We start from the raw sequence: 57,671 nt of genomic DNA on the forward strand, positions 1-57,671 counted from the left end.
GGACTCTAATAATTTAGCTAACTTTTCATCTTTTGTTCTTTTTACAAAAAGATAATACAAAAATTTCAGAATCTATAGTAATATTGTCTTGAGCCATTTCTTATCTTTCCAGTTAGATTTTTGGTTTGTTTCTATTTCTATTCTAACCAGGGGTGGGGAATGGCTCAACCCCTTTTTACACAGTTATATAGACTTAACTGTTTTTATTGATAAAAGGTATTCAAATATTATAGAGCTTGGATAAAAGGGAATTAATACCTACTCTTGAGACAAAGGGGACCGTTTCTTTCGTCCGAAAAATTCAGACAAGAGGAACCATCCCCTTTGTCTTATACAAAACAATTTGCAAAACAAGTCGTCGATATAATTAAAAAAATGATTATGGAAGAATGGTTTGCTATGCATCGGATAAAATTGAGGATTGCAATTTATAATTATTAACAAAAATTTCCTTATTTTCATATTTCATTATTTTCTCCCTTTGTGTTATAATTTTCTAAAGGACATTTTTATTAATGTGTTTTGACATCTTGATAACTTCACATATGGCAACACGATAAAAAACTTTCAGGGGAGTGGTTTTATGGAGAACTTTGTTTTTTCAAGCCCTACAAAAATTATTTTTGGTAAGGGAACAGAACATCAAGTGGGTGAAGAGGTAAAAAATTACAGCAGTAAAGTGCTGCTTTGTTATGGGGGAGGAAGCATAAAGAAGACTGGTTTATATGATAAAGTTGTAGATTCTTTAAAAGAGGCTGGGATTGAGTTTATAGAGCTGTCAGGTGTAAAGCCTAATCCAAGGCTTGGTCTTGTGCAGGAAGGAATAAAATTATGCCGAGAAAACAATATCGATTTTATCTTAGCTGTTGGTGGAGGAAGTGTCATTGACACTGCAAAGGCTATTGCAATGGGTGTACCCTATGATGGCAATGTGTGGGACTTTTTTGTAGGAAAAGCGAAGCTTGAAAGGGCCTTACCTGTAGGTGTAATTTTAACTATTCCTGCAACAGGAAGTGAAGCGAGTGATGCTACAGTTATTACAAATGAAAACGGATGGTACAAAAGAGGATTTCACCATGACTTGATAAGACCTAAGTTTGCAATTATGAATCCAGAGCTTACATATACATTGCCAAATTATCAAACGGCCTGTGGTGTTGCAGATATTATGGCACACGTCATGGAAAGATATTTTACAAATGTCAAAGGTGTTGATTTGACTGATAGGTTTTGTGAGGCTACTTTAAAAACTGTTATAAATAATGTGCGTATTGTGCTAAAAGACCCAACAAATTATAATGCAAGGGCAGAAATTATGTGGGCAGGTACCATTGCACACAATGATTTACTAAGCACAGGAAGGATAGGAGATTGGGCTTCCCATAAAATTGAACATGAATTAAGTGCTATTTACGATATTGCCCATGGAGCAGGACTTGCAATTATCTTTCCAGCCTGGATGAAGTACGTATACAAGCATGATATAAATCGCTTTGTACAATTTGCTGTAAGAGTATGGGATGTGAATTTAGCTTATGAAAACCTCGAAGACATAGCATTAGAAGGTATAAGACGAATGACAGAATTTTTTAAAGCGATTGGTCTTCCTGTTACGCTCAAAGAAGCAGGCATTTCTGATGACAGATTTGAAGAGATGGCAAATAAGTGCACAGACAACGGCAACAAAAAAATTGGTAATTTTATAAAGTTAGGAAAGGAAGATGTCATCAATATATATAAATTAGCAAAATAAGCTTTTAAAAAGTCAGTCATTAGTGGCTGACTTTTTTGATGGGATTTTTAATGATTTGTTACAAATTGGACATAAAAATGGCCTGAATTTATGATATAATTTATATTAATCATTATATGCTTTCAGAAGAGTACTTTAATATGGGGGATTTAATATGGATAATAACGCAAATTTAAAGCGAAGTGAAAGGAGAAAACAGAAGGATAAAACTAAAAAGAAAAGCGTGGCAAAAAACATAATAAAATTTGTCATATATACTTTTATAATTCTAATATTTGCAGCTGCTGGGGTTATTGGAGCTAAAGTATGGACAATAATTAAAGATACTCCCGAGATATCTGAGGAAGCTTTAACAAAGCAAGCCCAATCTTCTATTGTTTATGCAGATAACGGAGAAGAAGTAGCAACTTTGTTTGGGGCAAGTAATAGGATATGGGTTCCATTAGACCAAATACCTAAAGATTTACAAAATGCTTTCGTTGCTATTGAGGACCAAAGATTTTATCAAAATAACTTAGGAATTGATCTAAAAAGAATCATTGGAGCTCTTATTGCAAATATTAAAGCGGGAGGTAAACCTGTTGAAGGTGCAAGTACTATAACTCAACAGCTTGTAAAAAATACCATGCTTTCCAGTGAAAAAACCCTTTCAAGAAAAATTAAAGAAGCGATTCTTGCTTGGAGACTGGAACAGAAATATTCAAAAGAACAAATACTAGAGGCTTATCTCAACACAATATACCTTGGAGGACCTAATGTAAATGCATATGGAGTGGAAGCAGCTGCAAGAGCTTATTTCAACAAACATGTTAATGAGTTAGATTTAGCAGAAAGTGCTTTAATTGCTGGTATAACTAAGAACCCTTCCTTGTATTCGCCTGCAGCTAACAAAGAAGCTGCAATAGAGAGGCAGCGTCTTGTTTTAAAAGAAATGCTTAAACAAGGGTACATTACACAAGAACAATACGATGAGGCTATTAATGAAAAGTTGGAGTTTGATATACATTATTCTGTTGTCAGCGATAAACATAAATATTTCATAGATCAAGTAAAAGAGGATGTGGCTAATGCTCTTTCACAAAAATTAAACATATCGTATGAAGAGGCTATGAACAAAATATTCAATGGTGGTCTTAGAATTTACACGACAATGGATGTAAATATCCAAAATATTATGGAGGAAGCTTTCAAAAACTCAAAACTTTTTCCGGCTGATTTAAAAGATAAAGAAGGCAACATTCGAATAGTTCAAGGTGCCATGGTAGTAATGGATTGGAGAACAGGAGAAGTTAAGGGTATAGTTGGGAGAAGAGAAACTGACGAAACTCAGGGCAAAGTAAGAGTTTTCAATTATGCAACTACAGGTGGCAGACCACCTGGTTCTTCAATAAAGCCTATTACAGTTTATGGACCAGCATTGGAGAAAGGCTATACAGCTGCTACAGTTGTTGATGATGTTCCTGTTTATTACAAACAGTGGAATTGGGAGCCTCACAATTATAGTAGAAATACTTATAAAGGTCTTATGACCTTCAGAGAAGCTTTAAAAGTATCCCAAAATATACCTGCTGTAAGGATAGTTGTCGAGATGATAGGGCTTAATACTGCTGCAGAATATGGCAAAAAATTTGGGCTTGACATAACGGAAAGAATTGAAAAATCACCAGCTGCCCTTTCCCTTGGAGCAGGTGGAGAAGTTACCCCACTTCAAATGGCCGCTGCTTATGGAGCGATTGCAAATGGAGGAGTTTACACATCTCCTATTACATTTACAAAGGTTACTGACTCAGAAGGGAATGTAATTTTAGAAAATAAACCTTCCCAGCATATAGTTTTAAGTCCGCAAAATGCTTATATATTAACAAATATGATGCAGGAGGTTGTAAAACCTGGAGGGACGGGTACGAATGCAAGACTTCCTAATATGCCTGTTGCAGGGAAAACTGGTACAAATGAAAACTATTATGATGCCTGGTTTGCAGGGTTTACCCCTTATTATTCGGCTTCAGTGTGGATGGGAACCGGGGAGAATATAGCAATGATATATGGTGGTAAAGGAGTTACAGGAGGTTCTTATCCAGCAATATTTTGGAAAACAGTGATGATGCAGATACACAAAAATTTACCATATAAAGATTTTGTAAGGCCACCAGGAATTATTTCTGTAACAGTATGTCGCGATTCAGGAGAACTTCCTACAGATTTGTGTCATTTGGATCCTAGAGGTGACAGAACCTATACTGAAATTTTTGCACAGGGTACTCAACCCACAACTTATTGCACTGTTCATGTTACAGCAAAAATAAATTCTCAAAATGGTAAACTAGCAACGGATTTAACTCCTCCTGATTTGGTAAAAGATGCTGTGTTTATAGATCCACCAGGTAGAACACCAGCGCAGAATGCAGTTGCACTAGATGGAAAATATGTGGTTCCAAAAGAATACGATGATACTGTTCCGCCACCACAGAATTCTGATAATGGTGATGCTCCAGGGGATAATACTCAACCACCGCCCGCTAATAACGGTGGTACAGAGCAACCTCCTGGAGGAGAAACGACCAATCCGCCTCCTAACAATGGTAATTCTCAAACTAGTCCGCCTAGTAATAACCCTCCTTCCACAACAAATCCAATACCATGAGAAAAAAGCATACTTGAAAGCATAGCTTTCAAGTATGCTTTTTTTATAAAATGTGCTATTATTAAATTAAGATATAGTTGGAGGAGTTAAATTGAAAAAGATTGTTTTATTAATGATGGTTTTAGTGTTATTTTTATCAGGGTGTGACAATTTAAAAATCCCAGGGGAAGCTATAAAACCTCCGAAAAATATTGCAAATGCCGCCTTACAAGACGGCAATGTGCCTTTGTGGACAATTCAAAGTAATGGAGAAAGATTTTTTGATACGACATTTATATCAGAAGATGAAATCGTTACTTTAGTGTATAAAGATGGCAACATATATTTGAGAAGTTATGACAAAGATAAAATGATTGAAGAAAAACTTTTGCGGACAAAAGCAGATTATAGAATATTAAATACCTCTTTAAATAAATTTGTGGTTAAAAAAGGAGAAACGGAAATAGCACTTTATGATGATAAGTTAACTGAAATTTTAAATTATAATGTGGAGTCTAAAAAGATTGATTATCAAAAGAATGTGTTAGATGCTATGGTGTCTCCTGATGGAGAAGCTGTTGTTATTTCCAATGTATACTATAAGGATAATTATCCAGCTGATGGCGAATTAATATTGTTCAATCAAAATAAAATTGTCAAAAAGATAAATCATGTAATACCGAAACTTGAAAATTTTAGCAATAATAGCGAAAAATTTTTGTTTATTGATTTAAGCAATAGAAATAACAACAATAATTTGATGAAAGAGAAAGAAAATGACGTTCCTTATCTTTCCTCAAGTGATTTGCTACAATATAACATTTATGTGTATAATAGAAATGGGAAAATGATAAAAAGAATAAAGATGCCGCTCAGCCCATCAAAGGTAGAAGGAACTTCTGGCATGACAAAAATTTCGGCTTTATTATCTGCTGATGGCAATACAATTTTATTTTCCAGTTATTTTGACAAAAAACTTTATATAGAAAAATTAAATGGCGACAAAACAGAGATCCCAAAGATAGCAGAGAGGTTTTACACTAATAAAGATGCTACTAAGTTTGTTATAGGCAATTATGGAGTTTCTAAGATTTATGATAGTTGTGGAAAGCTTGTAGACTATATTGTAGTAAATTACGGACTTATAAATGATGTGCGTTTTGAAGGGAATAATACTTATTTTGCTATAAATGGCACAACAATTCCTAACGCGAAAACTAAAGATTACATAGGGGTCATGGATGAAAGTGAAAATATGATTTGGACTGCCAAAGTCTATGATACTATAGCAATGCTTAAATTTTCTCCAGATGGCAAAAGAATTATGGCACAGTCTTCTAAATCTATATCAGTATATGACTATCACAATGGGAAAATAGACATTATACCTCGCCCTATAAACGGAAAATATCCTGAGTTTGTCTGGAAAAGGTTATTAAATGAAGACATTGAAGGAGAAAATGCTTTTATATTTACGGATGAATTAGAAAATATTTATATAGCTAAAAATACTAATTTGATAAAGGCGACAAAAAATGGCAATCAGCTTTGGATGGTAGGTACAAGTAAACCTATCAAATTTTTGGATTTATCTCGCAATGGAGAGTTAATTGCTTTAGTCATAGAAGATGAAAAAGGCAGTGAAGTGATAGTTTATGATAAGTCAGGCATGGTGATTTCCCACAAATACATAATAAAAGGGCACGAAGTAACTTCCGTTTCTGTATCTCCTGATGGAGAATATTTTTCCTATGCAGTATCAACGCCTGAAAATGAGGAATATGGCTCTTTTATTGATTTTTTTAATGATAAAGGGTATATGATATGGGAGCAAAAAATAAAATCTACTTTTGTTTATGACTTATCTATAAATAAAGATATAGTAACTGCCTCTTTTGATGATGGTAATTCTTCTGGAATTTTAGCGATGGATTTTAGCGGCAAAGTTTTTTATAATAAAGACATGAAAAGCAATGAACCTTTTATAACAGCTTCAGAGGATGGAAAAGCGTTTTTACTCTTAGGTTTTGACGGTAGTATTGGATTTTATAATAGAGAAAAGGCACTTTTAAGTGAAAACTATACAAAAAAAGGAGTTATACAACAAGCTTTAATGTCTAAAGATGGGAAAGCAGCGGTTCTAATATCTTTCAGCAAAGATTATAAAGAATATTATATTACATTTTTTAACAATTTTAATATGACAAAAACTATAACTTCTAGTTGGAAAGTTAAAAAAGCAGTTATGACACCTGATGGAAATTATATAGTAATTTTATCTCAAGAATATGACAATACCATAAACAATGCTAATAAAATAACTATGTACGACAAGCAAGGAAATACTTTATATAGTTATTATCATAAAAGCGGTATTTATGATATTGCTATTACGGAGGATGGTTCGAACTTGTACATATATTCTGCAGATGGTTACGTATATAAGTATCGCAATAAATAGTTTTACTGAGAGGGGGCTTTTAATTTGAAGAGCATTGACTATTTAAAGGAATTGACTAAGTTTGAACACAGGGGCTCTGCGACAAAAAATGAAAGGCAAGCCGCGGAGTATATTTTGCAGGAATTGAAGAGGATGGGGTATAAAGCTGAGAAACGGACTTTTAAAACTACAAGAGACAATCTATATATGCTTTCTTTACAAGTGGGTGTTTTGCTGTTTATTTGCGGCTTTTTCTCATTGATGTACGGCGGACCTTTAGAAATAGCAGCATTTTTACTCAGTTTATTTGCGATAAGTCTTTTGTTATTAGAAGTAAGTGGTAAGCCAGTTGAAACAAGTATAATGCCTAGGCATTTATCCGAAAATGTTTTTACAAGTTTTGATGAAAGCCGCAGCAAAAGAATAATTGTATCAGCCCATTATGATACGCAAAGAGGCAGTATAATGTTTCATCCTAAAATTGTCGACAAACTAAGTGCAATTTACAACATTTCATATATAGGATTTGGACTTATTCCAATTGGAATTTTGTTTAATATTTTCAATTTAGTTATAGCTTCTGCAATATTGCGTATTGGACTTATTATTGTTTTTGCAAATATAATTTTTATGGCTATATGTGAAGTAACGGGTAGGTATATACAAGGGGCAAATGACAATGGCACAGGGGTAGCTTTAACTTTAGCATTGGCAAATTACTATATAAACCATAAAGACAAGTTTCCTGATAATGTTGACATGGTATTTTTATTTACTGGCAGTGAAGAGACAGGGGAAAGAGGAATGAAAAATTTCATAAGGGAATACCGTAAAAAACTTTCTAAAGAGACCAAATTCATCATACTTGATAATCTTGGAACTGGTAAAGTTACATACCTTGAGGGGGAAGGAATGATATTTTATAAAAGAGCCGGGAAAATGTTACTTGATATAGCAGAGGAGATGGCAAAAGGTCGTGACGGAAAAGTTCAAAAAATGAAAAATTTGCTCCTTCCTACAGATGCTCTTCCAGCAATGGCTGCTGGATTTGATGCAATAGCGTTTCTTGCAAAAGATGAAAAAGGAAGACTAGGTAACTACCACTGGCATACGGATACTATAGAAAACGTCGATACCCAACTTTTAAGTTATGAAGAAGAGTTTTTTAAAGAGTATTTAGTTAAAGTAGCAGAAAGGTTGAACAAAATGTGAGCTTATTATGAAAAAGACCAATGAAGAGAAGACATTTTTGAATGGGTAGGATTACATCCTCAACTTTGTGCAGATGATGGAGATAGGTATTTAAGGGAATTATTAAGAGGAGCACAAATAGATGAACTTTATGTTGCTGCCTGTGATCCTACAATGCAGAGGAAAATGTACAGAGATGCTTTTGATGATGTAGGCTTTCCTAGAGATAAGCATATTGGAATCGAAATAAGAAACATGAATACACAGCAGGTTATTGAGGAAATAAAGAAAGCTGTACACTTAACGGGAAATTGTTAGTTCCACCTGTGAAAGTTAAATAAAGTAACTATCTGGCCGTATGGCCAATTTTTTTAATAAAAATCTTTGCTTTTTAAAAGAGCAATTTTGCTTTTTGTTTTATGACAAAGATATGTTATAATATGTATGCAAGCAATTACTTGCATACATATTGTGAGGTGTTTTAATGGGCGATTCGGTGAAGGAAAAGATAGTTATGTCTACTTTAAAACTAATTTCTGAAAAAGGATATAAGTCTACAACTACAAGAAATATTGCAGAAGAGGCAGGAGTAAATGAAGTTACAATTTTTAGATGTTTTGGAAGCAAAAAAGATATAGTGCTTTATGCATTAAAAGAGCTGGAATTATTAAAGCCTGTAGATGAAAGAATATTAGACAATTGTACTGGTAATTTAAAAGAAGACCTACTCATGCTTGCTCATGAATATCATAAAAATTTTACAGAAGAAAAAGCGAAAATCATGATAGGATTGAGAAGTCCAGAGATTTTTGAGGAGGTAAAAGAATATCTGATCAGGATTCCAAAAGGCTTTAAAGAAGTTTTGATAAAGTATTTTGAAAAAATGTATGAGAAGGGATTATTAAATACTGATGATTTTGAACTTTTAGCCTTTGCTTTTATATCATTGAATTTCGGTTTTGTTTTAATGAATGCCTCCTATGGTAACAAGCTAATTGGCTTTAGCGATAGAGAATTTGTTAAAAAAAGCATAGAAATTTTTGTAAAAGCAATAGAAAAAAGTGATTGAAGTAGTGTAAAATATGATATATGATGTACTTGGAGGAGAGGAGAGCAAATAATGAAAATAGGTATTCCAAAAGCTTTAATGTATTATTTTTATTATCCATTCTGGAAAACTCTTTTCGAAAGCCTTGGTTTTGAAGTGGTCACCTCTGACGATACTTCAAAAAGTATTTTAGACATAGGGGTAAAAGAAGCAGTTGCGGAAATATGTGTACCTATGAAGGTATATACAGGACATGTTTTAAATTTGCTGGATAAGAGTGTTGATTACATATATATTCCTAGGTTTGTAAGCTTAAGGAAAGGTATATTTATGTGCCCTAAATTTATGGGGTTGCCTGACATGATAAAAGGTCTTTTTGATGGCATTGAGAATAAAATTTTGACTCATAACATAGTGTCAAAAAGTACTGACATATCAGAGTTTCACAATTATACAGTTTTTATCGATAAATTGGGTGTGAGTAGAAAAGATTTAAAAAATGCTTTAAAGAAAGCCCGAGACAAATGGCTTGAGTTTAGAGCTTTGAATAAGCAAGGATATGATATAAATGAGCTTTTGACGAGTGATAAACCAAAAAAATATGATGGCGATATTACAATAGGTCTAATTGGTTATGTATATAATGTTTATGATAGATTTGTCAATATGGACTTGCTTAATGTTTTTCGCAAGCTCAACATAAAAGTTGTGACTTTTGATATGATGGAAGAAAGGATAATACAACGTCAATTGAAAAAATTTAAAAAAAATATGTTTTGGGAATTTACTAATATGCTCTTAGGTACAGCTTATGAGTTTATGGAAAGAGATGACATTGATGGTATTATTCATATTACTGCCTTTGGATGCGGTCCTGATTCAATTCTTGAGCCTTTTTTAACTATAGATTCTGAAAAACACAAAAAACCTTTTATGACTTTAAGAATTGATGAGCAAACTGGTGAAAGCCACGTAATTACACGAGTTGAGGCATTTACGGACCTCATAAGGATTAAAAAATATAAAGCTGAAAAATCTGTGGAAGGCGTGATTTAAGTGAAGATAACATTTCCTTATATGGGTTCTCCTTATATGTATGAAAAATTATTTAGTTTGCTTGGTCACGAAGTTATAACGCCACCGCGGCCATCTCAAAGAACGATAAATTACGGTGTAAAATATAGTCCTGAATTTGCTTGTTTTCCTTTAAAGGTTATTTTAGGGACTTATCTTGAGGCTTTAGAATTAGGAGCGGATACTATAGTGACTTCTGGTGGGAATGGTCCCTGCAGGGCTGGTTATTATGGAGAGGCTCAGAAAAAAATACTTCAAAACATGGGTTATGATGTAGAATTTATAATATTTGATGAGCCGAAAAGAGATTGGAAAACTTTTTTGGAAAATGTAAAAAAGATAAAAGGAAATAATTCATGGCGGCAGGTTATTAAAACGGTAAAAATTGTATATGATATGGCAAAATCAATGGATAAGGTAGAGAAAATTGTAGAAACGAAGAGGGCTTATGAGTGTAATAAAGAGTTTACTAAAGTATGGCATGAAATTACAGAAGAATATAGGAAAATAGAATCTTCTGAAGATGTAAAGAGGGTAGAAAAAAAGGCGATCGAGAGGTTAAATAGTATAAAGATTTGTGAAGTACCGGAAGAAGAAAAGATAAAGATTGGAATAGTAGGAGAAATATATGTTGTGATGGAGCCTTCAATAAATGGTAATATAGAAGAAGTTTTAAATGCTTATGGCGCAGAAGTGGAAAGGTCTCATTACATTTCCGAATGGATTGATTTTAATTTAATACCTTTGCCTTTTTACAAAGAGAAAGAACATCAAATATTGAAAAAAGGTGAGAAATACATAGAGATAATAATTGGTGGGCATGCGAAACAGTCTGTAGGCGCAATAATTGATTTTATGGAAAGAGGATTTGATGGAGTCATTCACTTGAAACCTTTTGGATGTTTACCAGAACTTGTTTCTCAAAGTGTGATAGATAAAATAATGAGAGAATATGACTATCCAATTTTGTCACTTTCTGTAGATGAGCAAATGGCTATTGCCAATGTATTAACGAGAATAGAAGCTTTTTTAGATGTAATAAAACTAAAAAAACACAGAAAAAGGATAGCGAGGTAGACAAAAGTGGAGAAAATATATATTGGTGTTGATGTAGGATCAGTAAGTATAAAGGTTGTAGCAATTGATGAAAATAATGAGGTATTATTCAATTCGTACGTAAGAAATGTTGGGCAACCAATTGATACTGTAAAGGATGAACTAGCAAAATTACACAATGAATTGGCAACTAAAGAAATAGGTGGTGTTGGAGTAACGGGAAGTGGTAGACAGCTTCTTGGGTACATCCTTGGTGCAGATGTAATAAAAAATGAGATAACTGCCCATGCTACTGCTACATTGCAGTTTCATCCAGATGTTAGTACTATTTTTGAAATTGGCGGCCAGGATTCTAAACTTATTATTATAAATGATGGTACGATAACGACTTTGCTATGAATACGGTTTGTGCTGCTGGTACAGGGTCATTCCTTGACCATCAAGCACAAAGGCTGGGGATAAAGATTGAGGAATTTGGTGAAATTGCATTGACTGCAAAGCGAGATGTGAGAATTGCAGGTAGATGCACAGTCTTTGCAGAATCTGATATGATATCGAAACAGCAATACGGGTTTAGCAAAGCGGAGATATTGAAAGGCCTTTCAAAGGCCTTAGTGAGAAATTATATGAACAATCTTGTAAGAGGGAGAAAATTGAAGCCGGTTTTTGTATTCCAAGGCGGTGTGGCGGCAAATATTGCGATAAAAAAGGCGTTTGAAGAAGAAGTAGGACATGAGGTAATTGTGCCAAAGTATTATGACATCATGGGAGCAATAGGAATAGCGATGTTGGCAAAAGATGAAATGAAACGGACAGGAAAAACTACAAAGTTTAAGGGATTTGAGGTTTCAAAGGAGAAGTTTGAAACGACGAGCTTTATTTGCAAAGCTTGTCCTAACGAATGTGAAATAATACAAATTAAAGCAAACGGCAAAGTAATAGCGATGACAGGAGATAGATGTGGCAGATGGTCAAACTCTGTTATATAATTGAAGCAAACAAGGGGAGCATTTTCTCCCCTTATTTTTTGTTATCCTTCTTTTGCTGTTTTAAAGTAGTTTTGGAGAAATGCTGTTATTATGAGTGCAACAATACCTCCTATGAGTGCTGTTATAAGCTGTGGGAAGGTAAAAGCCTGGACAATTTTTAAGGGAACTTTTACATTGAACAGCTGCATTATATATTTTACTGATAGGGCCAGCCATATAAATTTAACTACAGCACCTACTATCATTCCTATTACTTTGTTTTTTTGCGTTGAAAAAAGTATTACATATAATCCATTACCTACCATTATAAAAGGAATCATGAGAGGAAATCCCATTATGCCTACTAAAAATGCAATTACCGGTGTTAAAAGTCCTATTATAATTCCTGACCACATTCCAACAGTACCAGCGGCAATTAGAAGCATAGCGTTTACGAGGGAGCCTGTTATTAGTTGAGGCATTTTTAAAAACTGAAATATTAAAGTAATAGCTAATAGGATAGCTGTTCTCGTTATAAATTTTGTATTCACACAAATCGCCTCCTTTCCTCTTATTGTCAATTATATTTTATTACTTTAGAAGAAGAATGTCAAATAAATATCAACGTTCCAAAGAAATTTTTGACTCTGTTGACTTTCGCACAAAGAAAGGATACAATTTAGATATAAATGTAACAATTGTTACAATAGAGGTGATTTATGTGAATGAAATAGAATTTAAAGATGTAAGCTACAATCGTTTTGGAAATAAGATATTAAAAAACATTTCTGTAAAATTTGAAGGTGGAGCAATACATACTATTGTCGGCCCTTCTGGAGCTGGAAAATCCACGTTGATTAAACTGATAAACCGATTGATAGATCCAACCCATGGCAGTATTTTAATAGACGACGTGGATATTAAAACAATAGATGTGATAGACTTAAGAAGAAGAATTGGAATGGTTTTTCAGCAGCCTCATCTTTTTGAAGGAACAGTAAAAGAGAATATTGAGTATGGTCCAATGCTTAAAGGCGAAAAAAATGTAAACGTGGAGTATTATTTGAGCATTGTAGGATTGAATAATGAGTATGCTACAAAAGATGTGAAAAATTTATCAGGAGGGGAACAGCAAAGAGTTTCTATAGCGAGAACTCTTGCAAATAATCCTGAAGCTCTTTTACTTGATGAACCTACTTCAGCCCTTGACCCTACTTCTACAGAAATAGTAGAGAAATTGATATTTAACCTAAAAGAAAAAATGAATTTGACGATTATTTGGATAACTCACAACATGGAACAGGCTAAGCGCATTGGAGATTACACAGCACTGCTTAACAAAGGGCAATTAATAGAATATGCTAAAACTTATGATTTTTTTACAAATCCCCAAAATGAAATTACAAAATTGTTTATACAAGGTAAGTTAAAGGAGGAAGTTAAATGAGTGTATTGTCTTTGACATTGGCGTCAAGTCTTGTGCTAATATCAATTTTTGTTTCTTGTTACCAAAAGCTGGGGATTGAAAAGGAAATAGTTATAGGTACTATAAGAGCGGTTGTGCAGCTTACAATAGTGGGATACATTTTACACTATATATTTGCTGCAAATAATGCTTTATTTACCTTGGCAATGGTGGCTTTAATGATAGTAGTTGCTGGAAATAATGCTTCAAAGAGAGGGAAGGGCATACCGAATGTTTTTTATTTTATCACTTTTTCAATTGCCTTAAGTGCCGCGATTACAATTTCTCTGCTCATTTTGTTTGGGAATATACATTTTAGACCCCAGGAAGTTATACCTGTGTCAGGAATGATAATAGGTAATGCAATGGTGGCATCGGGGCTTGCTGTTTCAAGGCTAAAAGATGAAATAAAAAATAGGTCGCAGGAAATAGAGGCGTATTTGTCACTTGGCGCAACTTCAAGGCAAGCAGCGCAAAAAGTGATAAAGACTGCGATAAAGACGGGAATGATTCCTACAGTTGACAGCATGAAAACTCTTGGCATCGTGCAACTTCCAGGAATGATGACTGGTTTAATATTAGGAGGGGTAGACCCTATTAATGCAGTTAAGTACCAGATAATGGTTACTTTTATGCTGGCATCAACAGTTTCGATTTCTTGCTTTAGTGTTACTTTTCTCACCTATAGAAACTTTTTTACTAAGTACCATCAACTTGTGTCTGATTTATAATAATATTGTTTAAAAGGATATTGCATTTATTTTTCTTTTGTAATAAAATAATGTACAAATCTATTTGTAAATACGATGATGTGGAGTAGTAAGCATGATAAGCTTTCAGAGAGCCGTTGGTTGGTGCAAAACGGTAGCTTCTCCTGCTGAAACTCGCCACGGAGTAGGTATACCGAAGTTTAGTAGGTATGCACGGTTACCGCCGTTACAGGTTTGAGAGGGCGCTTTTGCGCCAAAAAGAGTGGTACCACGGAAGAGTAGCTCTTTCGTCTCTTATGAGATGAAGGGCTTTTTTTAATAAAATTAAAATTAAGTTAGAGGTGAAATATATGGCGTATTCTGTTGAAGTCGATAGAAAGTGGCAAAGAAAATGGGAAGAAACAAAGTTATACAAGTTTAATCCTGAAAATGTGGACAAAAAACTTTACTGTTTAGAGATGTTTTCTTATCCATCAGGTGCTAAACTTCACGTAGGGCACTGGTACAATTATGGTCCTACAGATTCATGGGCAAGACTTAAAAGGATGCAGGGATATGAAGTTTTTCATCCGATGGGATTTGACGCTTTTGGACTTCCTGCAGAAAACTATGCTATAAAGACGGGAATACATCCTTATGATTCAACTATGGAAAATATAAAAACGATGGAAAAGCAGTTAAGAGAAATGGGGGCAACTTTTGATTGGGACTATGAAGTAATAACTTGCTTGCCGGACTATTATAAATGGACACAGTGGATTTTCCTTAAGCTTTTTGAGGCAGGCCTTGCCTATAGGAAGAAAGCTCCAGTGAATTGGTGCCCAAGCTGTCAAACTGTTCTTGCAAACGAGCAAGTTATAGATGGAAAATGTGAAAGGTGCGGTACTGAAGTTACAAAGAAAGATTTGACTCAGTGGTTTTTCAAGATAACTGCTTATGCAGAAGAACTCCTTGAAAAACTGGATGAACTTGATTGGCCTGAAAAGACAAAAATAATGCAGAGAAATTGGATTGGAAAGTCGGATGGGGCAGAGATAGAATTTAAAGTTGACGGCAAAGACCTGACATTTAAGGTGTTTACAACAAGGGCTGATACGTTATATGGAGCGACGTATGTAGTTATCGCTCCAGAACATGAGATTGTGGATTTAATTACTACAGATGAATATAAACAAGCTGTTGAGGAGTATAAAGAATACGCGAGAAAACAAAGTGAAATTGAAAGGTTGTCTACTGAAAAAGAAAAGACAGGAGTATCTACAGGAGCATACGCGATTCATCCTCTGACGGGAGAGAAACTCCCTATTTGGATAGCAGACTATGTCCTTGCAACATATGGAACAGGTTGTGTCATGGCTGTTCCTGCCCATGATGAAAGAGATTATGAATTTGCAACAAAATACAACCTTCCTATAAAAAGAGTGATAAAAGGAATTGGAGATGTGGACGACAGTCTACCCTTTGTTGAGTATGGAGTGCTTATAAACAGTGGAGAATTTACAGGTATAAAATCAGAAGAGGCAAGGATAAAGATTGTAGAGAAATTGCAACAAGAAGGTAGAGCTTCTTTTAAGGTTAATTACAGATTGAGAGACTGGCTTGTTTCAAGGCAGAGATACTGGGGAGCTCCAATACCTGTAATTCACTGTGAACGTTGTGGCATAGTCCCTGTCCCAGAAGAAGATTTGCCAGTGTTACTTCCTTATGATGTGGAATTTGCTCCAACAGGTGAGTCTCCACTTAAAAAGCATGAAGGCTTTATGAACGTTACTTGTCCAAAATGTGGAGGCAAAGCGTTAAGAGACCCCGATACTCTTGATACTTTTGTGGATTCTTCGTGGTACTTTTTGAGATATCCCGATAACAAAAACGACAAAGAGCCTTTCAATAAAGAATGGATAAATAAAATGTTGCCTGTTGACAAGTACGTAGGTGGAGCAGAGCACGCGACAATGCATCTTTTGTACGCAAGGTTTGTCACAAAAGCCTTAAGAGACTTGGGATATCTTGACTTTGATGAACCTTTTAAATCATTAGTCCACCAAGGCACAATATTGGGACCTGATGGAACCAGAATGAGTAAATCTAGAGGAAATGTCATCTCGCCTGACGAATACATTAAAGAATACGGTTCTGATGTATTTAGGCTCTATCTGATGTTTGGATTTGCTTATTCTGAAGGTGGGCCATGGAATGATGATGGTATTAAGGCAATTTCCAGATTTGTCAATAGAGTGGAGAGGTTTATAGATAAATTTATTGAGACTAGACAAAATCCAGGAAAGACAAAAGAAGAAATGGGAGATGCGGAAAAAGAATTGAACTATGTGAGACATTACACTATAAAACACGTGACATTGGATGCCGATAAATTTGAATTCAACACTGCTATAGCGAGAATAATGGAACTTGTAAATGCTTTGTATAAATATGAAAATGAGGTTGAAGTAAAGAACATGAAATTTTATGAAGATGTGGTAAGAGATTTTGTAAAAATCTTGGCGCCTTTTGTGCCCCATTTCTCTGAAGAGATGTGGGAAAGGCTGGGTTATGAATACTCTGTTTTCAATCAGAAGTGGCCTGAGTGGGATGAAAAGGCTCTACAAAAAGATATTGTAGAGATAGCTGTCCAGGTAAATGGCAAGGTGAGGGGGAGACTTGAAGTTCCTTCAAATGCTACTGACGAAGAAGTAGAAAAGCTTGCTCTTTCAGATAAAAATGTAAAAGCATATGTGGATGGAAAAGAGATAAAGAAGGTTATAGTCGTCAAAAACAGGCTTGTAAATATTGTTGTGAAATAATTAAAAGCAGGAGGCGTGCTCCTGCTTTTAAATAAATATTTTTAGTGATGGTGAGGGAGTAAATTATGATAGTAGATAGTGATGTTAAAAAGAGTATAAATGGAGTTAAAAGTGCACTACCTATTGTGTTAGGATATTTGCCAATAGGTTTTGCTTATGGACTAGTTGGCGTGAAAAGCGGTTTTACTATTTCACAAGTGATGGCATTGTCTCTTTTTGTATATGCGGGTTCAGCACAATTTATTGCTATAAGTTTGCTTAGTGCAGGGGCAAGTATCGTTACATTGGTATCTACAATATTTATAGTGAATTTGAGGCACTTTTTATATAGTACATCACTATCGCAGTATATGAAGTACATATCGAGGAAACATATACCAATATTATCTTTTTTTATTACTGATGAGACATATGCTGTTGCGATTACAGATTTGCAAACTAACTCTGAATATACTGAAGGTTATTTCTACCAACTATTTTTAACCTCGTATACTGCCTGGGTATTTGCTTCATTTTTAGGTGCTGTATCAGGAAGTTTGATAGGAGGCTCTATAAACGTAGGGCTTGATTTTGCACTTCCCGCAATGTATATTGCATTGCTACTCATGCAAATATCAGGGTATAAAAAAGTTTTTATAAGTATATTTTCGGGTTTGCTGTCTATAACTTTGATGTTTATATTACCAGGAAATACAAATGTCATTGTAGCTGCATTAATAGGTGCAGGAATGGGGGTATTGCTTGACAAATGGGTACGAAATTTATAATAAGTGTTATTGGAATGTTTTTAGTTACATATATTCCACGATTTATGCCTGTTTATGGCTTAACTAAAATAGAACTTCCTCAGACTGTAAAGTCATTTCTTGAGTATGTGCCTGTGGCAGTTCTTTCAGCTCTTTTATTTCCAGTAATTTTCATTAAGGATGGAAGGTTATTCCTAGATTTGTCAAATATATATTTACTTTCAGCAATACCGACATTTATAGCCGCGTATTTTACGAGAAAATTATTTACACCTGTTGTTGTGGGTATTGTTAGCTATGTGATTTTATCATATATTATTAAGTAGATTGGTATGCTTTCTGGATAATAATGTTTTTACTGCTTTTTAAAATAAGCAGTTTTTTTATTTGCGTTTTTGTGATATAATATACTTGCAAATGTTTGATAAACAAATAATTGTTTAGGAGTGTATTGATGTGGCATTGACACAGAGGGAAAAAGAGATATTAAGATTTATAAAGAAAAATCCAATGATTTCTCAAGAAGAATTAGCACAACTTATGGGTATAAGCAGGTCAGCTGTTGCAGGGCACATAGCAAACCTCATGAAAAAGGGCTTTATATTAGGAAGAGGCTATGTGGTGAGGGACTTTAAAGGTATTACTGTAATTGGAGGAGCAAATATAGATATAAAAGGTAAACCCTATTCAGAGCTTAAGCAGCATACTTCAAATCCGGGACACATAAACATAGCACCTGGCGGTGTAGGAAGAAATATTGCTCACAACCTTGCACAGCTTAGCTTACCTGTTACACTTTTGAGCGTTGTGGGTAATGATGATGAAGGAAGAAGGCTTCTTGAGGAGACAAGGCAAGCAGGGGTAAATGTTGAACAGATTGTAATTTCAAATACAAGGCGTACAGGTATATATCTTGCCATTCTTAATGCAATTGGTGATATGGATGTGGCTCTTTCGGGAATGGACATTTTAGAAGAGTTAAATATACAATATCTTGAGTCCAAGATGGAAGTTATAAAAAATAGTGAGATTGTAGTTTTTGATACAAATATTCCCAAAGACAGCATCAAATATATTGTGGAGCTTTGCTACAATAATAATATTCCTGTAGTGGCAGAGCCCGTTTCCATCGACAAAGCAAAAAAATTAATAGGTGTACTTGACAAAATCGATTATGTAACTCCAAATAAAGAAGAACTTGAATCGATATCTGGAGTTAAAATAGCAAATGATGAGGATATGAAAAAAGCAGTTAAATATTTAAGACAAAAAGGTGTCAAAAATGTCATAGTAACTTTAGGAGAAAGAGGGGTATATATTTCTTCAGAAGAAGTTGAAAAATTTATAGAACCATATCAAGCCGAAATTGTTGATGCTACAGGTGCAGGAGATGCTTTGACGGCTGGCTTGGTCTATGGTATTTTTAATAGCTATCCTCTGGATGTATCGGCAAAACTTGGTCTTGCTGCGGCATCTCTTACAATATCCTCACCTTATACAGTAAATCCATTTTTAAATGAAAATCAATTAAAAAATATAGTAAAGGAGATTGTAAAATGAATAATTTCATTGATATGTCAAAAGAAGTTAAAGAAGCAATGGAGGAAGGAAAACCTGTTGTTGCACTTGAGTCCACTATAATATCTCACGGAATGCCTTATCCGGAAAATATTGAGACGGCTAAAACTTTGGAGAATATTGTAAGAGAACATGGAGCTATACCTGCTACAATTGCCATTATAAATGGAAGAATAAAAATTGGTTTAAGCGAAGAAGAACTCGAATTTATGGGAACTTCAAAAGAAATATTAAAAGCTAGCAGAAGGGATTTACCCGTAGTTTTAGTAAAAGGACTTAGTGCAGCGACTACAGTTTCCGCAACAATGATTTGTGCAAATCTTGCAGGCATAAAAGTGTTTGTTACAGGAGGTATAGGAGGTGTCCACAGAGGAGCAGAACAAACATTTGATATATCAGCTGATTTACAAGAACTTGCAAATACAGACGTAGCAGTTGTATGCGCAGGTGCAAAGGCAATACTTGACCTTCCTCGCACTCTTGAATACCTTGAAACCTTTGGGGTTCCTGTGGTAGGGTTTAAAACTTCAGAGTTTCCAGCTTTTTATACAAGAGAAAGCGGACTTAAAGTTGATTATAAAGTTGATGACGAAATAGAGGCTGCAAAAATTATAAAGACAAAATGGGATTTAGGCCTCAAAGGTGGAATTTTAATTGCAAATCCTATTCCAGAAGAATATGCCTTGGATAAAGCTTATATAGATAAAGCTATAGAAGATGCTCTTTATGAGGCAGAAAAGCGAAATATAAAAGGTAAAGAAATAACACCTTTTTTGTTGGATAAAATAAAAGATTTGACACAAGGTGAAAGTTTAAAAGCTAATATTGAACTTGTCAAAAATAATACCCATGTAGGTGCTAAAATTGCCATTGAATTAAATAAATTGTATAAAGAGGCGTAATCCGCCTCTTTATACTTGCTTTTTGTCGTTGTCGTGTACTTCATCTATTATTTCTTCTCTCATGTTTTGTATACTTGTGAGCCTATTTTTGTTTTTCTGTTTAATCCTTTCTATTTCTTCAGGAGAAAGTTCTTCTGCGTGTAATTTTAAGTAATCTTCTGCTTCTCTATAATTTTCTATAGTATCGTGTATCATTTGTTGTAATTTTTCTACATTGTCTGAGCGGTCATCCGGCTTTGGAGGTTTTGTGTATTTATCATTTTCCTTTGCCATAAATCTCACTCCTAATTTTGAAGTTTCTCATATTTATTTTGTTCATAAAAAATATTTATATGTATTGTAGAAAAAGCATGTTCTCAATTGCGGAAAATTTTAAAACATGCTTTTTGTTTTTCAAAAATTTGAAGTATATATAAATAACTTATATAATTGTTTTAAGTATTTGTGCATAAAATAAAAGTTAAATATGGCTTTTTTACTCGAGGTGATGTCATGGATTTTTATTTTATTGCAGTTATAGTAATATTTTTTTATATATTTGTAACTGGTTTTCACGACGAAGGAAATCTTGTTGCTACTATTATATTTTCAAGGTCTATAGATGCAAAAAAAGCTTTTATTCTCGCGGCTGTTGCACAATTTTTGGGTACAGCAATAATAAGTACTAATGTCAGTAAGACAGTGGCAAAGGATATTGTAAAATATGAGTATTTATTTAAAAGCGGTTACAATATCAGTCTGTTGATATTATGCGGTTTAATTGGTGCCATGATATGGAACTTTATTACCTGGTATTTTGGAATACCTTCTAGTTCTTCTCATGCGTTAATTGGCGGAATGTTAGGACCTTTTGTCTTAGAATACGGTTTTAACTCAATAAATGTACAAGGTATACTATTTAGAGCTATTCTTCCTTTGTTTCTGTCTCCTATAATAGGATTTATTACGGGATATTTAATAACGTTTTTTTTATCAGAAATATTGAAAAATCAAACGCCGGCAGTGAATAATATACTTAAAAAACTGCAATATTTTACTCTCTTTTTTCTCAATGCAGGACAGGGGTCAAATGATGCCCAAAAAGGGATGGGTTTAATCGTTATTTTAATGATGATAAAGGGACAAACTCATAATTTTGAAGTACCTTTTAACATAAAATACATATCGGCTTTAATGATTTCTTTTGGACTTATATTAGGAGGTTTTAGAATAATCAAGAATGTAGGAGCAGGAATATACAGAGTAAGGCCTTTTCATTCCTTTAATGCACAGCTTTCTTCCCTTTTAGTTGTAAGTATAGCAGCAATCATTGGTGCACCAATCAGCGGTACACAGTTAATTAATTCTTCAATTTTAGGTATTGGGGCAAAAGAAAGACCTACTGCTGTTAGGTGGCAGTTTGCTAGGGGAATAATTATGGCGTGGTTTATAACAATTCCTGTATCTTTTATAATCTCTTATTTGATTTACGGTTTGAGTAAGCTTTTATGAGGGAGGTGAAAAGAGTGAATGTATTTAAATGGTTATTTTCTAAAGAAATAGATTTCTATAAATTACTAGAAAAACAGTCAAAATTAACTATTGAAGGAGTTTGCGCTCTTGAGAAATACATGACAACAGGTAATATCGAAGATGGACATGAAGTAAATAAAATAGAGAAAGAAGCTGACAGAAAAAGACAGGAGCTAATAGATGAACTTGATAAGACCTTTATTACTCCCTTTGACAGAGAAGATATTTTTCAGCTGTCAAAAGCTATTGATGACATATTAGATTATGCTGATACAACAGTTAAAGAGATGGAAATATATAATTTACAACCTACATCAGAATTGCAGGAAATTGTTACTGTTATAAAATTTAGTACTGACCTTATCCACAAATCAGTGTGCAATCTTAATAAAAATAAAAAAGAAGGTATGAAACAGGCATTAAAAGCTAAAAAATATGAAAATGAAGTGGAGAATTTATATAGAAAAAATTTAGCGAAACTGTTTGAAGAAGAAGATGTAAAATATATTTTAAAAATGAGGGAAATTTTCAGACATTTAAGCAACTGTGCTGACAAAATAGACCTTGCAGGAGATATTTTAGGGCATATTTATGTAAAAATGATGTAAAGTGTAATGTAAAGTTATAGGGCGAGTTTTTACGAAGGTGATGGAAATGTTGCGGATTGAAAGCGCTCATTGGGGCGCTTTTATTTTTATTCATCTTTTTTTAAGGTGGTTGTAAATTTAAGTAGATACTCTAAGTAAAGATAAAAATTAAGTGTTTTAAAGTGTATTATTTTTTTGTCTTTTATGATAAAATGTATCGTAAAGGGGGCGAGTGATGTGAAAAGAATTGATAAAGTTTATAATTGTGTAAAAGAATTATGTAGCAAGCAATTTGCTGAAAGAGGAGAAATAATTGGAGTTTCAGCTATGGAAATTGCACATGCCCTTAATATACAAAGAACAAATGCTTCCAGCGATTTAAATACCCTTTTTAGAGAAGGAAAAGTTATAAAAGTTGAAGGCAAACCAGTTTTGTATAAGGTTAAAGAACTTGATATGGTTTCTGATGAAAGTGATATGGTAGTGAAAGATGTATTTGACAGCATAATAGGAGCTAATTTAAGCCTTAAAAATGCCGTACAACAAGCAAAAGCTGCTATAATTTATCCTCCCAATGGCCTTCATACACTTTTGCTTGGAGAGACGGGTACAGGCAAATCCATGTTTGCAGAGGTCATGTATAGTTTCGCAAAAGAAATTGGAAGGATAAAAAGGAACGCTCCTTTTGTGACTTTTAACTGTGCTGACTATGCTAATAATCCGCAACTTTTAATGTCACAACTATTTGGAGTGAAAAAAGGAGCGTATACAGGTGCCGATAAGGATAGAATGGGCCTTGTTGAAAAAGCAGATGGTGGCATACTTTTCCTTGATGAAGTCCATAGACTTCCACCAGAAGGACAAGAGATGCTTTTTTATCTGATTGATAAAGGACTTTATAGACGGCTTGGAGAATCTGAAACACAACATAAAGCGAATGTTTTAATAATATGCGCTACAACAGAAAATATTGAGTCTACTCTTCTTAGGACTTTTATAAGGCGGATACCAATGGTGATTAAATTGCCAGCTTTAGCAGAAAGAACATATGAAGAAAGATTTGAACTTATTAAAAATTTCTTTAGAGAAGAAGCAGCTATTATTAACACTGATATTATGATCACTTCAAATGCTTTGAAAGCTTTATTGCTTTATGAGTGTCCTAATAATATAGGTCAACTGAAAAGTGATATAAAACTTTCAATTGCAAAAGCTTATCTTGGGTACATGATGAAAAGAGATAAAGGAGTATGCGTGCATACTGAAGATTTACCTGAGTATGTCAGAAGAGGATTGTTTAAGTATAAGGAATCGAAAGATGAAATTGATAGATTTATTACGGGAGATATAATAAAGTTTTCAGTTGATAATGCTACTCCTGTTATCCAACAGAATAATCAGATATTCAATTTTTATGAGGCATTAGAGGAAAAAAGGAAAGCTTTGGAGCAAAAAGGACTTAACGAAAGTGATATAAAACTCATCATGAGCATTGATATAGAAACATATTTGAAAAAGTATCTCTTAAATCTGGATAAAAATAATTTGGAGGAATTATATAAAATAGTAGATAAAAAGATTGTTGATATAGTAAACGATTTTTTGAATTATGCCAGCAAAAAGTTAAAAAGGTCCTTCAGTGAGAAAACTTTATACGGCCTTTCTATGCATGTAGCCAGTTTTGTCGAAAGAATACTAAGTGGCAAAGACATTGTAAATCATCAGCTGGAAAATATAAAGAAGGTGTATGAGAAAGAATTTGAAGTGGCAAATGTTTTGAGAGAAAGGGTCCAAAAAGAGTTTAACATAAAAGTACCTGATGATGAAGTGGGTTTTGTTACAATGTTTTTATGTCTTGACGAAGAAACAAAGGAAAAAGACGAAGGGGTAGGCATTATTGTTGCAATGCATGGAGAAGCCGCTGCTACTTCCATTGCGGAGGTTGCCAACAGGCTTTTAGGTGAAAATTATGTAATTGGTTATAATATGCCACTTGATCAAAAACCAGAAGTTGCATTAAATAATTTAACTAATATTGTGAAGAGAGCTGACAAAGGAAGAGGTGTATTACTCCTTGTTGACATGGGTTCCCTAGTATTATTTGGTGACATGATATACGAAAGGACAGGAATACCCGTCAAAACAATTGAAATGGTTTCCACTCCCATGGTTTTAGAGGCGGCAAGAAAGGCTTTACTCAACGCATCTTTAGAGGAAGTGTATGATGCAGTCGTCAATTTCAGTCCTTATGTAGGCAGAATCTATAAAGACAGTGTTAAATTTGAAGATTCTCTTAAAAAGAATGTTATAATAACTGCTTGTATAACCGGTGAAGGGACAGCAGTTAAACTTAAATCAATACTTGAAAGAGACCTTAACTTAAAAGAGAAAGATATTGATGTTATTCCTATTGAGGTTGAAAGCAAAAGAGAATTTAGAAGAAAACTACTCAACATCAAAGAAGAAAAAAATATTTTAGCTGTTGTAAGTGCTATAAATCCACAGGATGATTCTATATTGTATATTTCTACATCAGATGTGTTTGACAATGATAAATTATCTGTATTGAAAAATAAAATTGAAGCTCTTTCGCAAATTGAGGTAATTGATAACATGAAGGAGGTTATAAGAGAAAATATAAAGATAGATTCAGAAAAATATATATCTTCTTTTAAAAGATTTTACGCAGCTTTAATAAGAGAAGGAGTAAATTTAAATGAAGATATTACAATAGGATTAATACTTCATCTTGCTTGTGTAATTGAGCGTATATTACAAGGAAAACAGTTAATACACATGAAAGATACACAAGAATACATTAAGAATTACCCAAAAGAGTTTGATATTATAAAAAAGCTATAAGGATTATCGAAGAAGGATGTAATGTAAAGATTTCAGACGAAGAATGCGCAAATATGATGAAAATAATCTATTCACTTTGATACACATATGTGTATTGAATACGTTTTTGAACAATACACATTGAAACGGATTTGATATGATATCATCATTCAAGGCGGAAAAGCAAGAGTCCGCGGGGCAAGTGCTATTTGGCATGACTTCTGCATAAAATATAGTGCAAAAATTTAAAAAAGGAGTTGGTCTAATGGATACATTTATTAATTTTCTTGACAGATATTTTATGCCTGTAGCAGGTAGACTTGCTGAACAAAGACACTTAAAATCGATTCGTGACGGAATAGTTGCAACAATGCCATTACTTCTCATTGGGTCATTCTTCTTAATTATAGCTTTTCCGCCTATACCTGCTCTTGAAGTCCTTGTTAAACCTTATGTCAATGATTTGTTAAAAATAGTCAATGCAACATTTGGGATAATTGCTATGGTTGCATCTTTTACAATAGCTTATTCACTGGCAGGAACATATAAAATAGATCCTGTAGCTTCTGGAGTATTGAGTTTGTCGACTTTTATGTTGTCAGTACCTTTAACACAAGATGGTAACATTCCTCTGAGTTGGATGGGAAGCCAAGGGTTGTTTGTTGCAATGATCATAGGAATTTTTACAGTAGAAGTCCAAAGGAAATTTGTAGAGAAAATTTTGATTATTCGTATGCCTGAAGGAGTTCCACCTTCTGTGGGTAGAGCTTTTGCAGCATTGATTCCGGGCGCTGTAACTATCACATTTATTTGGATAATACACATGATACTAATTAAAACAATTCATTTAACAATACCGGAAGCTATTAATAAATTGATAGCTATTCCGTTGTTAAAATTAGGTTCTACACTTCCAGCTGTTATCCTTGCAATACTAGCAATTCAGTTCTTATGGAGTGTAGGTATTCATGGTGCAGCCTTAGTAGGAGGAATTTTAGGGCCAATCTGGCTTACTTTTACTCAGGAGAATTCAGCTGCAAAAATTGCCGGCGAAAAAATTCTTCCTCACATAGTAACACAGCAATTTTTTGATATTTTCATATATATAGGTGGTTCAGGAACAACTCTTGCGTTAGCATTGCTTTTAATTTTTGCTACAAAATCTGCCCAATTGAAAGCAGTTGGTAAAGCTGCTATTTGGCCAGGTATATTTAACATAAACGAACCTATTACTTTTGGTATGCCAATAGTTATGAATCCAGTCATGATTGTGCCGTTTATATTAGCTCCTATTTCTGCAGGACTTATCACATACATAGCGATGGCGTTGAATTTAGTGGCAAGACCTTATGCTTTAATTCCTTGGACGACTCCTGTATTAATTAGTGGTTTCTTAACAACGGGAGATTGGAAAGCTATTATTTTACAGATTATAAATTTTGCTGTAGCTGGAGCAATTTATTATCCTTTCTTGAAACTATGGGACAATAAGAAATATGAAGAAGAGCAGCAATTGAAAAAAGAAGAAGAAAAATTAGCTGAGACGAGGGCATAATGATATATCCTGAGAGGCGTCGCCTCTCAGGATATATATTCCATAAAAAGGGGTGGTACAGATGAAATATCTAATTGTAAATGCTGATGATTTTGGGCTGACAAAAGGAGTTAATAAAGGAGTTGTTGAATGCTATAAAAACGGTATTTTAAGAAGTACTTCTATAATGTGTAATATGCCTTATGCTAATGAAGCTTTACAAATAAAAAAATTATGTCCAGATTTGGGTTTTGGAATACACATAACTCTAGATGCTGGTAAACCGTTGAGTAGTGCTGGAAAAGTAAATACCTTGATAGATGAAAGAGGGTATTTTAAAAGAGGCTTTCCACATTCTTTAGATGATGCTGATGTGGATCAAATCAGAACAGAAATAGAAGAGCAGATTAAAAAAGCTTTTTCTTTAGGGGTTTCTATCACTCATATGGATAGCCATCATCATGTGCAAAGTCATCCCAAGGTAATAGATGTATTTATAGAAATGGCTCACAAATATAACTTACCTGTACGATCTACTCCATTGGATAGGGAAATAATTATTAAAGCTGGCTTAAAAACAGTTGATAATTTTATTTATAATTTCTATGATGAAGGTGTTAAAAAAGAAAATTTATTGTCTATATTAGGTAGTATAGAGGAAGGTATAACAGAAATAATGAGCCATCCAGCGTATGTAGACAACGAATTAATGAATATTTCGTCTTATAATACAAAAAGAGAAATTGAAAGAACAATATTGACTGATAAAGATGTTTTACAATTTATTCTGAATAATAACATTTTATTAGTTAACTATTCGATATTAAAATAAGTTTAAACTAAAAGGAGGGTATATACAATGAGGATTCTATTAATCTGTGGTGCAGGAATGTCTACAAGCTTGTTAGTTGAAAAGATGAAAAAAGAGGGCGAAAAAAGAGGGATGAAAGATTTATACATTTTTGCAGAAGCAGCAGATAATTTAGAAAAAGTAATAGATAATTATGATGTTATATTATTAGGTCCTCAAATTAGGTATAAAGAAAAGTATGTTTCTGAACTTGCAAAAGAGAAAAACAAAGTATATAGAGTAATTCCACCAAACGTATATGGGATGATAGATGGAGCCAAAACATTGGATTTAGCAATTGAGGCGCTGAAAAACAAATAAAGTTTAGGAGGCAGAAAAATGGATCTTGAACAAATTGTTTTCACTATCATATCTCATGCAGGAAATGCACGAAGCAATTGTTTTGAAGCATTAAAGCATGCAAGAGAGGGTAATTTTGAGGAGGCCGAAAAGTGTTTAAATAAAGCAAGTGAAGAGCTTTTAGAAGCTCATCACGTTCAGACAGATATGATACACAAAGAAGCGGCAGGAGAAAAACAAGAAGTTACACTTCTTTTAGTACATGCAGAAGACCATCTTATGAATGCAATTCTTGCAAAGGAATTGATAACGGAAATGATTGACTTGTATAAAGTTATTTATCAGACAAAGGGGGCAACTTTTAATGTTTAAAAAGGATCTGAAAATTGGTGTAATAGGAGGGGGTTCTAGTTATACTCCCGAACTTATTGAAGGATTCATTAAAAGGTATGAGGAATTGCCAGTAAAAGATATCTACTTAATGGATATAGAGGAAGGCAAAGAAAAACTTGAAATTGTTGGTGGCCTTGCAAAAAGGATGGTAGAAAAAGCCGGCATAGGGATAAACATTCATCTGACTCTGGACAGGCGTGAAGCCATAAAAGATGCAGATTTTGTTGTTACTCAGTTTAGAGTGGGAGGAATAGATGCCAGAATCCGAGATGAAAAAATTCCTCTAAAGTATGATGTTATAGGTCAGGAAACAACTGGACCCGGTGGTTTTGCAAAAGCCCAGAGGACAATACCCGTTATACTGGATATATGTAGAGATATAGAAGAACTTGCGCCGAACGCATGGCTTATTAATTTTACGAATCCTTCAGGAGTTATAACAGAAACGGTTTTAAAACATACAAATGTAAAAGCTATTGGCTTATGCAATGTACCGATAGGCATGGTATATGGTATTGCAGAAATACTTGGTGTTGACCCAAAAAGAGTGAATATAGATTTTGCAGGTCTTAATCATTTAGTATGGGGTACCCATATTTACCTGGATGGAGAAGACGTGACAGAAAAACTAATAGACAGTTTTGCGGGCGCTAAATCTTTATCAATGAAAAATATACCTGAGTTTCCATGGGACCCTGAATTTATAAAATCTCTGGGCATGTATCCTTGTCCATATCACAGATATTATTATTTAACTGATAAAATGCTTGATGAACAGAAAAAAGAAGCTGCTACAGTAGGCACAAGAGGAGAAGTCGTTAAAAAGGTAGAGCAAGAATTATTTGAATTATATAAAGACCCAAATTTGAATATAAAACCGCCGCAATTAGAAAAAAGGGGAGGAGCTCATTATTCTGATGCTGCTTGCTCCCTGATAAGTTCAATATATAATGACAAAAAAGACATACATGTGGTCAATGTGAGAAACAATGGTACAATCGCAGATTTGCCAGATGATGTGGTGATAGAAACAAATGCAATAATAGATAGAAATGGGGCTCATCCGATAAATATTGGACATGTGCCAGCGAAAATAAGGGGTTTAATGCAAGCAGTAAAAGCCTATGAAGAACTTACTATAGAAGCAGGGGTAAAGGGGAACTATTATACAGCTTTACAGGCGTTGACAATTCATCCATTAGTACCTTCTGCGACTGTTGCTAAAAAAATTCTTGATGATATACTTGAGCAAAATAAAGAGTATTTGCCACAGTATAAATAGAAATATTGCTGATTTTACAAAGTAATTTTTTCCGTTAAATTACTTTTTACTTTTTAAATAATATTTTGAATTATCTTGCGCAAGGAGGAAAATAATTATGGCTAAAGAATACAAATTTCCTGAAGGATTCTGGTGGGGGTCTGCAACGTCAGCAGTACAAATAGAGGGAGCTGCAAATGAAGATGGAAAGGGAATGAATGTATGGGATTATTGGTACAAAAACGAGCCAAATCGCTTTTTCGATAGAGTAGGCCCTCAAGTAACATCTGATTTTTACCACAGATATAAAGACGATATAAAACTGATGAAAGAACTTGGACATAACTCTTTTAGATTTTCTATTTCATGGTCGCGGCTGATACCTGGTGGTGTTGGTGAAGTCAATAAAAAAGCCGTAGAGTTTTATAACAGTGTCATTGATGAGCTTATAAAAAATGATATAGAACCGTTTGTTACGCTATTTCACTTTGACATGCCTATAGAAATGCAAAACATGGGAGGTTTTGAGAATAGAAAAGTAGTAGAATATTTTGCTGAATATGCCAAAACATGCTTTGAGTTGTTTGGAGATAGAGTCAAAAGATGGATTACATTTAATGAACCAATAGTTCCTGTATTAGGTGGATATTTATATAATTTCCATTATCCAGATATAGTAGATTTTAAAAGAGCAGTACAATTCGCTTATGGCACAGTGCTGGCAAGTGCGAGAGCAATAGAGGAATTTAAAAAATTACAAATAGAAAGGGCTAAAATAGGTATTGTTTTAAACTTAAGTCCTGTATATCCCAGGAGTAATCATCCGGCTGATTTAAAAGCCGCAGAGATTGCAGATTTGTTCTATAACAGAAGTTTTTTGGACCCAACTGTCAAAGGAGAGTATCCTAAAGAACTTGTTGAACTTCTAAAAACTTACAATCATCTACCAGAGTATTCGGATAGCGACTTAGAATTAATTAAAAATAACACTGTGGAATATTTAGGAGTAAATTATTATCAGCCAATTAGAGTTAAAGCTAAAGAAAATATGCCAAATCCATATGGAGTATTTACACTTAATTGGTTTTATGATGAGTATATTATGCCAGGCAGAAGAATGAATCCTTATAGAGGATGGGAGATATACGAAAGGGGAATATATGACATAATGATAAATTTAAGAGATAATTATGGCAATATAGGGTCTTTTATTTCGGAAAATGGAATGGGAGTTGAAGGAGAAGAGCGTTTTATAAAAGATGGAATTATCCAAGATGATTACAGGATAGAGTTTATAAAAGAACATTTGAAGTGGCTCCATAAAGCAATTGAAGAGGGATGCAATGTAAAAGGATATCATTTATGGACTTTTATGGACAACTGGTCCTTCTTAAATGCATATAAAAACCGTTACGGTCTTGTATCTGTCGATCTAAAAACACAGAAAAGAACTATAAAGAAAAGTGGATATTGGTATAAAGAATTATCCGAAAACAATGGATTTGTTGATTAATCATAACCGGTTTTTTCGCCGGTTATTTTTTTATCTTCAATTTTGTCAAAGAAAACGAATGACAAAACTGATTTTCTTTGAATTGCATAAATGCATATAGGGGTTTACAATAATTATAGAAGAATAAATGCAAAAAGGAGGTAAAATTTATGCAAAACACTAATGCTCTCATAACTGGTGGCGGAAGTGTAAAAGCGAAGTTGCAAAGGCTTGGTGGCTTCTTGGCTGGCATGGTAATACCTAATATTGGTGCCTTTATAGCATGGGGACTTATTACTGCTTTCTTTATTCCAACAGGGTGGATTCCAAATGAACATTTGGCTAAACTTGTTGGACCTATGATAACGTATCTTTTGCCAATTTTAATTGGTTATACTGGTGGTAAACTTGTATACGATGTAAGAGGTGGAGTGGTAGGAGCCATTGCAACAGCTGGTATCATAATCGGTTCATCTATACCGATGTTTCTCGGTGCTATGCTGATGGGGCCTTTGGGAGGCTATGTAATTAAAAAATTTGACGAGCTTGTAGAAGGAAAAATCCCGGCAGGTTTTGAAATGCTTGTCAACAATTTCTCAGCAGGTATTTTAGGTGGTTTATTAGCAATTTTAGCATTTCTTTTCATTGAACCAGTGGTAAATGGAATTTCAGTAGGATTAGGTGCAGCAGCTCAATGGGTGACAAACAAAGGCTTATTACCGTTAATAGCAATTTTTATAGAACCAGGGAAGATATTGTTTTTGAATAATGCTATAAATCACGGCATACTGGCTCCTCTTGGAGTAGCAGAAGTTAAAGAGTTTGGGAAGTCAATATTCTTCTTACTGGAAACTAATCCAGGTCCAGGTTTGGGGGTTTTACTGGCATATTGGCTTTTTGGAAAAGGCGATGCAAAACAATCAGCTCCGGGTGCTATCATAATACACTTTTTTGGCGGAATACATGAAATATATTTTCCCTATGTTTTGATGAATCCATCACTACTCTTGGCAGTTATAGGCGGTGGAATGGCTGCAGACGCGACATTTGTTTTGACAAAAGCGGGTTTGGTAGCTACACCTTCACCTGGTAGTATATTTGCAGAAATAGCTATGGCACCAAAAGGCGGATTACTTCCTGTACTTGCGGGTATTACAGTTGGTGCTGTTGTTTCCTTCCTGATAGCTTCAGTCATTGTAAAAAGGGCAAGTGAAGAAAGCATGGGTGCTGAAAGTATGACCTTTGCTCGCTCGGTCGTTAGCGGACTTAAAGCGCAAAGCAAAGGACAAAAAGTTGAAGAAATAAAGCCAAATGCACAAAAAATAGAAGGTATGCCTAAAATGATTGTTTTTGCCTGCGATGCTGGTATGGGTTCGTCAGCGATGGGAGAAACTATTTTAAAGAAAAAATTAAAAGAAGCAGGATTGGATATCGTAGTTAAGCATTCTGCTGTAAATCAAATACCAAAAGAGGCGGATGTTGTATTTACCCAGGAAAACCTTGCAGAAAGAGCTTCTCAGGTTGTGCCAAATGCTAAAATTGTAACGGTCAAAAACTTTTTAGACAATACAGTCTATGATGAATTTGTAAAGAACCTTAAAAAATAAAATAAAAATTTATGGTGAAAGGTATGGAAGATCTAACTGTAAGACAAAAATTTATATTAAAAACTTTATTAGAGAAAGGTCCTTCTAATATAGAGGACCTTTCCAAGCTTATGGATGTAAGTGGAAGAACTATTATGAGAGAAATAGCCTCTATAAACAATAATTTAAAAAAATATAAAGCCGTTATTGTAGAGGACAATGGACAAATCATTTTAAAAGGAGAGGAAGAAGCGTTAGATAAAATCCATGCTTCTTTAGGTGCCATTCCTCTCCAATGGCTTTTAACTCCAGAGCAAAGGCAAATATTGATGACAATACAATTGTTGCTTTCAGAAGAACCCATAAAAGCTGCTTATTTTAGTTATCAATTTAATGTTGTAGAAGGAACTATAAGTCTCTATCTAGACAAAATAGAAGAATGGCTGAAAATGAGAAATTTATCTCTTATCAGAAGAAGAGGTTATGGGATTAAAGTAGAAGGAAGTGAATTAGATAAAAGAAATGCAATTGTGGAGCTGTTTTATAACTATAAACCCATAGAAGAACTTTTAGCTTTTGTCTATAATGATGAAAAAGACAATTATGTATACACATTCTTTAGTACAGTTTTTGACAATGAGTTAGTTCAATTAGTGAAAAGAATTGCACAGCAAATTAAGAATGTTATACATGGTCACTTATCCGACTTAAATTACTTTGGGATGTTTGTACATTTACTTGTTTCTATTTACAGAACAAAAATAGACAAGCCAATACAGCTTAATGATGAATTTGTAAAGGACATTTTACTTTCTAATGAATTTATTTTCATGAAAGATGTAGAAAAAATATTGAAAGAAAATGAAGTATATTTGCCAGATGCTGAATTGGCATATTTGGCTCTTCATTTAAGTCCCAAAAAATACGTCTATAAACAAAATAGATTTGAAGAACTTGGCATTTCTTTACAAGATTTATCAAAAGAGGTTGTGGAAGAAGTTTCTCGGCTTTTAAATATAAAGATAAATTGCGACGAACAACTTATTGTAGGACTGTCACAGCATTTTGAACCTGCTCTTTATAGATTGACAATGGGACTTCAGACTACCAATCCATTAGTAGAAGAAATTAAAAATTACTATGGTGATTTGTTTAAAGCAGTAAATAAAGCTTGCAAGTTAATTTTTTCTAAATATAATCTCATGATACCGGAAGAAGAGATTGGATATATTACAATGCATATTGGAGCTGCAATTGAAAGACAGCAAGCTTTATCAAAAAAATTGAGAGTTTTTGTTATATGTCCAAATGGGATTGGTACGGCGAGAATATTATCAGCTAAATTAAAGACTCTTTTTAGAGAAGTTGATGCTATTGACATTGGGGCAATATGGGAGTATAAGAAAAAGGGTGATAACTATGACCTAATAATTTCTACAGTAAAGCTTGAAGATTTAAAAGATAATGTAATTGTGGTATCGCCTTTTTTGACAGAAGAAGATATTAAAAAGGTAGAAGAGTTTATAGAGAAATATGTAGTCAAGAAAGAAAGAGAATTGACAGGGAATTTGCCGACGGTGGAGAGAAGACGAAATTTTGAAATAGCAGATGAGATACTTCGAAATTTGCAATTAAAATACGTGGAAGCAAAAACTATTGAAGATTTAATAAAATTCATAGCAAAAGATTTATATGATTTAATGCTTACTGAAGATGCAAAAGAAATAGAAGAGCTAATCTTTAAAAGGGAAGCCATGGGCAATGTTGTCATACCAAACACCCACATTGCTTTAATTCATACAAGAAGTGACAAAATGGTAATGCCTTTTGTCGGCGTCTATAAACTAAAAACTCCATTAAAGATGAAAAGTGCTGGTTTTTCTTATGAAGAAGTAGACACTTTTCTTGTGATGTTAGCAAGGAAAGCAGAAAGCAGTGAAATATTAGAGATGTTAGGTAAAATAAGTATTTCGCTTATAGAGGATAAAGCTTTTAATGAAATATTGAGGCTTGGCGATATCAAAGATATTAGAAATAGCTTAGTTACAATACTAAATGATACACAGGAGGCTTTGGAAGATGAATAAAGAAATACTAAACGAAAATAATATCGTATTAAATGTACCATCAGAATCTAAAATACAAGCTATTGAAAGAGTAGGGAATTTGCTTTTTAAAAATGGCTATGTCGAAAAAGAATATATAGAAGGTATGAAAAAAAGAGAAGAAGATGTAACAACTTATATAGGTAATGGTATTGCTATTCCTCACGGTGTTTCTGAGTATGTAAAATATATAAAAAAATCTGGAATAGTTATAGCGCAATATCCTAAAGGAGTAGATTTTGGAGATGGAAATATTGCCTATATTGTCATAGGAATTGCAGGCAAGGGAGATGAACATTTAGAGATATTATCAAAAATAGCTCTTACCTGCCAGTATGAAGAAAATGTCGAGAAATTGAAAAAGGCAAGGACAAAACAAGAAATAATAGAAATACTTCAAAAAGGTGATGAATAATATGTTAAAAGCGGTTCATTTTGGAGCAGGGAATATAGGCAGAGGATTTATAGGATATTTGTTGTATAAGTCTGGATATGAAATAACTTTTGTTGATATATCAAAAGAATTAGTAGAAAGCATAAATAATTATAAAAGATATAATGTGATTATTTTAAAAGATAATGTGGAAAAAGAAGAAGTAAAAAACATCAAAGCTATTCATATCGAAGATGAAGAAAATCTATCCAAGGCTATTGTAGATGCAGATATAATTACGACTTCAGTAGGAGCTAATAATCTTAAGAGCATAGGGGAAAAATTAAGAAATTATTTAAAGATAAGAAAAGCTAACATTGATAAACCTTTGAATATAATGGCATGCGAAAATGCACTGTTTGCAACAAATATACTAAAAAATAGTATATTGGAAAAGGGGGATAAAGATTTTATTGAGTACGTAAATCAAAAAATTGGTTTTCCTAATACGGCTGTGGACAGAATAGTACCGAATGTAGATATAAAGAAAGAACTGCCAATAGATGTAGCAGTGGAAGATTTTTATGAATGGGATATTGAGAAAAAAGCAATTATTGGGGATTTAAATATCAAAGGGGCAGAACTTGTCGCTGACCTTGAACCTTATATAGAGAGAAAATTATTTTTATTAAATGGAGCCCATGCTACCACTGCATATTTAGGATATTTAAAAGGGTATAAATATATACATGAAGCGATTCAGGACGATTTTATAAGAAATATAGTCTCTAAAATGCAAGAAGAAGCTTCTATCGCCCTTTCCAAAAAACATAATATAAAAATTGATAATTTAAGAGAATATTCAAATAAAGTAATAAAAAGGTTCAAAAACTCCTATTTAAAAGACGAAGTTGTAAGAGTGGGAAGAGAGCCTACAAGGAAATTGTCTGGAAATGACCGGTTAATGATGCCTGCCAAACTTTGTTATGAAATTGGAATTACGCCTGAATTTATACTATATGGTATAGCTGCAGGGTTTTTGTTTGATTATAAGGAAGACCCTCAAGCTTGTAAAATTCAAGATGACATTAAAAATTTCGGCTTAGAAAAAACAATAAGCAAAATTACAGGTTTAGAAGAAAATAGTGATTTATTACATGAAATTGTAAAGAAGTATAAAGAATTAAAAGAAACTTTTAGGAAAAGATGATATAGATTGGATTCTATATAATCTCAGACTGTAGACAAACTTTCGGAAAGGAGATATTTTGCATAAGGAGCGACTTGTGACAAAGCGGTAACAAAACTTAACAAGACCGAGGGTGGAGGCAGGGCCGAAGCCATGGATGGCGAAGGCGGGCACCTGAGACAGGATGTCGAATGTGCCCGGAACCCTACCGGAACCCGAAGGTCGAGCTTAGTTTTGTCGCTTTGGAACACTGGAGCTACAATGCAAAATATCTCCTTTAAAAAATTTTTGACTTTGTCAACAAACTGAGATGATATAGATTGGATTCTATATCGTCTTTTTAAATGAAAACTTATCATAATAAATTTAAAAATGTTTACAATACTAAGTAAACGTATAAAAGAAAGAGCAAATGAAAGTAAAGTTGAAAATAAACATGTAATATTGCCCTAAATCGTTATTGAAGGTCAAAAAAGTGTTTTATATAATTATATTAAGACTTGTCTGACATCTGATGTATGATGTAATTTACACAAAATTAATAATAGTTTAACTTCTTTTTTAACACTCCTCTGTTATACTTAAAATGTCTAGAATTTTTCCTGCAATTCTTATGGAGGTGATTGTTGAAGATCTATTTGTTTTCTAAGAAAATACTAGTAAAAGGAGGATGTAAATGTTTAGGTCAAGGTCAAGGATATTTGCAATATTTGTTGCAGCAATAATGGTATTTAGCATGTTTTTCTCTGCGATACCGCAGATAGCCTTTGCTGCAACGTCAAAAACATTTGACTTTATTGAAGTCACCGATTTTCACGGTTATTTACAAAATGACGGTAAATTAAGTGATGGGACAATTTATAAGCAGCAAATAGCAGGTGTTTTGGCAAAACAAATTAAAGACATAAAAGCTCAAAATCCTGACAGAACAGTAATTTTATCGGGCGGAGATATGTTTCAAGGAACACCGCTTTCCAACGTCTTAAAAGGACAACCAGTCATTGACATGATGAAAAACATTGGTTTTGAAGCGATGACTTTGGGAAATCATGAATATGACTGGGGCATTAATTCAGTAATTGACACGCAAAATGCTACATTGAAAGATTCAACAATTCCCGTTCTTGGAGCAAATGTGTATGATAAAACAACTGGGAAGCTTGCGAGTTATGTAAAGCCCTATGTAATGATTGAGAAAGATGGGGTTAAAATTGGTATAATTGGCATTGTAGATAACAAAGAATTCCCAAATATAATAATGCCTGCATATATACAAAATGTAGATTTTAGAGATCCTGTACCTATTGTGAATGACCTAGCTAAGCAGCTGAGGAGCCAAGGCGCGCAAATAGTTGTTGTACTGGCACATATGGGTGCATCTCAGGATAAATCAGGCAATGTAACAGGCAATCTTATAGATTTCGCAAAACAAGTTAAAGGCGTAGATGCCATATTTGGCGGACATACCCATACAATTGTTACTACCAGAATAAATGGAATACCAGTAGGTGTTGCTGGAAATTATGGGAAAGGGTTTATTGATCTAAAGATAACAGTAAATGATGACGGTACTATTACAACAGGTGACATGCAATATATTGATATTACAAGTTTGTATTCTACACAAAATCCTGTAGTAGATCCTGATGTACAAGCCATTGTTGATAAAGCTTCTAAAGATGTGGGACCTATATTTAACGAAGTTATAGGTCAAGCTGCAATAGATTTGACAAGGACTCAAAGTGCACAACCTTATGGAGATTCTCTCTTAGGTAACTGGGCAGCACAAGTTACAAAGGATGCAGTAGGAGCAGATTTTGGATTTGCCAATAATGGTGGATTAAGGATTGATATTCCAAAAGGCGATATAACTGTTGGAATGATGTATCAATTGATGCCTTTTGACAACACAATAGTTACAATGAAAATGACAGGGGCGCAAGTAAAAACTATCCTTGAGCAGGCTGTACAAGATGGTGGCAAGGGTATACAGGTTGCGGGACTTACTTTCAAGTATGATCCATCTAAGCCTTCAATGCAAAGAGTATTTGACATGAGAAAGTCCGACGGAACGCCAATACTTATGGATAAAACTTATCTTGTTGCGACAAACAACTTTATGGGCACTGGCGGAGATGGCTTTACAGGATTTACAGACCATGATGTTGCAAAAACTTATATTGACACATATAAGCTTGTAAGAGATGCATTTATAGATGCAGTTAAAGCCCAAAAGACAATTACTTCAAAAATAGATAATAGAATTGCACCGGCTAAAATGAGTGATGCGACAATAACAGTACTTGCTACGTCAGATATACATGGCAATATATTCACATGGGACTACAACACTGCAAAACCTGCGAATAGAGGTCTTGCAAAAGTAGCTACCTATGTAAAACAAGTAAGAGCTCAATATCCTTATGTGGTATTAGTAGATAATGGAGATACAATTCAAGGAACGCCACTTTCTTACTACTATGACAAAATAGATACTAAAGCAGAGTATCCACTGGCAAAAGTAATGGGAGCAATGAAATATGATACTTGGACATTGGGCAACCATGAATACAATTATGGACTTGACGTCTTAAATAGGGTCATAAAAGACATGAGAAGTGAAGGTATCCATGTGCTTTCAGCAAATACTTACAAAGATGACGGAACAAACTTTGTTGACCCTTACTATATTAAGACATTTGATACGCCACAAGGACCTGTAAAAGTGGGTATATTAGGCCTTACGACTAAAACTATACCATCATGGGAAGATAAAGACCACTATGCAGGATTACACTTTAATGACCTTGTAGAGGAAGCAAATAAGTGGGTGCCTAAGTTAAGAGCAGCAGGAGCAGAGATTGTAGTTGTTACTATGCATTCAGGCGAAGAAAAGCCGACAGATGTGATACCAGAAAACCAAGTTATTGCTGTAGCAACGAAGGTAAATGGCATTGATGCAATAGTTGCAGGACATACACATGCTATTATATCACAGCATACGTATAAAAACCCAGCTGGCGAAACAGTGATAGTGACAGAACCTGGTAGATGGGGACAATATGTATCACAGATATACTTTGACATTACCAAGAATGCAGAAGGTAAATGGGTAATTGATGATAAATGGAGTACAACCATAAAAATGGACGATTCTATACAGGCAGATCCTGACATCATTAAACTGGCACAACCATATCAAGATGCAACGCTTAAATATATAGGAACAAAAATCGGTGTTGCAACAGGTGATTTCTTAGGTACTGATCAAACAATAAAAGAGACCGCTATAATGGACCTTATCAATAAAGTTCAAAAATATTATGCCAAAACTGATCTATCAATTGCTGCACCACTTAGCAGTTCAGCAAAGATATTGAAAGGCGATATAACAATTCAGGACATCATGGGTGTATATGTATATGAAAACTACTTGTATGGAATAAAGATGACAGGAAAACAATTAAAAGACTGGATGGAATGGTCAGCAAGGTATTACAAACAAGTTTCCTCGCCAAATGATCCTATAACAAAAGATCCTACTTTGAATATACCTGATTACAATCTTGACCAATTGTACGGTGCAAGCTATGTAATAGATTTAACACAACCTGCAGGACATAGAATTAAGAATCTCAAAGTCAATGGCAAACTTGTAAAAGATGACGATGTATTCACAGTAGCAATAAACAACTACAGATTCAACGGCGGCGGTGGATTTATGCAAGCTGCTGGAATAACAAATCCAGAAATTGTATTTGATTCCGCAAAAGCTTATGGCGACGACGGACAGGTAAGGAATTTGATGATCAGATATATTCAAGAGCATGGTACAATTACACCAACCGTCGAGAATTACTGGTATGTATCAACTACTCCTGTGGCAGAAGAAACACCATCACCAGTAACACAACCAACACCTGCTCCAACTCCGCAACCACAACCTGCACCACAACCTGTATACAACTATGGCATTGTAACTGCATCAGCGCTTAATGTGAGGGCAGGCGCAAGCACTTCAAGCAAAATTATAGGAGTACTTCCTGCCGGAAAAGTTGTGACATTGCTTGAAGAAGTCAACGGCTGGTACAAGATTGACTACAATGGCGAGACAGGATACATCTACGGCAAATACGTTGCTGCAACGCCAAATCCGTCAAATGTAACTGTTTTGAAAGCTGTAAAAGTCACTGCTAAGAGCGGATTAAATGTAAGAGTAGGGAATTCTATAAATGCAAAGAAGATAGGAGCAGTACCATATGGTACAGAACTAAAAGTAGTTGGAGAATATAATGGATGGTATCAGATACAGTATAATGGCGGATTTGGATATGTATACGCAAAATATACAAAATAAGAGGTAAAGAAGAGAAAAGCTGTGGGAAACCGCAGCTTTTCTCTTTTGCAAAAACTGTTGGAGAGAAGAAAATATGTGATAAAATATATAGGTAAGTGGATTATATACAGGAGATTTACAGCGAAAGGATGAAATAAGTTTGAAAATAGGCGATGTAGTTTTAAAAAATAACGTATTTTTATCTCCTATGGCAGGGGTTACAGATAAGCCTTTTAGATTGATTTGCCAAGAAATGGGTTGTGGCCTTGCATACACAGAAATGGTTAGTGCCAAAGGCCTTTATTATGGCAGTGAAAATACAAAAGTGTTGACAGATATTGATGAGGAAGAGAAGGTGGCTCTTCAAATATTTGGTTCTGATCCAGATATTATGGGGGAGATAGCAAGAAGGCTAAATGATAGCAAAGCTTTAATTCTCGATATAAACATGGGATGTCCTACCCCTAAAATAGTTAAAAATGGTGATGGAGCGGCACTTATGCTGAAACCAGAATTAGCAGAAAAAGTAATGGAATCTGTTGTGAAAGCATCAAATAAACCTGTGACAGTTAAAATAAGAAAAGGGTGGGATGATAATCACGTAAATGCTGTGGAAATAGCACAAATTGCTGAAAAGGTTGGCGTTAAAGCAGTAGCAGTACATGGAAGGACGAGAGAACAATTTTATTCTGGAAAAGCTGACTGGAGTATAATAAAAAAAGTCAAAGAAAGTGTAAAAATACCTGTTATAGGTAATGGCGATATATTTACACCAGAAGATGCAAAAAGAATGTTGGAGGAAACGGGATGCGATGCAATTTTAATAGGACGAGGGGCGCAGGGTAATCCCTGGATATTTAAAAGAACTGTACATTTTTTAAATACCGGAGAATTACTTCCCGAGCCGACAATACAAGAAAAAATAGAAGTGATTATCAGGCATTTGGAAATGATGATAGAATACAAAGGTGAACGTACAGGTATTCTTGAAATGAGAAAACATATTGCTTGGTATTTAAAGGGATTATATGGCAGCGCCAAACTCAGGGAAGCAGTATTTAAAATGGAAAAATATGAGCAAATAAAAGAGTTTTTATTAAATATAGCAAAGACCTATGCAGATTGAAGACTAACTTTTTATTGTATTAAAAGTCTCCTGCTTATATCCTTAAGTGCATTTTAAGTATCTAAGTATGCCTAAGGCTTGTTTTGAGCAGAGGGGACACACTAAGATACTTCGAAATGCACTTTGCGCAAAAAAGAGGAAGCTTATTAAAAAACTTGTCTACAGTCTGAGTCCTGCAGCGATTTTAGCAGGACTTTTAAAAGATAAGTGACAAAATGTAAAAGAGATGCTATTATAAATTGAGGAGTATTTTATTTACATTGAGGTGGTAACGTTGTCAATTGAATATATTGTAGCACTTTGCGGTATAGGATTTGCAGCTGCTTTTATTGATTCTATAGCGGGTGGAGGCGGTATAATAAGCCTTCCAGGGCTTTTAGTACTTGGAGTACCTCCAGCTTTTGCGCTTGGAACTAACAAATTTGCTGCTTCTTGTGCTTCTTTTACTAGTTCTTTAACTTTTATAAAGTATAGAGTGTATGATGGAGATTTGTTAAAATACTTAGTATTTGGGACTTTATTAGGTGCAATTCTTGGAGTCAAAACTGTACTTTTGTTAGATAGCTCGCAATTAAGGATAATTATAATTATTCTAATGATGTTTGTTGCAATATATACCTTGTTTGTTAAAAATATAGGCAATGAAAACAAATTTGAAGGCGTTAATAAAAAGACTATTGCAATAGGCCTTATAATTTCTATAATTCTTGGCTTTTATGATGGCTTTTTTGGACCGGGAACAGGTTCATTTTACATTTTTTTATTCTTAACACTTTTGAATTATGATTTTAAAATAAGTGCAGGAAATGGGAAAATACTGAATTTTGTAAGCAATATAACTTCACTAATTATGTTTGCGTTACATGGTAAGATATTGTATTCTATTGCAATTCCCATGGCGTTAGCAATGATACTGGGGGCAAGATTGGGGACAAAGCTGGCTATAAAAAATGGAGCTCGGCTTATAAGGCCTATATTGATTTCTGTCACTTTGTTGTATGCAGTGAAAATGATTTTTGATATAACAAATCATTAAAGTAAGACATGCACAAATAAAAGGGATTAACCACATATATGTATCATGGAGATGATGCATATATGTGGGAGGAAAATAGAACAAAAAAATATAAAGGAATTGACATTATAGAATTCTATCAAAAAGAGGCAATTAAAAGGAAAAACACAATACCCAAAAAAACTTTTTATAATAGATTTTTGAAAATTGGAGACCACATAATGATATCAAAACCCTATGAGGAAAAGTTTGAAGAGAAAAGATATAAAATCAGCCTTTATGAACTGTTAAAAAACGTATATTATGAAGAAGCATTTGGGATAAACATCTCTTCCAAAAGAAAAAAAGAAGTCTATCGCAACAATATCTCTTTTGAAAATTTTACTATAGGCGATATTGTTTTAGCCACAAGCCCGGGATTTCACATACAAGGTGCTATTAGACATGCTGCTATATTCGATAGCAGAAGATATCATGGGAGCGTTGATGATGAATGCTTACTCACTGCAGAACCAAATAAAGGAGTAATATACGAGTCTATTCGATTTTATCATGAAAACTTTGGAGAAGCATGGGGACTTTATGTGCCCAATACCACTTTACAACAAAGAATTGCAGTTGTCGATGAAATAGCAAAACATATAGGAGAGAGATATTATTGGAGTGCTCATAAAAGCAACTCAAAAGTTTGGTATTGTTCATTGATTCCTTGGAGAGGATATTATAAAATTACAGGTATTGATATTGACTATAATGACGGATATTGGGTTTTACCTATTGACATTTTTATGAGTGAATATACTGAAGTTTTTGAGTATTCAAGGGGATAGTATGTACTATCCCTCAGTTTGTTGACAAAGTTAAAAAATTTTCAAAGGAGATATTTGCATCGTCGCTCCGATGTTTCCAAAGCGACAAAACTAAAGCTCGACCTTCGGCCTGTTGTAAGATGTCTGATAATTTGAAAACAAAAAGAAAATCAAAAGTCATATTGACTTTTGTAAATGTTATATTATATAATAATTCCGTAAACACGTGTTTATAAGATTGTGTTATAAAGATTCTTAATAACATATTGCTTTTAAAAATAATAGCATAATATAGTGTTAAAAAATATGGCACTTCTTTGCATGGTAAGATTTAAAAAAAGTACAGGCGTAATACCGAGATATGACTTGAAAAATAGAGAACAGAATAAAATAATTTTTTGTAGCAGGTGAGGGCTTCTTTTGTTGAAATATAAGGAAATTTGTATTATAATTAGAGAAACACGAATTTATAATTATCTCTTAATAAGGAGTAAGGTGCATGAATAGCAAGGATATTGCAAGGATTGCAGGTGTTTCACGTAGTACAGTTTCAAGAGTAATAAATAATTATCCGAATGTTCCGCCTGAGACTAAAGAAAAGGTCTTAAAAGTTATCAGGGAATATAATTATGTTCCTCACGCTTCAGCAAGGATGCTTAGAGGAAAAAGTTCAAAAACTATTGGATTGGTGATAGTTGATTTAAAGAAAAATAGTGATATTCATAAGGTGTATGATAATGTTTACTTTGGGCCTTTTACGACGGCGGTTATTGATTTTGCGAATCAATTAGGCTATAACGTGCTTGTGATAACTGTTTACAAAACAAGAGATTACAAGAAAGTAAGAGAAGTCTTTTATAACAAGACTATAAACGGTGCGATTTTTATTGGAGTAAAAAATGATGATCCAGATATAAAAAATTTAATTGAGGCTGGATTGAAGACTGCTGTAATCGACCAGGAAATTAGGGAAGATGAAGATGACGCTTTTAACAAAAGCATTATAGTGAACATGGATAATGTAAATGGTGCGTATGAAGCGACAAAATATCTAATCAATTTAGGGCATACGGAAATTGCTCATATAACAGGTGATATGGAAAAACTTTCTGGATTTGCAAGATTAGAAGGATATAAAAAAGCATTGAAAGAAGCGGGTATTCCTTTTAAAAGCAGCTTAGTTGTAAAAGGCGATTTTGTTGAAGAAAGTGGTTATAAAGCTGCATATAAATTATTTAAAAAGGCAAAACCGACTGCAATTTTTGCATCAAACGATCAAATGGCTATAGGAGCTATGCATGCTTTAGAAGAGATGGGATTTAAAGTACCTGAAGATGTTTCTATAATCGGATTTGATGATATTACAATATCTCGTTATTTAAAACCTGCTTTAACAACAATGAGTGCGTCTTTATTGCAAATGGCGGAATTGGCGGTAGAAAATTTGATTAAGTCTATTGAAGAAGAAATAGCTATTACAGCTAAATTTGTTGTTCCTGTAAAACTTGTAGAAAGAGAATCCTGTAAAAGAATTGAAATGCAAAGAGAAAAAATAAATGATAAATATGCACTAACTATGAAATAAAGGCGTTACGCCTTTATTTATGAATATTTGTAAACACGTGTTAAGTAACAATAAGAAAAATGACTATATCAATTCGGCGAATGAAAAAGGGATTTATGATGCAATAAATTACTTAATTCAAAATGGGCATAAAAAAATAGGATTTATTGGTAATAACGAATGGTCATATAGTTTTAAAAAACGTTATCAAGCGTATATTATGTATATGGAAGAATTTAAGATACAAATCGACGACAAATTTGTGTGGCTTGATATAAATTTAAAAGGGCCAAATTTTTTAGAAGACATGGATTATTTTAAAAAGAAAATAAATGTAAATGATACTAATTTTCCAACCGCTTGGATATGTGCCAATGATAAAATTGCATTGGCATTTATGAGGTCTTTGTCTGAATTAAATATAAAAGTTCCTGAAGACGTTTCTATGATTGGTTTTGATAATATTGAGATGGGAGCGATTTCTTATCCTCCTTTAACTACTATAAATGTTCCTAAACAACAATTAGGCGTAAAAGCTATTCAACAACTTGTATATCGAATAAATAATCCAGAGAAAATATATGAGGATATTAGGTTAAACACAAATCTAATTGTTCGTGGTTCGGTAAAAAAAATTACGTAAAAAATTTTTAAAGTGAATAATAACGTGTTCATTAAAAACTTTATTTCTTTTGAAAATATTAGAATATAGTTTTTGTAGTGTTAAATAGTGATATGCGTGATATTAGAATGTAGAATATTAAAGAATCCATCAAATAATAAACACGTTTTTATAAATTTAATACAAAACCAATTTTACGATAGCCTAAAACAAGAGGCTGAGAGGCCTTTTGTTTTAAAAAATTCAAAGAAAGGGGGAATATGAGGAGTAAAATAAAATTTTTTAAAATAAAAGGAAACAACAAACCAAAAAGGGGGATTTTTAGGATGAGAAGGCTGTTAAGTCTATTATTAGTGTTAATGCTAATAATGGGCGCGTTAGCAGGCTGTGGACAAAAGAGTCAAGAAACAAGCGATAAATCGAACCAGCAAAATGCAAATACACAGCAAGTTGCACAGGAGACGACATATCAAAGAAATGAAACAGTATATTTTGGAGGCGGATTGTGGGGGCCACCCAGCAACTGGAATCCGCTAACACCATGGAACGCTGTAACGGGTACAGTGGGATTGATTTATGAAACATTATTCAACTATGACCCACTTAAAAACGAATTCATACCATGGTTAGCAGAGAAAGGTGAATGGACCTCTGATAATACTTATCAAATCACTTTAAGAGATGGGCTCACATGGCAAGATGGAAAACCTTTAACATCAGAGGACGTAAAATTTACATTTGAAATAGCAAAGCAATATTCAGAGATTTATTATAGCCCGATGTGGCAATGGTTGCAATCTATAGAGACACCGGACAACAAAACAGTAATATTTAAGTTCTCAACTGTAAACTATCATGAATGGGCATATAACTTGTATCAGATACCAATAATTCCAAAGCACATTTGGGCAGACAAATCTAAGGATGATATATTAAATGGTGCAAACGAGAAGGCCATAGGTTCAGGACCCTATTTATTTGACACTTATAGCAATGATCGTATGGTCTACAAGAGGAATGACAACTGGTGGGGCATAAAAGCAATGAATATGACACCAGCGCCTAAGAGGATAGTTTATTTAATGGTACAGAGTAACAACGTTGCATTGGGAATGTTAATGAAAGGTGAATTAGATTTAAGTAACTTTTTCCTTCCAGGTATACCAACTTTGAAAACTAACTATGGTGTAACGACTTTTTATGACAATCCACCATATATGATTCCAGATAATACTGTGTTTATGTTTATCAATACCACTAAATCTCCATTAAACAATGTTGAATTAAGGCGAGCAATGGCATATGCAATCAATCCTAAGGTAATAGCAGAAAAAGTATATGAAAACCAAGTAGAACCAGCAAATCCATTAGGATTTGTACCGGCTAAGGCTTGGGAAGAATATTATGATAAAAATGTAGTTGATCAATATGGATATACCTATGATCCAGAAAAAGCGAAATCTATTTTGGATGCAGCAGGATTTAAATTAGGAAGTGATGGAGTAAGGACATCACCTGATGGAAAAAAATTTAAGTTAGAGATTAGTGTACCATATGGTTGGACAGATTGGATGGAAGCAGCTAAGATAGTTGCAGATCAATTAAAGGCAGTAGGAATTGATGCGGAAGCTAAATTTCCAGATTATAGTAAATATTATGAGGATTTAACGAAAGGAACATTTGATTTATCATTTAATAACTTTGGCAGCCAAGTCACGTCAACTCCATGGACTTTGTATAATTGGCTATTTAACAAAGTTCAAGAAAACGGTCCTCAGAATAACGGAAACTTTGGACGTTTTGATGTGCCAGGATTACAAGACTTAATAGCAAAATTTAACCAAACAAAGTTAGGAAGCCCAGAAGCTAAACAAGCAGCTGCACAACTTGAAGAGATTTTCTTAAAGAATATGCCAGCAATACCACTTTGGTACAATGGGCTTTGGTTCCAAGCATCAAATGCAGCATGGGAGAATTGGCCAACAGAACATGACCCATATGCTTATCCAGTTACTTGGGGTGGCAGATGGCAAACAGGTGGGACAATGATGTTGATGAAGATAAAACCGAAAGCTTCGCAATAATAAATGGGGGTATATAAATGTTACGGTATTTAATAAAGAAGTTGTACATTTACATTTTGACTTTCTTTTTTGCAGTAACTATTGACTGGCTAATCCCCAGGTTTATGCCTGGGGACCCCATTCTTGTATTAGTTTCAAGATTTTCGGGGCTACCAGAGTCAGCAAAAGTAATGTATGGGTATCTAATCAAAGCTTTTGGCTTAGATCTACCTTTATGGAAACAATACCTTAACTTTTGGATAGCATTGTTTAAAGGTGATTTAGGAATTAGCATTTATATGTATCCTAAACCGGTTCTAGATGTTATAGCACAAGCTATACCTTACACATTAGTAGTGTTATTGCCATCAATTTTACTAAGTTGGATAGTAGGGAACTATATAGGAGCAGTAGCAGCGAGACACAGAAGCTTAGATTCCAGAATGTTGCCAATTTTTTATATAATTACATCTATACCATACATGTGGTTAGGAATACTATTAGCATGGGCATTAGGAGTTGTTCTTGGGATTTTCCCTATTGCAGGAGCTTATAGTTTTAGTATGAGACCGAATTGGTCATGGCAATTTGTAGTGGACTTTTTAAGACATTGGATATTGCCTTTCTTGTCTCTCTTTATAGTGCAAATTGGTGGTTGGGCGATAGGTATGAGAAATTTGATAATATATGAACTTGAAGCCAATTATTCAAGATATTTAGAAGCTTTAGGAGCATCAGAAGGGCTTATTAGAAGATATGCCTTTAAAAATGCTATACTTCCACAGATTACAGGTTTAGCGTTGCAATTAGGTACAATCGTAGCAGGGTCCATAGCAACAGAAGTAGTATTTTCTTATCCAGGAATGGGATATATGTTATTGCAAGGTATATTAAATCAGGATTATTTTTTGGTACAAGGAGTCTTCTTGTTTATAATCATAGGGGTATTACTTGCGAATTTCTTAGTTGATATACTCTACATGATTGTTGATCCAAGAATTAGACTAGGACTTGGAGGAGAAAATGTATGAAAGAGTTTATATATTTTGCGTTTAAAAACACGAAATTTAAGATAGGCTTGACAATATTACTATTTTTTCTGATATTGGCTATAATTGGACCTTATATTTCTTACTATAAAGACCCATTGGAGTATGTCAGTATGAGCAATCTTCCTCCAAGCAGAGAAAACTGGTTAGGGACAACAACCTTTGGGCAAGATGTCTTTACCCAGTTTGTATACGGACTTAGGTCGACATTTTTTATTGGGTTATTTGGAGGAGGACTTGCCACAATAATAGGGCTTTTAATTGGTTTTATAGCAGGATACAAAGGCGGATTATTAGACGACCTTTTAATGATGTTGACGAACATATTAATAGTAATACCTACATTAGCTTTACTCATAATCATAGCAGCCTATTTACCCTATAGAGGAATAGGGATACAAAGCGTGATAATAGGTTTGACAGCATGGCCATGGACAGCAAGGGCTGTACGCGCCCAAACACTTTCTTTAAGGTCAAGAGAGTTTGTGAATTTAGCTAAAATAACAGCATTGAGACCATTAAAAATAGTTTTAGAAGAAATAGCGCCAAACATGATGTCTTATGTAGTAATGGTATTCATATTGCAGTTTGCAGGAGCAATATTAGCAGCAGTAGGATTGGATTTTATAGGATTGGGACCAACAAGAGGAATTTCATTAGGCTTAATGATGCAGTACTCAGTATTATGGAACGCAATCCAACTAGGAATGTGGTGGTGGTTTGTTCCTCCAGGGTTGGCAATCACAATGATAGTCAGTTCCTTATATTTTCTCAATATAGGTCTTGACGAAATATTTAATCCAAGGCTGAGGGAGGAGTGACCAATTTGATACAAATAGAAAGATTACGAATTTATTACAAAACATTGCATGGTGATGCCAAAGCATTAGATGATGTAACTTTTACAATAAATGACAAAGAAATATTGGGTATAGCTGGAGAATCAGGCTGTGGTAAGTCAACCCTGGGTAATTCATTGATACTTTTAAAGCCGCCAATGAAATATGTATCAGGAGAGGTAAAGATTAACGGAGAAAAATTGCCAATAGACAATAATACTGAAATGAGGAGGCATCGCTATAAAAAAATTTCTCTTATTCCCCAATATGCTATGGATGCTTTAAATCCCACCCGCAAAATAGGGGGGATAATAAGGGACTTAGTGGGACAACACAAAATAAAATATGAGGAAATAGAAAAAAGGCTACATGAGCGTTTAAACATGGTAAAACTTTCAAAAGACATTCTTAATATGTATCCCTTTGAACTATCAGGTGGGATGAAACAAAGGTTAGTATTGGTAATATCAACTTTATTAAATCCAGACCTTTTAATAGCAGACGAAGTCACATCAGCCCTTGATGTATCTTCTCAGAAAGCAGTCTCACTGATGTTTAAAGAGTTTAGAGATAGGGAGATAGTAAACTCAATAATATTTATTACCCATGATATAGCAGTCTTATATCAAATAGCGGATAGGATAGTTATAATGTATGCAGGGAAAGTAGCGGAAATTGGTCCGACAGAAGAAATAATAGCGAATCCTTTGCATCCCTATACAAAAGCTCTGATTAAATCATTGCCTAATGCAGGAATACGTCATACAAAAGAAAAATTAGAGGGTATCCCTGGTCATCCTCCCAATCTCATAAATCCTCCAGCAGGATGTAGATTTAGAGATAGATGTCCATTTGCAGATGAAAACTGTTTAGAAGAGCCACCACTTAAAGAAATCAATAAAGGCCGCCTTGTGGCTTGTTGGAAGGTGAAGGATTTATGATCAAAGCAAAGAATCTTACAAAGGTTTTTAATTCAGGGTTTTTGTTTAGTAAAAACACAATAACAGCAGTAGATGAAGTAAATTTTGAAATAGGCAGGGGAGAAATTTTAGCTTTAGTAGGTGAAAGTGGCAGTGGAAAGTCTACAATAGGTAAAATGATGTTAAAATTGCTAAAACCAAGTGGTGGCCAAATTTTACTTGAGGACAAGGATATCTTTAGCATATCAAATAACAAAGAGTTTTACTCAAAAGTTCAAGGAATTTTTCAAGACCCATATTCCTCTTTTAATCCTATATTTAAAGTAAATAGAATATTTAAATTAGTAAGACAATCCTTTAAAAAAGAAGTGCCTGCATCAGAATGGAATGATAGAGTAGAAAATGTATTAAAGAAAGTGGGACTGAATGCTGGAGATGTGTTAAACAAGTATATACACCAATTGAGTGGAGGACAGCTTCAAAGATTATTAATAGCAAGGGCGCTACTGATGGATGTAGAGGTATTAGTAGCAGATGAAATTACCAGTATGTTAGATGCTTCAACTCGTGTAGATGTTTTAGAAGCATTGCTTAGCTTAAAAGAAATAGGAGCTGCTATAATGTTTATTACCCATGACCTTTCGCAGGCGTATTATATAAGCGATAAGATAGTGGTTTTATATAGAGGGTCAATTGTAGAGATGGGCTCAATAGAAAAAGTCTTTTCTAATCCCAGACATCCTTATACACAGATGCTATTAGACTCAATACCACAATTAGACAGAAAATGGGAAACAGATAAATTTGATATCGAAGATTCAAATAAAAATCAGACTATATGGAAAGAAGGATTCTGCAAGTATGTAGATAGGTGCCCCATCGCAGATACAACTTGTATTAAGCCTGCAATTAAATTGATAGAAGAAGATCATTATGTTGCTTGTGCGAAGTTGTGAATTAAATAAGAACAGAGGGTGATTTAATTATGGAAAAACGTATTTCATTAAATGGAGTATGGCATTTTAGAGAGGCAAATGCTAGTGAATGGTATGAAGGAGAAGTTCCAGGATGTGTCCAGCTAGATTTAGTAAGACTGGGGAAAATAGAAGATCCTTATTATCGCATGAATGAAATAAAGTTTCACAAATTAGAAGAAAAAGAATGGGTATACAAAAAAGAATTTAACTTTGATGTAAAAAACAAAGATGAATTTGACGCAATAAAGTTAATTTTTGAGGGAATAGATACTTTTGCTGATATATATTTAAATGACATACACTTAGGAAGAACACAAAATATGTTTATACCGCATGAATTCAACGTTAAGGATGATATAAGATATGGGGAAAATATATTAGAGGTGCATTTTGATTCACCTATAAAGACGATAAAAGCTATGGAACAAACAAGTCCTGTAAATCTTGCCTGGTCAGGAGAAAGTGGAAGACCTTATGTAAGAAAAGCTCAATATTCTTATGGTTGGGATTGGGGACCAAGGATAGCTCAAGTTGGTTTATGGAGAGGCGTATACTTGTCTTTAGTAAAATATGCAGAGATTAAAAATCCATATTTCTATACAGAAAAAATTGAGCAAAACAAAGCTTATGTAGTAATAAGTGCAGAGATAGAAGGGTATATAGTGCAAGATTTTGAAGCTGAAATAGAGATAATACATAAAGACATTTCATATGGGAAGAAGCAAGTAAAAATTCAGAAGGGCAAGATAAAAGCCTCAATGATTATAGACAATCCTAAATTGTGGTACCCAAATGGATTTGGAGAACAGCCTCTTTATGAAGTGAAAATAACACTTTTAGTGGATGAAGAAATAATAGATGAAAAAAGTTTTAGAAGTGGAATAAGAACTGTGAAGTTAATAAGAGAAAAAGATGAAGAAGGAGAAAGCTTTATATTTGAAATAAATGGAGTAAAAGTCTTTGCAAAAGGAGCCAATTGGATACCAGCCGACAACTTATTACCTAGATTGACCAAAGAAGATTATTACGAATATATAAGACTTGCAAAAGAAGCGAATATGAACATGCTACGAGTATGGGGAGGAGGGATATATGAAGATCCCGCATTTTATGATGCCTGTGATGAGATGGGCATAATGGTATGGCAGGATTTTATGTATGCCTGTGCGGAGTACCCTGACCAATTTGAATGGTTTCAAAAATTAGCAAAAGAAGAAGCCGAGAAAGTCATATTAAGTCTTAGAAATCATCCTTCCATTGTATTGTGGTGTGGGAATAATGAAAACAATTGGGGATTTCATTCATGGTGGGATAATGGAGATCCAAAATATTTGGGCAATTACATTTATAAAGAAATATTACCTAAAGTGTGTGCAAAATTAGATCCGTCAAGGCCTTATTGGGTATCAAGTCCTTATGGAGGAGAAGATCCGAATAGTGAAACTGAAGGCGATAGGCATCAATGGAATGTGTGGAGTGGATGGGTAGACTATGAAGAGTACACAAAAGATAAGGGCAGATTTCTTAGTGAATTTGGATTCCAATCAATGCCAGATTGGAAAACAGTGCTCTCCTATACAGCTCCTGAGGATAGGAAAATACTCAGTCCAGTTATGATTTCTCACAACAAAATGGTAGAAGGAATGGAAAGATTAGTAAGATTTATGGTAGGACACTTAGGATTTCCTAAAGACCTTAAAAGCTTTGTTTACTTAAGTCAATTTAACCAAGCAGAGGCTATAAAGACAGGAGTAGAACATTGGAGGTCAAGAAAATTTAAGACAGCAGGGACACTGTACTGGCAGTTTAACGACTGTTGGCCTGTAGCAAGCTGGTCTTGTATTGATTATTACAAGAGGAAAAAAGCATTGTATCACTATTCAAAGAAATTTTATGCAGAGATTTTACCATATATAAAAGAGGAAGATAAAGGTATCACAATTTATGGGATAAGTGATTTAGCTTATGATGAAGAAGTAGATGTAGCTATAAAAGTTTTCAAACTAAATGGTGAAAAAATTGCAGAGAAACAGTTAAAAACGAGATTAATAGCAAATGACGTTACAAAAATATCTCACTATAAAATTGAGGAATTAAATATTGGGTACAATGTAAGGGAAATGACTATAGCAATACCGGGGTGTACATTGCCAGCAGAGAAAAATGGAGAACTACTAGATAGTGTTATATATGTAGAAATAATTGCTGATGGCAAGACTTATGAGAATTATAAAGTGTTTGATAAATTTAGAAACTTAAACCTACATCAGCCAAGAATTTCTTATGAGATAGTGGAGGATAGGATAGTTTTAGAAACAGACATTCCGGCATTTGGAGTTTTTATAGAAAGTGATAATTATATAGAGTTATCGGATAATTGCTTAAATATGATGCCAAACAAAAAATATGAAATAAAATGTTCACAAAATCCAGAGAAGATTAAAATATTTGACATTACTCAATTAATAGCGAAGATATGAAGTTAATAAAATTCCTTACCAATTACAATAATTAAGAATAGGAGTGGTTTCATTGATAAAATTTCCAAAAGACTTTGTTTGGGGAACAGCCACCTCATCATACCAAATTGAAGGAGCTGTAAATGAAGATGGGAGGACTCCTTCCATATGGGATACATTTTCAAAAACAGAAGGGAAAACCTATAATGGCCACACAGGAGATGTAGCCTGTGACCATTACCACCGCTATAAGGAAGATGTAGATATATTAAAAGAAATAGGAGTAAAAGCCTACAGATTTTCAATTGCATGGCCAAGGATTTTCCCTGAGGAAGGGAAATACAATCCAAAAGGGATGGACTTTTACAAAAGATTAGTAGATGAGTTATTGAAGAAGAATATAATGCCAACCGCGACAATTTATCATTGGGATTTACCACAATGGGCGTATGACAAAGGAGGGGGTTGGCTAAACAGAGACAGCGTAAAATGGTATGTAGAATACGCCACGAAACTATTTGAAGAATTAGGGGATGTAATACCCTTATGGATAACCCATAACGAACCATGGTGTGCATCAATATTAAGCTATGGGATAGGAGAACATGCGCCTGGGCACAAAAACTACAGAGAAGCACTAATAGCAGCTCATCATATACTACTTTCCCATGGAGAAGCAGTAAAAGCCTTCAGAGAAATGAATATAAAAGGGAGTAAAATTGGTATAACACTAAACTTAACCCCTGCATATCCTGCCAGCGGAAAAGAAGAAGACAAATTAGCAGCCCAATATGCTGACGGAGTTGCTAACAGATGGTTTTTAGATCCAATATTCAAAGGCAATTATCCAGAGGATATGATGGAATTATATAGTAAAATAATTGGAGAATTTGACTTTATAAAAGAAGGAGATTTAGAGATTATAAGTGTTCCGATAGATTTTCTTGGAGTCAATTATTATACAAGGAGTATTGTAAAATATGATGAAGATTCCATGTTAAAGGCAGAGAATGTACCGGGTCCAGGTAAGAGGACGGAGATGGGATGGGAGATAAGCCCAGAGTCTTTGTATGACCTTTTAAAAAGACTAAATAGAGAATATACAAAACTGCCTATGTATATAACAGAGAATGGAGCAGCATTTAAAGATGAAGTGACAGAAGAAGGACGAGTACATGATAATGAGAGAATAGAGTATATTAAAGAACATTTAAAAGCAATTGCTAGATTTATAGAAGATGGAGGCAATTTAAGAGGATACTTTGTGTGGTCATTAATGGACAATTTTGAATGGGCCCATGGATATTCAAAAAGATTTGGGATAGTTTATGTGGATTATGAGACGCAAAAGAGAATATTAAAAGACAGTGCATTGTGGTATAAAGAGGTAATACAGAAAAATTCTATTGAGTAGTAAATGATAAAAAGCAAGAAGAGGCTGTTAAAAATTTGATTGTCAAACAGCCTCTTCTTCTTTTATTTACCTCTTCTTTAATGAAACGAGTCCCATTATAAAAAGCGAGACGAGGACTATACTTCCACCGGGGGATAAGTTTAAGTAAAAGGATAGAAATATTCCCGAAAAGACTGATATAAAGGAAAAGAGTATTGCATAAAATATTGTCTGTTTAAAGCTTTTGGCGATTCTTAAACTTGCGGCAGCCGGTATTACCATTAGTGAAGATACTAAAAGTGCACCTACAATTCTCATGGCGAGGGCGACAGTTAAAGCTACTAGTACTGTAAAGAAGAAATTGATATAGCTTACAGGTATACCTGAAATTTTTGCTGCTTCTTCATCGAAGGTGATGTACAATAACTCTTTGTACAGCAAAATAATTGACGCCACTACAACGATACCGAGAGTTGAAATCAAAAGGACGTCAGTGTTTGTTACAGACACAATACTTCCAAAGAGATAATTCATTATGTTGGCGGCGCCGCCTCTTGAAAGACTTAAAAGAATTATTGCTACTGCCATTCCTGCAGACATAACTATGGCTATTGATATTTCGGAATACCTGAAATATGTCTTCCTCAGTTTTTCTATTCCAAAAGAAGCTAAAAGCACCACAATTATGGAGCCTAATGTAGGATTTATTCCAAGCAAAATACCTGCTGCCACTCCTGCTAAAGCAACGTGAGAAAGGGTGTCACCTATTTGTGAAAGCCGTCTTAGGACAAGAAAGCTACCTGTTAAAGGTGCAATTATTGAAATAATGCTTCCGGCTATAAATGCTCTTCTCATAAATTCATAGGAAAAAATATCAATCATTGTTAACACTCCCATTGTGATGATGTTTAGTTATTTTTACTGGATATCCATATACTTCAGCTAATTCTCCTGCTGTAAGGTCGACGGCTTCACATTTTTCGTTGATTTTACCTTCACTCATGCATATTATCCTTGACACCCTGTTGGTAATTGCCCAAACGTCATGAGTTACCATCACTATAGTTATACCTTTTTCTTTGTTCAGCTTTTCTAGGATAGCGTATAAAGCCTTTTCAGACTTTGCATCAATTCCTGTTGTAGGCTCATCCAAAAAAAGTATTTCTGGTTTTGCAACTAAAGAGCGAGCTATGAAAACTCTTTGTAGCTGTCCACCTGATAATCTTCCTATTAGTCTGTGTTTATAATCCAACATGTCTACAATTTTTAAAGCTTCATAAACTTCTTCCCAATCTTTTTTAGAGAGTTTTTTAAATAGCCCTTTCTTTGCATATAATCCCATTGAGACTACTTCTTCTACACTGGCAGGAAAAGAGGCATTAAAAGAATAAGACTTTTGGGGCACATAACTTATAAAAGACCTATTTTTTATATTTTGTAGGTTTACTCCATCGTACAAAACTTCACCAGAAATGGGGATGAGATTCCCCACCATAATGTTGACTAAAGTGCTCTTTCCAGACCCATTAGGTCCGATGATTGCAACAAATTCTCCTTTATTTATTTTTAAAGAGATATTATTTAATATTTTTTTAGTATCATAAGCAAAGCTGACATTCTTAAGTTCAACCAAGTTCATTTTCACCTACTCCAATCCTTTTTTTAAGTTTTCAAGGTTTTGTTTCATTAAAGAGATGTAATCTCCTTTTTTCTTTATATCTTCTTTAGTAAGCCCTTCGATTGTGCTAAGAGGCAAAACTTGTACTCCTGTCTCTTTTGCTATAGTCTGTATAGGCTTTGGAGAAGTCAAGGGTTCTGTGAAAATGTATTTTATATTTTCACTTTTTATAAGATTTATAATTTCTGTCATTCTAGCAGGGCTTACCTCTGCTTCTTCATCTGAACCTACTAATGCTTCTTGCTTTAAGCCATAGTCTCTTGCTAAATAATCAAAAGCACGGTGGTATACAATAAAGGTTTTGTGCTTTGTCTGTGAAAGAGTCTCAGTGTACTCTTTATCAAGAGTTTCTAATGTAGTTTTTAAATTTTGATAATTTTTTTCAAAATAATCTTTATCATTCGGAAAGGTCTTTTGCAAGGCTTCATTTATGTTTTTAGCCA

Annotated in this window: 44 protein-coding genes, 3 pseudogenes and 1 other annotated feature (1 of these 48 running past the window's edge); of the genes and pseudogenes, 42 read left to right on the plus strand and 5 right to left on the minus strand. The window is 34.1% G+C overall.

Features of this window, described 5'->3' with window-relative positions; translation table 11 throughout:
* Positions 1–583: 583 nt before the first annotated feature.
* The 9 genes and pseudogenes from M663_RS0107130 to M663_RS14625 all read left to right on the plus strand — a co-directional run bounded on the left by M663_RS0107130 (position 584) and on the right by M663_RS14625 (position 12,174).
* Positions 584–1,753, plus strand: coding sequence for an iron-containing alcohol dehydrogenase (locus M663_RS0107130; RefSeq protein WP_029688433.1), 1,170 nt, complete (start codon positions 584–586; stop codon positions 1,751–1,753).
* A gap of 154 nt (positions 1,754–1,907) precedes the next feature.
* Entirely contained in the window at positions 1,908–4,397 is a 2,490-nt protein-coding gene (locus tag M663_RS0107135; protein ID WP_029688434.1) for a PBP1A family penicillin-binding protein, read from the plus strand.
* A 91-nt stretch (positions 4,398–4,488) separates the two neighbouring features.
* Positions 4,489–6,837: a cyclic nucleotide-binding protein gene (locus M663_RS0107140; protein WP_029688436.1), complete on the plus strand. Its 2,349-nt coding sequence runs from the start codon at positions 4,489–4,491 to the stop codon at positions 6,835–6,837.
* Between the two features lie 24 nt (positions 6,838–6,861).
* Complete coding sequence (locus M663_RS0107145; RefSeq protein WP_029688437.1) at positions 6,862–8,028, plus strand: M28 family peptidase; 1,167 nt, start codon at positions 6,862–6,864, stop codon at positions 8,026–8,028.
* 24 nt (positions 8,029–8,052) lie between these two features.
* Positions 8,053–8,325 (plus strand): annotated as a pseudogene (locus M663_RS0107150) (heterodisulfide reductase subunit A-like protein); the annotation flags it as partial.
* A gap of 166 nt (positions 8,326–8,491) precedes the next feature.
* Positions 8,492–9,076 (plus strand): TetR/AcrR family transcriptional regulator, encoded by a 585-nt coding sequence (locus M663_RS0107155; protein WP_029688439.1) that lies wholly within the window; start codon positions 8,492–8,494, stop codon positions 9,074–9,076.
* A 51-nt stretch (positions 9,077–9,127) separates the two neighbouring features.
* Positions 9,128–10,111, plus strand: a complete 984-nt coding sequence (locus M663_RS0107160) for an acyl-CoA dehydratase activase-related protein (RefSeq protein ID WP_029688440.1) — start codon at positions 9,128–9,130, stop codon at positions 10,109–10,111.
* The gene (locus tag M663_RS0107165) at positions 10,112–11,206 is read left to right on the plus strand and encodes a 2-hydroxyacyl-CoA dehydratase (RefSeq protein ID WP_029688441.1); all 1,095 of its coding nucleotides are present in this window, start codon (positions 10,112–10,114) and stop codon (positions 11,204–11,206) included.
* A gap of 6 nt (positions 11,207–11,212) precedes the next feature.
* A pseudogene (locus M663_RS14625) lies at positions 11,213–12,174 on the plus strand (acyl-CoA dehydratase activase).
* Between the two features lie 41 nt (positions 12,175–12,215).
* On the opposite strand, the gene M663_RS0107175 reads toward M663_RS14625, so the two are convergent.
* Entirely contained in the window at positions 12,216–12,704 is a 489-nt protein-coding gene (locus M663_RS0107175) for an ECF transporter S component (protein ID WP_029688442.1), read from the minus strand.
* A 170-nt stretch (positions 12,705–12,874) separates the two neighbouring features.
* Between M663_RS0107175 and M663_RS0107180 the strand changes: the two genes are divergently transcribed.
* The 7 genes from M663_RS0107180 (at position 12,875) to M663_RS0107215 (ending at position 20,355) form a co-directional block, all read left to right on the plus strand.
* Entirely contained in the window at positions 12,875–13,600 is a 726-nt protein-coding gene (locus M663_RS0107180; protein ID WP_029688444.1) for a phosphate ABC transporter ATP-binding protein, read from the plus strand.
* The gene (fetB, locus tag M663_RS0107185; RefSeq protein WP_029688445.1) at positions 13,597–14,349 is read left to right on the plus strand and encodes an iron export ABC transporter permease subunit FetB; all 753 of its coding nucleotides are present in this window, start codon (positions 13,597–13,599) and stop codon (positions 14,347–14,349) included. Before M663_RS0107180 ends, fetB begins: the two co-directional genes overlap by 4 nt.
* A gap of 66 nt (positions 14,350–14,415) precedes the next feature.
* Positions 14,416–14,626, plus strand: a binding site (T-box leader).
* Between the two features lie 52 nt (positions 14,627–14,678).
* On the plus strand, positions 14,679–17,129 hold the full coding sequence (gene leuS / locus M663_RS0107195; protein ID WP_029688446.1) for a leucine--tRNA ligase: 2,451 nt from the start codon (positions 14,679–14,681) through the stop codon (positions 17,127–17,129).
* 65 nt (positions 17,130–17,194) lie between these two features.
* A complete protein-coding gene (locus tag M663_RS0107200) occupies positions 17,195–17,896 on the plus strand; it encodes an AzlC family ABC transporter permease (RefSeq protein WP_029688447.1) in 702 nt (233 codons plus the stop codon).
* The gene (locus M663_RS0107205) at positions 17,878–18,201 is read left to right on the plus strand and encodes an AzlD domain-containing protein (RefSeq protein WP_029688448.1); all 324 of its coding nucleotides are present in this window, start codon (positions 17,878–17,880) and stop codon (positions 18,199–18,201) included. The genes M663_RS0107200 and M663_RS0107205 overlap by 19 nt, the downstream gene beginning before the upstream one ends.
* Positions 18,202–18,331: 130 nt before the next feature.
* On the plus strand, positions 18,332–19,435 hold the full coding sequence (locus M663_RS0107210) for a PfkB family carbohydrate kinase (protein ID WP_029688451.1): 1,104 nt from the start codon (positions 18,332–18,334) through the stop codon (positions 19,433–19,435).
* The gene (locus M663_RS0107215; protein ID WP_029688452.1) at positions 19,432–20,355 is read left to right on the plus strand and encodes a pseudouridine-5'-phosphate glycosidase; all 924 of its coding nucleotides are present in this window, start codon (positions 19,432–19,434) and stop codon (positions 20,353–20,355) included. The genes M663_RS0107210 and M663_RS0107215 overlap by 4 nt, the downstream gene beginning before the upstream one ends.
* Positions 20,356–20,364: 9 nt before the next feature.
* On the opposite strand, the gene tlp is transcribed toward M663_RS0107215, so the two are convergent.
* On the minus strand, positions 20,365–20,628 hold the full coding sequence (tlp, locus tag M663_RS0107220) for a small acid-soluble spore protein Tlp (protein ID WP_029688453.1): 264 nt from the start codon (positions 20,626–20,628) through the stop codon (positions 20,365–20,367).
* Positions 20,629–20,847: 219 nt separating this feature from the next.
* On the opposite strand from tlp, the gene M663_RS0107225 reads away from it, so the two are divergent.
* The 26 genes and pseudogenes from M663_RS0107225 (at position 20,848) to M663_RS0107355 (ending at position 55,571) form a co-directional block, all read left to right on the plus strand.
* On the plus strand, positions 20,848–21,846 hold the full coding sequence (locus M663_RS0107225) for an inorganic phosphate transporter (RefSeq protein ID WP_029688454.1): 999 nt from the start codon (positions 20,848–20,850) through the stop codon (positions 21,844–21,846).
* 14 nt (positions 21,847–21,860) lie between these two features.
* The gene (locus tag M663_RS0107230) at positions 21,861–22,475 is read left to right on the plus strand and encodes a DUF47 family protein (protein ID WP_029688455.1); all 615 of its coding nucleotides are present in this window, start codon (positions 21,861–21,863) and stop codon (positions 22,473–22,475) included.
* Between the two features lie 216 nt (positions 22,476–22,691).
* Positions 22,692–25,396 (plus strand): annotated as a pseudogene (locus tag M663_RS14630) (sigma 54-interacting transcriptional regulator).
* A 164-nt stretch (positions 25,397–25,560) separates the two neighbouring features.
* On the plus strand, positions 25,561–26,850 hold the full coding sequence (locus M663_RS0107240) for a PTS sugar transporter subunit IIC (RefSeq protein WP_029688456.1): 1,290 nt from the start codon (positions 25,561–25,563) through the stop codon (positions 26,848–26,850).
* Between the two features lie 61 nt (positions 26,851–26,911).
* The gene (chbG, locus tag M663_RS0107245) at positions 26,912–27,661 is read left to right on the plus strand and encodes a chitin disaccharide deacetylase (protein ID WP_029688457.1); all 750 of its coding nucleotides are present in this window, start codon (positions 26,912–26,914) and stop codon (positions 27,659–27,661) included.
* Positions 27,662–27,688: 27 nt separating this feature from the next.
* Positions 27,689–28,000 carry a PTS sugar transporter subunit IIB gene (locus tag M663_RS0107250; protein WP_029688458.1) on the plus strand — a complete coding sequence of 104 codons (312 nt, stop codon included), beginning with the start codon at positions 27,689–27,691 and terminating at the stop codon, positions 27,998–28,000.
* 18 nt (positions 28,001–28,018) lie between these two features.
* The gene (locus M663_RS0107255; protein WP_029688459.1) at positions 28,019–28,351 is read left to right on the plus strand and encodes a PTS lactose/cellobiose transporter subunit IIA; all 333 of its coding nucleotides are present in this window, start codon (positions 28,019–28,021) and stop codon (positions 28,349–28,351) included.
* Positions 28,344–29,654 carry a 6-phospho-beta-glucosidase gene (locus M663_RS0107260; RefSeq protein ID WP_029688460.1) on the plus strand — a complete coding sequence of 437 codons (1,311 nt, stop codon included), beginning with the start codon at positions 28,344–28,346 and terminating at the stop codon, positions 29,652–29,654. Before M663_RS0107255 ends, M663_RS0107260 begins: the two co-directional genes overlap by 8 nt.
* Before the next feature lie 97 nt (positions 29,655–29,751).
* Entirely contained in the window at positions 29,752–31,146 is a 1,395-nt protein-coding gene (locus tag M663_RS0107265; protein ID WP_029688461.1) for a glycoside hydrolase family 1 protein, read from the plus strand.
* A 149-nt stretch (positions 31,147–31,295) separates the two neighbouring features.
* Positions 31,296–32,732 (plus strand): PTS mannitol transporter subunit IICB, encoded by a 1,437-nt coding sequence (locus tag M663_RS0107270; protein ID WP_029688462.1) that lies wholly within the window; start codon positions 31,296–31,298, stop codon positions 32,730–32,732.
* Between the two features lie 11 nt (positions 32,733–32,743).
* A complete protein-coding gene (locus tag M663_RS0107275) occupies positions 32,744–34,798 on the plus strand; it encodes a BglG family transcription antiterminator (RefSeq protein WP_273702661.1) in 2,055 nt (684 codons plus the stop codon).
* Entirely contained in the window at positions 34,791–35,231 is a 441-nt protein-coding gene (locus M663_RS0107280) for a PTS sugar transporter subunit IIA (protein WP_004399758.1), read from the plus strand. Before M663_RS0107275 ends, M663_RS0107280 begins: the two co-directional genes overlap by 8 nt.
* A 1-nt stretch (position 35,232) precedes the next feature.
* Positions 35,233–36,399, plus strand: coding sequence for a mannitol-1-phosphate 5-dehydrogenase (locus M663_RS0107285; protein WP_029688464.1), 1,167 nt, complete (start codon positions 35,233–35,235; stop codon positions 36,397–36,399).
* A 655-nt stretch (positions 36,400–37,054) separates the two neighbouring features.
* A complete protein-coding gene (locus M663_RS0107290) occupies positions 37,055–40,735 on the plus strand; it encodes a 5'-nucleotidase C-terminal domain-containing protein (protein ID WP_029688465.1) in 3,681 nt (1,226 codons plus the stop codon).
* A 139-nt stretch (positions 40,736–40,874) separates the two neighbouring features.
* Positions 40,875–41,840 (plus strand): tRNA dihydrouridine synthase DusB, encoded by a 966-nt coding sequence (gene dusB, locus M663_RS0107300; RefSeq protein ID WP_004399761.1) that lies wholly within the window; start codon positions 40,875–40,877, stop codon positions 41,838–41,840.
* A 274-nt stretch (positions 41,841–42,114) separates the two neighbouring features.
* A complete protein-coding gene (locus M663_RS0107305) occupies positions 42,115–42,876 on the plus strand; it encodes a TSUP family transporter (RefSeq protein WP_003869880.1) in 762 nt (253 codons plus the stop codon).
* A 38-nt stretch (positions 42,877–42,914) separates the two neighbouring features.
* Positions 42,915–43,685: a hypothetical protein gene (locus M663_RS0107310; protein WP_004399762.1), complete on the plus strand. Its 771-nt coding sequence runs from the start codon at positions 42,915–42,917 to the stop codon at positions 43,683–43,685.
* A gap of 478 nt (positions 43,686–44,163) precedes the next feature.
* Positions 44,164–45,249, plus strand: coding sequence for a LacI family DNA-binding transcriptional regulator (locus tag M663_RS0107315; RefSeq protein WP_029688466.1), 1,086 nt, complete (start codon positions 44,164–44,166; stop codon positions 45,247–45,249).
* Between the two features lie 19 nt (positions 45,250–45,268).
* The gene (locus tag M663_RS0107320) at positions 45,269–45,871 is read left to right on the plus strand and encodes a substrate-binding domain-containing protein (RefSeq protein WP_029688467.1); all 603 of its coding nucleotides are present in this window, start codon (positions 45,269–45,271) and stop codon (positions 45,869–45,871) included.
* A 305-nt stretch (positions 45,872–46,176) separates the two neighbouring features.
* The gene (locus M663_RS0107325; protein WP_029688468.1) at positions 46,177–47,934 is read left to right on the plus strand and encodes an ABC transporter substrate-binding protein; all 1,758 of its coding nucleotides are present in this window, start codon (positions 46,177–46,179) and stop codon (positions 47,932–47,934) included.
* A 17-nt stretch (positions 47,935–47,951) separates the two neighbouring features.
* Positions 47,952–48,944, plus strand: a complete 993-nt coding sequence (locus tag M663_RS0107330) for an ABC transporter permease (RefSeq protein ID WP_006569235.1) — start codon at positions 47,952–47,954, stop codon at positions 48,942–48,944.
* Entirely contained in the window at positions 48,941–49,783 is an 843-nt protein-coding gene (locus M663_RS0107335; RefSeq protein WP_006569234.1) for an ABC transporter permease, read from the plus strand. Before M663_RS0107330 ends, M663_RS0107335 begins: the two co-directional genes overlap by 4 nt.
* Before the next feature lie 5 nt (positions 49,784–49,788).
* Entirely contained in the window at positions 49,789–50,742 is a 954-nt protein-coding gene (locus tag M663_RS0107340) for an oligopeptide/dipeptide ABC transporter ATP-binding protein (RefSeq protein ID WP_029688469.1), read from the plus strand.
* On the plus strand, positions 50,739–51,677 hold the full coding sequence (locus M663_RS0107345; RefSeq protein WP_029688470.1) for an ABC transporter ATP-binding protein: 939 nt from the start codon (positions 50,739–50,741) through the stop codon (positions 51,675–51,677). Before M663_RS0107340 ends, M663_RS0107345 begins: the two co-directional genes overlap by 4 nt.
* A 29-nt stretch (positions 51,678–51,706) precedes the next feature.
* The gene (locus M663_RS0107350; RefSeq protein WP_029688471.1) at positions 51,707–54,178 is read left to right on the plus strand and encodes a glycoside hydrolase family 2; all 2,472 of its coding nucleotides are present in this window, start codon (positions 51,707–51,709) and stop codon (positions 54,176–54,178) included.
* A 52-nt stretch (positions 54,179–54,230) separates the two neighbouring features.
* Complete coding sequence (locus M663_RS0107355; RefSeq protein ID WP_003867180.1) at positions 54,231–55,571, plus strand: GH1 family beta-glucosidase; 1,341 nt, start codon at positions 54,231–54,233, stop codon at positions 55,569–55,571.
* 66 nt (positions 55,572–55,637) lie between these two features.
* On the opposite strand, the gene M663_RS0107360 is transcribed toward M663_RS0107355, so the two are convergent.
* The 3 genes in view from M663_RS0107360 to M663_RS0107370 are tightly spaced (at most 6 nt apart) and all read right to left on the minus strand, a layout consistent with a single transcriptional unit that may run on beyond the window.
* Entirely contained in the window at positions 55,638–56,432 is a 795-nt protein-coding gene (locus M663_RS0107360) for a metal ABC transporter permease (RefSeq protein ID WP_003867179.1), read from the minus strand.
* Positions 56,425–57,189, minus strand: coding sequence for a metal ABC transporter ATP-binding protein (locus M663_RS0107365; protein ID WP_003867178.1), 765 nt, complete (start codon positions 57,187–57,189; stop codon positions 56,425–56,427). The genes M663_RS0107360 and M663_RS0107365 overlap by 8 nt, the downstream gene beginning before the upstream one ends.
* 6 nt (positions 57,190–57,195) lie before the next feature.
* Positions 57,196–57,671: the 3' portion of a metal ABC transporter substrate-binding protein gene (locus M663_RS0107370; RefSeq protein ID WP_029688472.1), read on the minus strand. It continues 406 nt past the right edge of the window; 476 of the gene's 882 nt are visible here — the last part of the coding sequence; the start codon falls outside the window, past its right edge; its stop codon occupies positions 57,196–57,198.

The organism is Thermoanaerobacter sp. A7A, assembly GCF_000445185.1.
Classification (GTDB): Bacteria; Bacillota; Thermoanaerobacteria; order Thermoanaerobacterales; family Thermoanaerobacteraceae; genus Thermoanaerobacter.

Excerpts from the sequence above, each read along its gene's own strand:
- M663_RS0107130 (WP_029688433.1), top strand. The coding sequence starts at position 584 with ATGGAGAACTTTGTTTTTTCAAGCCCTACAAAAATTATTTTTGGTAAG.
- M663_RS0107135 (WP_029688434.1), top strand. The coding sequence starts at position 1,908 with ATGGATAATAACGCAAATTTAAAGCGAAGTGAAAGGAGAAAACAGAAG.
- M663_RS0107155 (WP_029688439.1), top strand. The coding sequence starts at position 8,492 with ATGGGCGATTCGGTGAAGGAAAAGATAGTTATGTCTACTTTAAAACTA.
- M663_RS0107160 (WP_029688440.1), top strand. The coding sequence starts at position 9,128 with ATGAAAATAGGTATTCCAAAAGCTTTAATGTATTATTTTTATTATCCA.
- fetB (WP_029688445.1), top strand. The coding sequence starts at position 13,597 with ATGAGTGTATTGTCTTTGACATTGGCGTCAAGTCTTGTGCTAATATCA.
- leuS (WP_029688446.1), top strand. The coding sequence starts at position 14,679 with ATGGCGTATTCTGTTGAAGTCGATAGAAAGTGGCAAAGAAAATGGGAA.
- M663_RS0107200 (WP_029688447.1), top strand. The coding sequence starts at position 17,195 with ATGATAGTAGATAGTGATGTTAAAAAGAGTATAAATGGAGTTAAAAGT.
- M663_RS0107205 (WP_029688448.1), top strand. The coding sequence starts at position 17,878 with ATGGGTACGAAATTTATAATAAGTGTTATTGGAATGTTTTTAGTTACA.
- M663_RS0107215 (WP_029688452.1), top strand. The coding sequence starts at position 19,432 with ATGAATAATTTCATTGATATGTCAAAAGAAGTTAAAGAAGCAATGGAG.
- tlp (WP_029688453.1), bottom strand. The coding sequence starts at position 20,628 with ATGGCAAAGGAAAATGATAAATACACAAAACCTCCAAAGCCGGATGAC.
- M663_RS0107225 (WP_029688454.1), top strand. The coding sequence starts at position 20,848 with ATGGATTTTTATTTTATTGCAGTTATAGTAATATTTTTTTATATATTT.
- M663_RS0107240 (WP_029688456.1), top strand. The coding sequence starts at position 25,561 with ATGGATACATTTATTAATTTTCTTGACAGATATTTTATGCCTGTAGCA.
- chbG (WP_029688457.1), top strand. The coding sequence starts at position 26,912 with ATGAAATATCTAATTGTAAATGCTGATGATTTTGGGCTGACAAAAGGA.
- M663_RS0107250 (WP_029688458.1), top strand. The coding sequence starts at position 27,689 with ATGAGGATTCTATTAATCTGTGGTGCAGGAATGTCTACAAGCTTGTTA.
- M663_RS0107255 (WP_029688459.1), top strand. The coding sequence starts at position 28,019 with ATGGATCTTGAACAAATTGTTTTCACTATCATATCTCATGCAGGAAAT.
- M663_RS0107260 (WP_029688460.1), top strand. The coding sequence starts at position 28,344 with ATGTTTAAAAAGGATCTGAAAATTGGTGTAATAGGAGGGGGTTCTAGT.
- M663_RS0107265 (WP_029688461.1), top strand. The coding sequence starts at position 29,752 with ATGGCTAAAGAATACAAATTTCCTGAAGGATTCTGGTGGGGGTCTGCA.
- M663_RS0107270 (WP_029688462.1), top strand. The coding sequence starts at position 31,296 with ATGCAAAACACTAATGCTCTCATAACTGGTGGCGGAAGTGTAAAAGCG.
- M663_RS0107275 (WP_273702661.1), top strand. The coding sequence starts at position 32,744 with ATGGTGAAAGGTATGGAAGATCTAACTGTAAGACAAAAATTTATATTA.
- M663_RS0107280 (WP_004399758.1), top strand. The coding sequence starts at position 34,791 with ATGAATAAAGAAATACTAAACGAAAATAATATCGTATTAAATGTACCA.
- M663_RS0107285 (WP_029688464.1), top strand. The coding sequence starts at position 35,233 with ATGTTAAAAGCGGTTCATTTTGGAGCAGGGAATATAGGCAGAGGATTT.
- M663_RS0107290 (WP_029688465.1), top strand. The coding sequence starts at position 37,055 with ATGTTTAGGTCAAGGTCAAGGATATTTGCAATATTTGTTGCAGCAATA.
- M663_RS0107310 (WP_004399762.1), top strand. The coding sequence starts at position 42,915 with ATGTATCATGGAGATGATGCATATATGTGGGAGGAAAATAGAACAAAA.
- M663_RS0107315 (WP_029688466.1), top strand. The coding sequence starts at position 44,164 with ATGAATAGCAAGGATATTGCAAGGATTGCAGGTGTTTCACGTAGTACA.
- M663_RS0107320 (WP_029688467.1), top strand. The coding sequence starts at position 45,269 with ATGAATATTTGTAAACACGTGTTAAGTAACAATAAGAAAAATGACTAT.
- M663_RS0107325 (WP_029688468.1), top strand. The coding sequence starts at position 46,177 with ATGAGAAGGCTGTTAAGTCTATTATTAGTGTTAATGCTAATAATGGGC.
- M663_RS0107330 (WP_006569235.1), top strand. The coding sequence starts at position 47,952 with ATGTTACGGTATTTAATAAAGAAGTTGTACATTTACATTTTGACTTTC.
- M663_RS0107335 (WP_006569234.1), top strand. The coding sequence starts at position 48,941 with ATGAAAGAGTTTATATATTTTGCGTTTAAAAACACGAAATTTAAGATA.
- M663_RS0107345 (WP_029688470.1), top strand. The coding sequence starts at position 50,739 with ATGATCAAAGCAAAGAATCTTACAAAGGTTTTTAATTCAGGGTTTTTG.
- M663_RS0107350 (WP_029688471.1), top strand. The coding sequence starts at position 51,707 with ATGGAAAAACGTATTTCATTAAATGGAGTATGGCATTTTAGAGAGGCA.
- M663_RS0107360 (WP_003867179.1), bottom strand. The coding sequence starts at position 56,432 with ATGATTGATATTTTTTCCTATGAATTTATGAGAAGAGCATTTATAGCC.
- M663_RS0107365 (WP_003867178.1), bottom strand. The coding sequence starts at position 57,189 with ATGAACTTGGTTGAACTTAAGAATGTCAGCTTTGCTTATGATACTAAA.